Consider the following 56,993-nt stretch of genomic DNA (forward strand, 5'->3'; position numbering starts at 1 on the left):
GCGCTGCCGAACGCGCCGCTGGCCGGGCACTGGTTCTCCGCCGAGTTCCAGCAGCTGCTCCAGAACGCCTACCCGCCGCTGTCGTGAGCGTCGGCGCGTAGGTGATCCGCCGGAGCCGGCCCGGGGTCGGACCTGTTCCTCTCCTCCCCGGTCACCTCTCCCGGGTCAGGCCCCGGCGGATCGAGAACTCCACGGCCGAGTAGTTTCCGTCCGGCCGGTCCAGCTCGAACGGCACCGCCGGGTGCAGCGGCGGCTGTGCCATGAAGCGGGGCCGTGTGCCGTGATGCGGCTGGGCGGCGTGCACCAGGAAGGGGTGACACAGATAGACGTCACCGGGCCGGCCGGTGGCGAGGGCGAGCGGGCGGTGTGCCGAGGCCTCGACCAGCTTGGGGGCGATCCTGAGCCCGGACACGCCCGCTTCGCCGTACGGCTCGAGCAGCGGGGGCACGTCCAGATGCGAGCCGACCCGGATACGGGTCGGGGCGTCCTCCTCGGTCACCTCCGAGAACAGGAACAGCATCAGCAGGGCGCGGTCCCGGGAGCGCAGATTGGTGTAGTACCACTGGGCGCCCTCGGGGAGATAGCTGCCCTCGATGTGCCAGCCGGCGTCGTCCGGCTCCTCGCCGTGGGGGAAGCGCAGCGGGAAGGAGCCCAGTGAGTACCGCGGCTCCCAGCGGCCCTCGCCCACGAGCAGATCGAACGCCTCGTGCAGTGCCGGACTGTTGGCGGCGGCCGCGAACGGGCCCTGCGCCATGCCGCCCACCCAGACCACGGGATCCTTCCAGGTGGCGGGGTCCTCCGGGTCGTAGCCCGTCTCCTGCCACAGCAGTCGCGCGCAGTCCTCCGCGACACGCGGCGGGAAGGCGCCCTCGATCTTCACGAAGCCGTCCTCGAGAAAGCGTTCCACCATCGTGTCGTCCATGGGCCCATCGTGGAGCGGCCCGCGGGAGATCCGCACCTGGTTTTTGCCGTCCCGGCAACGGAACTGGCCCGGCCCCGGCACGTCGGCGCAGGCTGTCCGCACCGAGAGGAGAGGCTGACGACCATGGCGCACAACCACACGGGCCACGCCGGCACGCACGACCCGGGCACGCACGACGACGGCTCTCACGACCACGGCCACCGGCACGACGAGGGCCGTACGGGGCACCAAGGCCACGAGGGACACCAGGGACACCACCACGGTGACACCGACATCGACTGGGCCGTGATGGCGCCGCTGCTGGAGTCCCAGGCGGAGCTGTTCACGCCCCTGTACGAGCAGGTCATGGCCTGGCTGGGCGCTCAGGTGACCGGACCCGGCCTGATCGTCGACGCCGGCAGCGGGCCGGGGGTGGTGTCGTGCCTGTTCGCCGAGGCCTTCCCGGCCGCCCGGGTCGCCGCGGTGGACAGCTCCGGGCCGCTGCTCGAGCGCGCCCGCGTCCGCGCCGGCCGCCTCGGCTTCGCCGACCGCTTCACCACCGTCACCGGCGAACTCCCGGGGGCCCTGGCCGAACTCGCCTACTCGGCCGACCTGCTGTGGGCCAGCAACAGCCTGCACCACCTGGGCGACCAGCGTGCCGCCCTGGCCGCCTTCGCCGAGCACCTGGCCCCCGGCGGTACCCTCGCCCTGCTGGAGGGCGGCCTGCCCGGCCGCTTCCTGCCCCGGGACATCGGCATCGGCCGCCCCGGCCTCCAGGCCCGTCTGGACGCGGTCGAGGCCGACTGGTTCACCCGGATGCGCGAGGACCTTCCGGGCTCGGTCGCCGAGACCGAGGACTGGCCGGCGCTGCTGGCCGCCGCCGGCCTGAAGCCCGCCGGCACCCGCAGCTTCCTGCTGGACCTGCCCGCCCCGCTCTCCGAACCGGCCCGCGCCTACGTCGCAGGCTCCCTCACCCGGCTGCGCGAGGGACTGGCGGACGACCTGACCGCGGAGGACCGCGCCACCCTGGACCGGCTCCTGGACCCCGAGGACGAGGCGAGCGTGCACCGCAGGAAGGACGTCTTCGTCCTCAAGGCACACACCGTGCACACGGCGGTCCGCACCGACTGACCCGGACGCCCTGAGCAGGGCCGCCCGGGCGGCTCACAGCCGCCGCTTGACCTGGAGCGCACTTCAAGTGGTGAACTCCCGTTGTCTTCGACGTTTTTCCGACAACCAGGGGGACACACCATGACCGACTCTCCGGTCACGCTCATCACCGGCGGCGGCAGCGGCATCGGCGCGGCGACCGCCCGGCGGCTGCTGGACGCCGGGCACCGGGTGGCCGTCACCGGGCGGGGCGAGGAGCGGCTGCGCGGCTTCGCCCGTGAGCTCGGCGATCCGGACGGACTGCTGACGATCACCGGCAGCGCCGCCGAGTACGACGAGGTGCGCTCGGCGGTCGAGCGCACGCTCAAGGAGTTCGGACGGCTGGACACGGTCGTCGCCAACGCCGGGTTCGCCACGCATGACACGGTCGCCGAGGGCGACCCGGCCGGCTGGACGGAGATGGTGCTCACCAACGTCCTCGGGCCGGCCCTGCTCATCCGTGCCTCCATCGACGCCCTGAAGGAGAGCCGCGGGCGGATCGTGCTGGTGGGCAGCGTGGCCGGTTTCGTGAACACGCCCGGCAACATCTACGGGTCGACCAAGTGGGCGGTCACCGGGCTCGCCGAGAACACCCGGCGCCAGGTCACCCAGTGGGGCGTGGGCGTCACCCTGATCGCCCCCGGACGCGTGGAGACCCCGTTCTGGGACGGCCTGGGCGGCCTGCCGGCGGGCGACCTGCTGACCGCCGACCAGATCGCCGACTCCGTGGTGTGGGCGATCCGGCAGCCGGAGGGCGTGGACGTCAACACCCTCGTCGTACGGCCGATCGGGCAGCCCAACTGACGGCCGCACGACGGTGAAGGGCCCGGTGCCGCAAGCGTGGCGGCACCGGGCCCGCCGGCCCTTTCGGCTCAGTTGCTCTGGAGGAACTGCTTCGCCAGCTGCTCGCCCAGCGTGACCGCCGCGCTGTGGCTCTCGATGGGGGAGGCCTGGGAGTTCTTGAAGAGGATGTACGTCACGCCGGAGTCCGCGCCGCCCGTCGCCGGGTCGGGGTCGATGCCGAGGGCCTTGGCAGTGGCGTAGGAGGCCTCGCCGATGATCGTCGAGGGGCCGGTGTCGCCGACGACGGCGTACTCGACCCTGTTGTTGTAGACGACCGCGACCACGCCGCCGCCCTTGATGCCGGAGCTCGTGTAGTTCCAGATGGTGCTGGTGCCGGGGACCACGACGAACGGCAGTGACTCGGCCTTGAGGGGCCGGCCGTCGGACTGGTGGAAGGCCGTGTCGTTCTGGAACCAGGGGTCGCGGGTCTCGTTGCAGTTGGTGGTGCGCTGGCCGTCGCAGTCGATGTCCATGTCGGCCTTCCAGAACACCGCGCCGTTCTTGCCGCACACGGGCACGGTGGCCGACGTCCCGTCGTCGGTCTTGTACTTGCCGCCGGAGATCTGCTGACAGGACGTCACCTTGGCGAGCAGGTCGGCGGCGCCGACCGAGCCCTCCTGGGCGGACTTCGGTGTGGTGGGGCCGGGGGCGGCGTGCGCGGGGAGGACTCCTGCGGTGAGCAGGGCGGCGCCGCCGGCCGCGGCGAGGGTGAGTACGCGTATGCGTATGCGTATGTGCACGGTGGGGGGTTCCCTTCTGTTAGGAAAGTTTCCTTACTGGCTTCTCCAAAGTGGCTTCTAGGCATGCTCGCGTCAAGACTGTGGTTGTGGGGACTCACGGTGGAGGCGGCGCGTCCGCGGTCACCGTCGCGGTGAGCGGTCCGGGGCGCGCCGCCGTGCCGTCCGTCAGCCCATGTCGAACGTCGCCGGGTCCGGGCCCAGCCGGCGGTCCTCGTTCAGGGCGCTGATCGCCGCGAGGTCCTCCTCGTCCAGGCTGAAGTCGAAGACGTCGATGTTCTCCCGGATCCGGGCGGGCGTCACCGACTTCGGGATCGCGATGTTGCCGAGCTGGACGTGCCAGCGCAGCACGACCTGGGCCGGGGTGCGGTTGTGCTTCTGTGCGATCGCCACGATCGCCGGCACCTCCAGCAGGCCCTTGCCCTGGCCGAGCGGCGACCAGGCCTCGGTCGCGATGCCCTGCTCCCCGTGGAAGGCACGGGAGGCGTGCTGCTGCATGTGCGGGTGCAGCTCGATCTGGTTGACCGCCGGGATCACCGAGGTCTCGGCGATCAGGCGCTCCAGATGTTCCGGGAGGAAGTTCGAGACACCGATCGCCCGGACGCGGCCGTCGGCGAGCAGCTTCTCGAACGCCTTGTAGGAGTCGGCGTAGCGGCCCCTGGACGGCAGCGGCCAGTGGATCAGGTACAGGTCCAGGTACTCCAGGCCGAGCTTGGCCAGCGAGGCGTCGAAGGCGCGCAGCGTGGCGTCGTAGCCCTGGTCGCTGTTCCAGAGCTTGGTAGTGACGAAGAGCTCCTCACGGGGGATGCCGGAGGCGGCGATGCCCCTGCCGGTGCCCTCCTCGTTGCCGTAGATCGCCGCTGTGTCGATGCTGCGGTACCCGGCCTCCAGGGCGGCGGCGACCGCTCGCTCCGCCTCGTCGTCCGGCACCTGCCAGACGCCGAAGCCCAGCTGGGGCATCTCGACGCCGTTGTTGAGGATGATCGGGGGGACCTTGCTGCTCACGAGCTTGTGATCCTTCGGTTGTCGTCAGGTCTTGCCTCACATCGTCAACGATCACGAGCCATGACGCATTCCTGACCGGCCGATCGCCTCAACCGGCGCTCAACCCTGGTACAACGCCTCCACCTCGTTCGCGTACGCGTTCTCGATGGCCTTGCGCTTCAGCTTCAGCGACGGGGTCAGCAGCCCGTGCTCCTCGGTGAAGGGCTGGGCGAGGATGCGGAAGGTGCGGATGGACTCGGCCTGGGAGACCAGGGTGTTGGCGGCGACCACCGCGCGCCGCACCTCGGTCTCCAGGTCGTGGTCGTGCACCAGCTGGGCCGGGGACATCCGCGGTTTGCCGCGCATCTGGAGCCAGTGCTCGACCGCCTCGTGGTCCAGGGTGACCAGGGCGGCGACGTACGGGCGGTCGTTGCCGACGACGATGCACTGGGAGACCAGCGGATGGTCGCGCACCCGTTCCTCCAGTACGCCCGGTGCCACGCTCTTGCCGCCGGAGGTCACCAGGATCTCCTTCTTGCGGCCGGTGATGGTGAGGTAGCCGTCCTCGTCGAGGGAGCCGAGGTCGCCGGTGGCCAGCCAGCCGTCGTGCAGGGTCTCGTCGGTGGCCTTCTGGTTGTTGAGGTAGCCCTGGAAGACGTTGCCGCCGTGCAGCCACACCTCGCCGTCGTCGGCGATGTGCACGGTGACACCCGGGATGGGCTGTCCGACGGTGCCGTAGCGGGTGCGCTCGGGCGGGTTGGCGGTGGCCGCCGCGGTGGACTCGGTCAGGCCGTAGCCCTCGTAGATCTGCACGCCCGCGCCCGCGAAGAACAGGCCGAGGCGGCGGTCCATCCCCGAGCCGCCGGACATCGCGTTGCGGATCCTGCCGCCCATCGCCGCGCGCACCTTGGAGTACACGAGCTTGTCGAAGAGCTGGTGCTGCATGCGCAGCCCGGCCGACGGGCCGGGGCCGATGCCCCAGGCCTTCGCCTCGACCGCGTCGGCGTACTTCACGGCGATGTCGACGGCCTTCTCGAAGGGCCCGTCCCGGCCCTCCTTCTCGGCCTTGCGGCGGGCCGCGTTGAACACCTTCTCGAAGATGTACGGCACCGCCAGGATGAACGTCGGTCTGAACGCCTGAAGGTCGGGCAGCAGGGCCGCGGCGTTCATCTGCGGCTGGTGGCCCAGGCGGACCTTGCCGCGGATGGTGGCCACCTCCACCATCCGCCCGAAGACGTGCGCGAGCGGCAGGAACAGCAGCGTCGAGGCCTCGTCGCCCTTCTTGGAGTGGAAGACCGGCTCCCAGCGCCGTACGACCGTGTCCGCCTCGTACATGAAGTTGCCGTGGGTGAGGACACAGCCCTTGGGGCGGCCGGTGGTGCCGGAGGTGTAGATCACGGTGGCGATCGACTCCGGGGTGACCGCCTCCCGGTGCCGGTGCACCACCTCGTCGTCGACGGGCGTGCCCGCGTCGTACAGCTCCTGCACGGCGCCCGCGTCCAGCTGCCACAGCCGGCGCATCCGCGGGAGCCGGTCGATGACCGTGGCGATCGTCATCGCGTGGTCCTCGTGCTCCACGACCGCCGCCGACACCTCCGCGTCGTAGAGCATCCAGAAGCACTGCTCGGCCGAGGAGGTGGGGTAGATCGGCACCACCTGGGCGCCGATCGTCCACAGGGCGAAGTCGAACAGGGTCCATTCGTAGCGGGTGCGGGACATGATCGCGACCCGGTCGCCGAAGCGGACGCCCTGGGCGAGCAGGCCCTTGGCGAGGGCGAGGACCTCGTCGCGGAACTCCGCGGCGGTCACGTCGCGCCACGCCCCGCTCTCGTCCTTGCGGCCGAGTGCGACGTGCAGCGGGTCGTCCTGAGCATGCTGGAACACGACGTCGGCCAGGCCGCCCACCGGCGACGCCGACGTCGACGGAGGGCTGGTGAACTCGCGCAAACCCGCTCCCGCTCCTCAGTCTCCGGTGTGCCGGCGGGCTCCGGCCCTTCCGGCGCACCTGTGACGCTCCGCACAGCGCCGTGAAAGCTACCCCACGGGACGGCGGGGCGGGAGGGGGGCCAAAAGCGAGCAGTGCTCATAACCGCACAGGTCAGCGCCGGAAAATGCGCTCACAAGGGGAAGGGTCGGACAGAATCCTTACGGTTCAGTAAGTTTCGGTGGCGTAATCTCCACCGAATCTGTACGACCCTCTGACAGCCGCGACGCCCGGCCGACCGCGTCCGTCCAGCGCCCACGGACCGCTGCACAGCCTTCCCCTCGAACAGCGTGCGCACACCGGATTTCGTCACCGCATGTGCGTCGCCGTCGTATGCGGGCGGTCCCTACGATGGGCGCCGGTGCGGTGGATCGCGGCGGAAGACGGTCGTTGCTCGCCGCGATCCGACATGGGGGAGGCGTACGGTGACGGAATCCCACGTCCAGGTGCCGGTGATGGCGTCCGGCACCTTCGACACGCTGGATCTGCGGATCCTCTCCGCGCTGGAGGTCGACGGGCGGGCCTCCTTCAGCCGGATCGGCGCGGTGCTCGGTGTGTCCGACCAGACCGTCGCCCGCCGCTTCCGCAGGCTGTGCGCCGAGGGCGGGCTGCGGGTGGTCGCCGTCCGCGACCCGGAGCGGCTCGGCCAGGACCAGTGGATGCTGCGACTGCGCTGCGTCCCGGACACCGCCCTGACGATCGCCGAGGCGCTCGCCAAGCGTCCGGACACCAACTGGATCGCCCTTGCCTCCGGCGGCACCGAGGTCATCTGCGGCACCTGGCCGCGCAGCCCCGGCGACCGCGACGACCTGCTGCTCGGCAAGCTGCCGCGCACCCCCAGCGTGGTGGAGATCCGCGCCCACCAGCTGCTCCACCGCTTCTTCGGCGGCCCGGACGGCTGGGTGCGCAAGTTTCGGGCGCTCACCGACGCCGAGATCGACGCGCTGCGTCCCGAAGAACGGCCCGATTCCGCCCAGGCCCGCATCGACCCCGAGGACGAACCGCTGGTCGCCGCCCTCGAACGCGACGGCCGCGCGGGCCTGCACGAGCTCCAGCGGGCCACCGGCCGCTCCGAGTCCGCCGTCAAGCGCCGTCTGTCCGCGCTCCTGGCCTCGGGAGCGGTGTACCTCGACGTCGAGTACCAGCCCGAGGCCCTCGGCCACCGGGTCGGCGCGGCCCTGTGGATCACCACCGCCCCGTCCGCCCTGCACTCCGTCGGCCGGGCACTCGCCGGTCACGCCGAGATCGCCTACGTCGCGGCCACGGCCGGCCCGTCGAACATCATGGCGACCGCCGTCGCCCGGAACACCGCCGGTCTGTACGCCTACCTCAGCGGCCCCCTCGGCGCCCTGCCGGGCGTGCGGCACGTCGAGGCGACGCCGTACCTGCGCCGGGTCAAACAGCTCACCTACCAGCGGCAACCGCGGTGACCGGCCGGGCGGCGGCGGTCAGCGCCGGTGCAGGCGCTCGCCGCCCGACAGGATCGCCTTCGCCAGGGCGTCGGCCGCGTGCTGGGCGGAGGGCCGGTGGCGCCCGTGGACCAGGACGAAGTCGACCTTGCCGAGCTCCGGCAGCCCGGCCCGTTCCGGGACCCGCACCAGACCCGGCGGGATCAGCCCGCGCGAGTGGGCCATCACGCCCAGACCCGCGCGGGCGGCGGCGATCAGACCGTTCAGGCTGCCGCTGGTGCACGCGATGCGCCACGGCCGGCCCTGCCGCTGGAGGGCCTCGAACGCGAGCGCCCGCGTGATCCCCGGCGGCGGATAGACGATCAGCGGCACCGGGCGGTCCGGGTCCAGGCGGAGCCGCTCGGCGCCGATCCACACCAGCCGGTCGTGCCACACCGGCTCGCCGCGCGGGTCCTGCGGGCGCCGCTTGGCCAGCACCAGGTCGAGCTTCCCGGCGGCCAGCTGCTCGTGCAGGGTGCCCGACAGCTCCACGGTCAGCTCAAGATCGACCTCCGGATGCTGGTAGCGGAAGCCCTCCAGGATCTCCGGCAGCCGGGTCAGCACGAAGTCCTCGGACGCGCCGAACCTGAGCCGGCCGCGCACCCGGGTGCCGGAGAAGAACGCCGTCGCCTGCTCGTGCACCTCGAGGATCCGCCGCGCGAAGCCCAGCATGGCCTCGCCGTCCTCGGTCAGCTCCACCGAGTGCGTGTCCCGGGTGAACAGCAGCCGCCCGGTGGCGTCCTCGAGGCGGCGCACATGCTGGCTGACCGTCGACTGGCGCAGACCCAGCCGCCGCGCGGCGCCGGTGAAGCTCAGCGTCTGCGCCACCGCCAGGAACGTGCGCAACTGCGCGGGGTCGTACATACGCCCAGGCTAGCCGCTCATCACGGAACGCGATGACAGTCAGAGCGGTATGCCGGATTCCCGATCGCTGCCCGGAGGAGCACGATGGAGCGGGGACCCGTCGGTCCCGACGAGCGTGACGAGCACGACGAGCAAGTGGAGCACAGTGAAACGCCTGCGTTGGCCGAGCCGGCTGCCGATCGACCCCTACATCGTGCTGCTGGTCGGGACGGTGGGTCTCGCCGCGCTCCTCCCGGCCCGCGGGGGCGCCGCCCACGTGGTCTCGGGCGCCTCGACCGCCGCGATCGCCTTTCTGTTCTTCCTCTACGGCGCCCGTCTGTCCACCCGCGAGGCGCTGGACGGACTCAAGCACTGGCGGCTCCACGTCACGGTCCTGGCCTGCACCTTCGTGGTCTTCCCGCTGCTCGGCCTGGCCGCCCGCGGCCTGGTCCCGGTCCTGCTGACCCAGCCGCTCTACCAGGGCCTGCTGTTCCTGACGCTCGTCCCGTCGACCATCCAGTCGTCGATCGCCTTCACCTCCATCGCCCGCGGCAACGTGCCCGCCGCGATCTGCGCCGGCTCCTTCTCCTCCCTCGTCGGGATCGTCCTCACCCCGCTGCTCGCCGCCGCGTTCCTCGGCGGCGGTGCGGGCGGCTTCTCCGCGCACTCGCTGGTCACGATCGTGCTGCAACTGCTGGTGCCGTTCGTCGCCGGGCAGGTGCTGCGCCCCTGGATCGGCCCCTTCGTCGCCCGGCACAAGAAGGTCCTCGGGCTCGTCGACCGCGGCTCGATCCTCCTCGTCGTCTACACCGCGTTCAGCGAGGGCATGGTGCGGGGCATCTGGCACCAGGTCAGCCCCGCCCGGCTGGGCGGGCTGCTCGCCGTGGAGGCCGTGCTGCTCGCCGTGATGCTGGCCCTGACCTGGTACGGCGCCAAGGCGCTGCGCTTCGGCCGGGAGGACCGCATCGCCATCCAGTTCGCCGGGTCGAAGAAGTCCCTGGCCTCCGGGCTGCCCATGGCGAGCGTCCTGTTCGGCGCCCACGCCTCGCTGGCGGTGCTGCCGCTCATGCTCTTCCACCAGATGCAGCTCATGGTCTGCGCGGTGATCGCCAAGCGCCGGGCGCACGACCCGGAGGCGCGGCAGGAGCCGACGACGGCGGCACGGCCCGCGGCCGCGCGTACCGCGGTCGGCACGGCGACCCGCTCCCGCTGACCCGGATCGGCTCGCGCCGACGCCCGGCCGGATCAGGGCCGCAGCACCACCTTGCCCAGGTTGCCGCGCGACTCGATCGCCTCGTGCGCCTTCGCCGCCTCCTCCAGTGCGAACTCGGCGTGCACGCGGGGCCGCAGCAGCCCCTGCCCGAACAGCCGCCACAGCTCCTGCCGCCACCGCTCGTACAGCTCCGGCTTCTCCCGGGCGATCCGGGCCATCTGGAAGCCGATCACCGACCTGGCGCCCACGAGCAGGTCGTACGCCTGGATCGTCCCGCCGCCCGAGCTGTAGGCCACCAGCCGTCCGCCCGGGGCGAGCGCGGCGATCGCCGGCGTGAGGAGCTCGCCCCCCACCGCGTCCAGGACGCAGTCGACCGGCTCCCCCCAGCCGTCGTCGCCGTAGACGATCACCTCGTCGGCGCCCAGGGAGCGCACGAAGTCCGCCTTGCCAGGATCGGATACGGCGCCCACCACCCGTGCCGCCCCCCGGACCCTCGCCAGTTGCACCGCCAGATGCCCCACGCCGCTCGCCGCCGCCGTCACCAGCACCGCCTCGCCCCGCTCGGGCCGTGCCGCCTCCAGTGCGCCCAGGGCGACGAGACCGCTGCGGACCAGGGCGACCGCCTCGGCGGCCGAGGCCTCGTCGGGCACCGGCGAGGCCATGGCCTCGTGCAGCAGCGCGAAGTCGGCGTAGCCGTGCCCGAAGCAGAGCCCGGTCACCCGGTCGCCGGACCGGAAGCGGGTGACACCGTCACCGACGGCGACCACCTCGCCCGCGAGCTCACCGCCGAGCGGGATCGGCTCGGCGGCCTCGGTGACCTTGCGGACGACGGGGAGGGTGACACCGACGGCCTCGCAGCGCACCAGAAGCTCACCGGGACCCGGCTCGGGAACGGGAGCCTCCTCCAGGAACAGCGGGCCACCGGCGGACTCGTATCGAACGCGTCGCATCGCACCTCCAGGGTCGGGTCCAGAGCATCAGGTCATTGGGATTCCCAACGACTTCGACGACCCGAACCGTAGCGCTGGTTCATTGGGAAGTCCAACGACTTGTGGCTAGGCTGGCCCCATGGCCGACGCCGAAGCCCCCCTCGCCGCGATCCGCTCCCTGCCCAGCTGGCTCCTGGGCCGTGCCGCCGCCCGGGGCCGGGCCCTGGTCGCCGACGCGCTGGCCGCCGAGGGCATGAAGATGTGGCACCACGTGGTGCTCTCCGCCGTCCGCGATCTCGCCCCCGTCGCCCAGGCCGACCTCGGCCGCAGCGTCGGTCTCGACCCCAAGGACCTGGTCGGCGTCCTCAACGACCTCCAGTCCGCGGGCCTCGTCCTGCGCGAGCCCGACCCGAGGGACCGGCGCAAGAACGCGGTCTCCCTCACCGACGAGGGCGCCCGGCTGCTGACCCGCTGCGAGAAGGCGGCACGCGAGGCCAACGACGAACTCCTCGCCCCGCTGTCACCGCCCGAACGGGACCGGTTCATGGCCCTGCTGATCCGCGTCTCCGGCACGGAGGCCTGACGGCACCGGCCGCGCGGAGTTCAGAGAACCCGCTGCTCGCCCGCGTACACGTTCATCGAGCTGCCCCGCAGGAATCCCACCAGCGTCAGTCCCGTCTCCGTGGCCAGGTCCACCGCCAGCGACGAAGGTGCCGAGACCGCCGCCAGCACCGGAATGCCCGCCATCACCGCCTTCTGCGCCAGCTCGAAGGAGGCCCGGCCGGACACCATCAGGATCGTCCGGGACAGGGGCAGGTCGCCCTTCTGCAGGGCGCGGCCGACCAGCTTGTCGACCGCGTTGTGCCGGCCCACGTCCTCCCTCGTGTCCAGCAGTTCGCCGTCCTCCGAGAACAGCGCCGCCGCGTGCAGACCGCCGGTGCGGTCGAAGACCCGCTGGGCCGCGCGCAGCCGCTCGGGGAGCATCGCCAGCAGCTCCGGCGCGACCCGGACCGGGGGAGTGTCGGCGATCGGCCAGCGGGCCGTCGTACGCACGGCGTCCAGGCTGGCCTTGCCGCACAGGCCGCAGGAGGAGGTGGTGTAGACGTTGCGTTCGAGGGTGATGTCCGGCAGGGCGACGTCCGGGGCGGTCTTGACGTCCACCACGTTGTACGTGTTGGAGCCGTCGGCCGTCGCGCCCGCGCAGTACACGATGTTCAGCAGGTCCGAGGCCGCGCCCAGCACGCCCTCGCTGACCAGGAAGCCGGCGGCCAGCGCGAAGTCGTCGCCCGGTGTGCGCATGGTGATGGCGAGCGGCTTGCCGTTCAGCCGGATCTCCAGGGGTTCCTCGGCGACGAGTGTGTCCGGGCGGGTGGACACCGCACCGTCCCGGATGCGGATGACCTTGCGTCGTTCCGTCACTCGTCCCATGTCCTGATCAGCCCCGGTTCTGTACGTGCTGGTAGCCGAAACGGCCCTTGATGCAGAGGTTGCCATGGGTCACCGGGTTGTCGTGCGGTGAGGTGACCTCGACGATCTCGTTGTCCTGGATGTGCAGGGTGAGGTTGCAGCCCACTCCGCAGTAGGCGCACACCGTCGTCGTCCCGGTCTGCGCCGACTCGTCCCACGTACCCGCCCGGCGCAACTCGAACTCCGACCGGAAGGACAGCGCCCCGGTGGGGCACTCCTCGACGCAGTTGCCGCAGTACACGCACGCCGAGTCGGTCAGCGGGGGGAGGGTGGGGGACGGCTGCGAGAGAGTGACCGCATGGTGTCGACGAAATATTGTCTACAGTATGGATACAGCAGGAAAGGCAGGGGCGGCAAGGGTTCGGCAGCGGCCGATGCGCCTGCATGTGGATGCCCGGGCGCCGGATGCCCGCGCGGCCGGACGCCCGGATGCCTCCCGCCGATGCCCGGTCGTCCGAGCATATGACCGAAGCCGACAAGTCGGGCGCTCGTTTCCTGTGGCCTCGCCTGCCGCCCTACCCGCGGGTCACTGATCAGACTGGGAGATCCGCGACCCACGGCAACGAGGGGGGACACCCGATGAACGGCTCGCGCATCCGCGCCGTCGGCCACTACCAGCCCGCCAAGGTGCTCACCAACGAGGACCTGGCGGCCCTGGTGGACACCAGCGACGAGTGGATCAGGAGCCGGGTGGGCATCCGGACCCGGCACATCGCCGCCCCCGACGAGCCGGTCGACGAACTCGCCGCGCACGCCGCCGCCAAGGCGCTCGCGGCGGCGGGCCTCGCGCCCGACGACATCGACCTGGTCCTGGTCGCCACCTCCACGGCCGTGGACCGCTCCCCGAACACCGCCGCGCGCGTCGCGGCCCGCCTCGGCATCCCGCGGCCTGCCGCCATGGACGTCAACGTCGTGTGCGCCGGCTTCACCCACGCCCTGGCCACCGCCGACCACACCGTGCGGGCGGGGGCCGCGACGCGCGCCCTGGTCATCGGCGCCGACAAGATGTCCGACGTGACCGACTGGAGCGACCGGACGACCTGTGTGCTCGTCGGTGACGGTGCGGGCGCCGCCGTGGTCGAGGCCTGCGCGCCGGGGGAGGCCTCCGGGATCGGGCCGGTGCTGTGGGGTTCGGTGCCCGAGATGGGGCACGCGGTACGGATCGAGGGCACGCCCCCGCGGTTCGCGCAGGAGGGGCAGAGCGTCTACCGGTGGGCCACTCGGCAACTGCCGCCGCTGGCCCGGCAGACCTGTGAGCGGGCGGGGGTGGCGCCCGAGGACCTCGCCGGGGTCGTCCTGCACCAGGCCAACCTGCGCATCATCGAGCCGCTGGCGGAGAAGCTCGGTGCCGTGGGCGCGGTGGTCGCCCGCGATGTCTCCGAGTCGGGCAACACCTCGGCGGCGAGCATCCCGATGGCCCTGTCCAAGCTGCTGGAACAGGGCGCGGTCGGCGCAGGCGACCCGGTGCTGCTGTTCGGCTTCGGCGGCAACCTCTCCTACGCGGGACAGGTCGTGCGCTGTCCGTGAGCGGCGCGCACGACCCTCGCGCCCGGGCGTGAGTGACCGATTCCGGCTCTCCATGACCATTGTGCGCCGTAGACTGTAGACGAAAGCCAACTCGATACTGGCTGCCGGTGATCCGCTCGTTGCCGTGGAGGGACCGCGATGTTGTCGACAGGACTGCCGCAGGGGGCGGTGCCCAGGCTCGAGAGGCCCGGGCCGCTGCGGGACCGCGTCTACGAGGCGCTGCTCGAACTCATCACCACCCGCGCCCTCCAGCCCGGCCAGCATCTGGTCGAGAGCGAACTCGCCGGGCATCTCGGCGTCTCCCGGCAGCCGGTGCGGGAGGCGCTCCAGCGGCTGAACACCGAGGGGTGGGTCGATCTGCGGCCCGCACAGGGCGCGTTCGTGCACGAGCCCACCGAGGAGGAGGCCGACCAGCTCCTGACGGTCCGTACGCTGCTGGAGGCCGAGGCCGCCCGGCTGGCCGCCGTCAACGCGGACGAGGCCGGCGTCGCGGCGCTGGAGGAGCTGTGCGCTCAGGGTGAGCGGGCCGTCGCCGACGACGACGTGGACGCCGCCGTCGCCCTCAACGCCCGCTTCCACGCCACGATCATGGACCTGGCCGGCAACGCGGTCCTGGCCGAACTCGCGGCGCAGGTCGACCGCCGGGTGCGCTGGTACTACACGCCGGTGGCCCGGCAGCGCGGCGGCCAGTCCTGGGTCGAGCACCGCGACCTCATCGCGGCCGTCGCCGGCCACGACGAGCAGCGCGCCACCCGGCTGATGCGCGAACACACCGAGCACACCCGCAGGTCGTACCACGAGCGCGCGCAGTCCTGACCTCGCGCGCCCCGCGGCGGCGGGGAGCCGTGGAGGACGGCCGAGGACCGCCTCGTGCCGCTTTGTCCTTCCGATGGCAAAAGGTGCGGTGATTAGTGCCACGACCGGTTCTCAGGCCCGCCGGTCACTGCTACGTTCGCCTCAAAACCCGGTGGATGGGCTGAATTGAGACAGGGAGGGGGGCACGTGAGACGCATGACGGCACGACCCGCCAACGCACACCAGGCGCGGCTGCTGAAGCTGTTGCGCGACTCGGGTCCGAACTCCCGTGCACAGCTCGGCGACCTGGTCGACCTGTCCCGGTCGAAACTGGCCGTGGAGGTCGACCGCCTCCTGGAGACCGGACTGGTCGTCGCCGACGGGCTCGCCGCCTCGCGCGGCGGCCGACGCTCCCACAACGTCCGGCTCGCGCCCACCCTGCGCTTCCTGGGCGTCGACATCGGCGCCACCTCCGTCGACGTCGCGGTCACCAACGCCGAACTGGAGGTGCTCGGACACCTCAACCAGCCGATGGACGTGCGCGAGGGCCCCGTCGCGGTCTTCGAGCAGGTCCTCGCCATGGCCGCCAAACTGAAGGCGACCGGAGTCGCGGACGGCTTCGACGGCGCCGGCATCGGCGTCCCCGGGCCCGTCCGCTTCCCCGAGGGCGTCCCGGTGGCGCCCCCGATCATGCCGGGCTGGGACGGCTTCCCGGTGCGGGAGGCGCTGAGCCAGGACCTCGGTTGCCCGGTCATGGTCGACAACGACGTGAACCTCATGGCGTTGGGCGAGCAGCAGGCGGGCGTCGCCCGGTCCGTGGACGACTTCCTCTGCGTCAAGATCGGCACCGGCATCGGCTGCGGCATCGTCGTCGGCGGTGAGGTCCATCGCGGCGCGACGGGCAGCGCCGGCGACATCGGGCACATCCAGGCCGTGCCCGACGGCCGCCCCTGCGCCTGCGGCAACCGGGGCTGTCTGGAGGCCCACTTCAGCGGCGCGGCCCTCGCCCGCGACGCACAGGAAGCGGCCGCCCAAGGACTGTCGGCGGAACTCGCCTCCCGGCTGGAGGCGAACGGCGCCCTCAGCGCCGTGGACGTCGCCGCCGCTGCCGCCGCGGGCGACGCCACCTCGCTCGACCTCATCAGGGAGGGCGGCACCCGCACGGGTCAGGTCATCGCCGGACTCGTCTCCTTCTTCAACCCCGGCCTGGTGGTGATCGGCGGCGGCGTCACCGGCCTCGGACACACCCTGCTCGCCGCGATCCGCACTCAGGTCTACCGCCAGTCGCTGCCGCTGGCGACCGGCAACCTCCCCATCGTCCTCGGCGAACTGGGACCGAGGGCCGGTGTGATCGGCGCGGCCCGGCTCATCAGCGACCACCTGTTCTCACCGGCGTGAGGCTGCCCCGGCCGTGACGGCGGGTGCCCTCCCGCAGCGGCGGGAAGGGCACCCTGGCGCCGTACCGGGCGTGCTCAGCCCGCCGAGGTCCGCGGCCCGGCAGCCGCGGGGACCGGCGCGCCGTCCCGCCCGCCGCGACCCGTCCGCCGCAGCAGCAGCGCGATCGCCGCCGCCCCCATCGACACCCCGCCGGTCGGCGCGCATAGGGCGCCGTTGTAGCCCCGGGCGCCCACCCCCATGGACCCCAGGCCGCCGCCGAACAGGCCGCTGACCGGCTTGCCGCTGTACACCAGCCCGTAGTCGGTGGCGTCGTAGTCCTCGCCGAAGTGGTCCGGGGCCGGCGCGGCAAACATCGGGCGTCGAGGAGGAGGTCTACTCGGGCGGGCGGTGACACAGGGGCCGGCGGGGAGCGGCTGCCTGGGGAACTTCCCGGAGTGCCGGCTGATGCCGTGACACCGTCCATGTGGCGATCGCGTCACGCGTCGTAGCGGCGATGTCGCACGCCACATCCCGGCGTACCGGACGGATACGCAGGTGAAAGCCACTCCGAAACCTTGGTATTGTTGTCCGTGTCGCCGCGGGGATCACCCCGCCGAGCGACAGACACCTGGTCCGGGTGGCGGAATGGCAGACGCGCTAGCTTGAGGTGCTAGTGCCCTTTATCGGGCGTGGGGGTTCAAGTCCCCCCTCGGACACTCCTTATAGCGATACGGAATCGAGGGCCTCGACCTGACGGTCGCGGTCCTCGTTGCGTTGTCGTAGCTGATAGTGATCCCCAGGGCCTCGTAGAGGGGCCTTTTCTTGTCGGCGTCGGCCGCTTGGATGCGCTGTGCGATGTTGCCGAGTCTCTCAGTGATCGCTCGGACCTGGTCGGCGGTGAGGGGCGCTTCCTTCTTTCGGGTGGTGGAGCGCAGAGCGTCGAGCTTCTTCTCTGGGCCGCGTCCTTGTCGCGTTGTGCGTCGTTGATCCACTGGGTGACGACGGCGGGGTCGGCTCCGGCGTCGAGGGCGGCTTGGTAGCGGGCGAGCTTTCGTTCGCTTTCCTTGATCGCCTGGCGGGCCTGGGCCTGTTCGGGTGTGTGGATGGATGCGGTGCTGGCTGCGATGCTCGCGGCGCTGAGTGCGGTGATGGTGGCGGTGAGCCGGTCCGGTTCGAAGGCCCGGGCGATCCATGTATCCAGTTCCCGGCACACGATGTCTTCGCGCAGGTTGACGGTCCGCGGGTGGTCGAGACCGGGGTAGAGGGCGGCTTCCCGTTCCTTGAATTCGCACCGGTAGTAGACGCGGTCGCGGATCGCGGAGGGCTGCATCTTCCCTCCGCACAGACTGCACCGCACTCGCCCCCCGCAGGTAGGCCCGCCGGCTGCTCTGCCGGCCGGGGCGTTCCTGCCGCTGCTGCGCGCGGGCGCGCTGTTTGCGGGTTGCTTGTACGGCTTCGAAGAGTTCCTTGGTGACGAGTGCGTCGTGTGCAGGTTCGAGGGAGTGGATCCATTCCTCGGTGGGGTTGTGCGTCATGTGGGTGCGGTGGCCGAGGGTGACGTCATCGATGTCGATGAGGCGTTCTTCTTTGCGTTGCTTATTCCAGACCTCGTGGCCGGTGTAGCGGGGGTTGAGGAGGATCGCTCTGACGGCGTCGGGTTGCCCTGCCCTCTTGGTGCGCTGTGGGCTACGGGCGGTGTCGTGGGCGGAGGGGCAGGGGATGCACTCGTGGTTGAGCTGGGCGGCGATGGCCCTGTCGCTCATGCCCTCCACATACAGGCGGAAGATCCGCCGCACGATGGGTGCGGTGGCGGGGTCGGGTTGGAGTTGCGTGGAGCGCGTTGCGGGTGTTGGTGCGCCGTTGGGTGCTGGGCGACGCCTCAGGAGCCCCCGGATCGGGGGTGCTTTGCGGTGGTGTGCTTGTGGCCTTGGGGGCCGGTGCACCCGCAAATGCGCTACGTGCAGCGCGCCCTGCGGCTCGGTGTCACTCGCCGACCGGTGAGTTGTCTGGGGCCCGCAGCGCGGGCGACCGAGCTGAGCATCGAGTTCGACGGTGCCTCCGCGGAGCTCCTGCCCAACGACGTCTTCGAAGACGCACTGCACCGCCATGTCCAGCACCTCGGCGGGGTGCCGTTCGACGCGACGGACCAGGAGAGGGCACGGAAGTTCCTGGCCACGTGCACGCCGTCGGAGATCGATCGGACCGGGTGCGCTCCGGTCTTGCCGCCGACGATCCGCGGGTGCTCCACGACAGCGTCAAGCCGCTGGACCGCGCGCTGCCACGGCACCAGGTGACCGGCTCCACCGATGTCGGCGACGTCAGTTGGGTCACCCCCACCGTGCAGTTGATGAGCGCCTGCTTGCCATTCGGAACGCCCGGCCACTCGTGGCAGTTCGTGGCGCAGGGCAAGCTGCCCGCATCTCACAAGGGGATGGTCGACGCTGCGAAGGCGACCGGCGCCGTCGCTGCCGAACTGCTCACCGACGCCGCAGTGTTGGAGCGGGCGCAGGACGAGTTCCGGCGCGTCACCGCGCGGACTCGCTGCCCGATCCCGGACGGCGTGCTGGCCCCACCGCTGCGTGCCGCACAGAGCTGACCGACCAGGAGGACCCGCCTGCAGGAGTGCCCGTGGGAGATCGACCCTCGGGACAGATCGCCCCTGGTCACCGGTGACTCCGGTGGCCATGGGCGGCAGCCGTGCGCAGTTGTGCGTTGACTGGCCGCCGAGGTGGCCGTTACTGATGCGGACGCCTGCCTATGAGAGGCGCTCGCACAGGAGTGGACGGACGGACGGGGCGCGGATGATCGGCCTGGCGCTGGACGTCACCGCCGAGGAGGTGTGGCGCGCCGCGGCCTGCGGTCCGTTGCCGGGATCAGTCCGGAACGAGCACGGCCCGGGCCCGCACTTTGCCGTTCCGTAGGCGACCGAATGCCTCCGGTGCTGCGGAGAGCGGAAAGTGTTCGGTCTCGACCCTGAGAGCCCCTGAGTGTGCCAGCGTGAGGACCTCGGCGAGCTCGGGGCGGGGGCCCCAGAAGGGCAGCGAGAGCCGAAAGCCCGGAGGTAGGAATCCTGGCTTGCGTACGGTGAGCTGGCCGCCGCCGCTACCGACGAGCGCGAGCTCGCCGCCCGGGCGCAGCGTCGAGGTGGCGAGCTCCAGGGTCGCCGTGGTGCCGGCGAAGTCGAGTACTGCGTCCACGCCCACGCCGTCGGCCTGAGCGCGCAGTACCTGTGCCGTGTCCGCGCGCAGCAGGGTGGCGAAGTGCGCGCCGGAGCGGCCCGCGAGGGCCAGGGCCTCCTCGCGGACGTCCACCGCGAGCACGCGGCTCGGGGTCGTCGCGCGCAGGATCTGGACAGCCACATGGCCGAGTCCGCCGACGCCGATGACCGCGACCGTGGTGCCCTGGCCGAGCAGGTGTCGCAGTCCCGCGATGGCGTGGTAGGAGGTCAGGCCGGCATCGGAGAGCGGTGCCGCCTGGTCGGCCGGCAGGTCGCCGATGGGCACCAGGTGCCGGGCCGATGACACCAGCATGTACTCGGCCATTCCGCCGTCCCGGCCGAGGCCGGCTCCGTGCCAGGACAGGGTGCCCCGTCGATCGCAGTAGTTGTCCCGGCCGATGGCGCAGTGTGCGCACGATCCGCAACCCCACGGGCCGTATACCGCGAAGCGATCGCCGATCCGCGGGCTTTCGGGATCGGTGTCCGCATCGGGGCCCAGTGCCGCAACGTGCCCGGCGACCTCGTGTCCGAGGGTGAACGGCGGCTGGTAGGGGAGTGCGCCTGGGGGAGCGTCCACGACGTGCACGTCCGAGTGGCACAGGCCGGCGGCCTCCACTCGAAGCAGCACCTCGCCTGCCCGGGGCATCGGTTGCTCGATCTCGGCCAGCTGGGGATCGCGTTGCCAGGCTGTCAGTCGCACCGCTCTCATGGTCACCGTCCAGGCTCTTGTCAATCCGCTGCCGGTCACGGTAACAGAGACGAAGTCAGTTCAATATCAGGCTGCGTGGAGGGAGATCGGGATGAGTGGCGATGCAGGGCGGCAGGGCCGGTTCGTGGGCAAGGTTGCGATGGTGATCGGGGCCGGCTCGGGCATGGGTGCGGCGGTGGCGCGGCAGTTGGCCGCCGAAGGGGCGAGGGCCGTGGTCCTGGCCGACGTCGAACCCGAGGGTGCCGAAGCCGTCGCCCGGGGGATCGGCGGCGCACGTGCGGTCGCGCTCGACGTGGTGGACGCGGCCGCGGTCGAGGAGGCTGTCGAGGACGTGGTGCGGCGGTACGGGCGGCTCGACGTCCTGGTGCACGCCGCCGGTGTCGACGACCCCAAGGCCAAGCAGCTGATTGCGGATGCGCTGGTGGAGGGTCGTCCGCCCGAGGTCACCGACCGGCTCGAGGACGCGGACTGGCAGCGCGTCATGCGGATCAACCTGGACGGTACGTTCCACGTACTGCGCGCCGCGGTACGGGCGATGCGCCCGGTGGGATCCGGTGCCATCGTGGTCATCGGCTCCTCGTCCGTCTTCGACACCCCCGTCGGCTATCCGCACTATGCCGCGTCCAAGGCGGGGGTGCATGCGCTGAGTCAGGCTGTCGCCAAGGAGGTCATCGCTTCGGGGATCCGGGTGAATGTCGTGGCGCCCGGCCCGACCGACACCGGCATGGCGGCGCGTACTCCTGCGGTGCTGCGCAGCGGATTCGCCGATCCACGGGTGCGTCCGTATGCCACGGCCGAGGAGATCGCGGACATCGTGCTGTTCCTGGCGAGTGACGCCGCGGTGAACCTGGTCGGCGCGGTGCTGCTGGCCAACGGAGGCAGGTTCACCGCCTGACCGAAGGACGGGTGCGGGGCGCGCCCTGCGCGGCCCTCGGGGCTTCGACGAACTCGTGCACGGGTCTTGCTCGCCCGGCCCGCCGATGTCTACCGTGCATGAATTGAGTTCAGTTTGCAGGGTGCTCGGGCGCCCGGTGCGAGGAGACGGTCGACGTGGATCAGTTGCTGCTCGTCCTGGTGAGTGGTCTCGCCAGCGGCGCGGTGTACGGCCTGATGGGGTTGGGGCTCGTGATCATTTATCGGGCGACGGATGTGGTCAACTTCGCCCTCGCAAGCCTGGCCACCATCGGCCTCTACGCCGCCTTGGCCCTGTACGACAGCGGCCTGCCGCTGCTGCTCGCCGCAGTGGCCGCGATCGTGGTGACCACGGCGGTCGGCCTGGCCGCCCGGGAAACGGTGATCAGGCCCCTGGCCCAGGGGGAGTTGCTCTCGGCGCTCGTCATGACGATGGGCCTCTCGCTCATCGCGGAGAGCGTCATCAGCACCATCTGGGACGACCGGCCGCGGCTCTTCCCGAGCCTGGTGGAAGGCTCCGTCGCCATCGGCAGCTCGGCGATCCCCGCCCAGAGCCTGCTCACCCTCGCCGTGGCCGCGGTCGCGATGGCGCTGGTGGCGTACCTCTTCGGACGTACCACGATCGGTTCCGCGATGCGCGCCGTCGCCGAGTCCGCCGAGACCGCGCGGATCCTCGGCCTCGGCTCGCAGCGCATCGCGCGCATCGCCTGGGCACTCGGACTCGGACTGGCCGTCCTCGCCGCCGTCCTGTACGCGCCCCGGGCCGGACTGGTCCCCACCGTGCTCAGCGCACCGCTGTTCCGGGCCTTCGCAGGCATCTTCCTGGGCGGCCTGACCAGCATGTACGGAGCCGTCATCGGCGGCCTCACGGTGGGCGTCCTGGACAACCTGGCCGCGAGTTACGTCTCAGCCGGCTACCGGGACACCTTCGTGTTCTCGTTCACCATCCTCGTGCTGCTGATCCGCCCCCAGGGGTTGTTCGGTGTGCGCACGTTCCAGCGGGTCTGAGGGAGCGCTCCATGTCCGTCATCAGTCGTTCCACCCTCGCCAGAGCGGCGCTCGGCCCGCTTGCCGCGGCCGCGCTCATCGCCGTACTGAACTCCGGGGCCATCCCGCCCTACCAGGCCTACTCCGTGGGGCTCGCCGCCGTCTACACCGTCCTCGTCCTCTCGGTCGGGCTGCTCGCGGGATGGGCCGGCATCTGGTCGATCGCCCATCCCGCGTTCTTCGCCCTGGGCGCCTACTTCGCCGCCTACGGCAGTGGACACGGCTGGTCGGTGGAGGCCGTGGTGCTCGGTGCGGTCGGGTGCAGCGCCGCCCTCGGGGCGTTCCTCGGGAGCGCCGGCGCCCGGTTCTCCATGCTGTACGTGGCCCTGCTCACCCTCGCGTTCACCATGGTGTCGCTGGAGGTGATGGGTCAGTGGACCAGCGTGACCGGCGGCGACCAGGGCATCCCGCTGACGAAGCTGCACAGCGCCCTCGGCCTTGGCACGCTGGCCAGCGCGGGCACTGAGGCGCAGTACATCGCCGTGGGCGTGGCGGGGATCGCGCTCGCGGTGGCCGCGCTGGCCCGGCCCGGCGCCCTGCGGATGCGACTCGTCGCCGCCAAGTCCCACCCGATGGCGGCGCGTTCGATCGGCATCGCGCCGGAGGCCCAGTCCGCTCTGGCCTTCGCGGTCAGCGCCGTGTTCGCCGCCCTGGCGGGCGTCCTGCTGGCCCTGGTCGTCGGGTTCGTCAGCCCCGAGCCGTTCTCTCTGACGCTGGCGATCTCGCTGATCGCCGCGTGCGTTCTCGGCGGCGCCGGCACGCTGCTGGGCGCGGTCGTCGGTGGCGCGTATCTGACCTGGGTGCCCACGGCCGCCGAGAGCGCTGGTCTACCGCAGCCGATCCTGCAGGGCGTCGTGCTCATCGCGGCGCTGCTGTTCCTGCCGGGCGGCGTGGTGCCCACCGCGGGACGCCTTGCACGCCGACTGCGACGTCGGCCCACCCGGCCGACACCGACCGCGGTGGAGCTGACCGCAGATGCTGTCGAGCCCGTACCCGCACCCGCGGCAACCGCCCCCGAACTCCTGCGTCTCGACGACGTGGCCGTCACCTTCGGTGGGCTCAAGGCGCTCGAAGGCGCGTCCATGTCCGTACGGACCGGCGAGACCGTCGCGATCATCGGCCCCAACGGGGCAGGCAAGACGACGCTGTTGAACGCCCTGTCGGGGCTCGTCGCTGAAGGGCGGGTGGCCGGCGGCGCCGACTATCACGGCAAGCCCCTGCTGAAGACACGCGCCACCGCCCGACGGCGGCTCGGCATCGGCCGCACCTTCCAGCACGCCGAGACCTTCCCCGAACTGACGGTCCTGGAGAACGTACTCTGTACCCGGCGACGTATCACCGCCGAGCACCGGGCGGCGGCCACCGAACTCCTCGAGGGCGTCGGCCTCGCGCACGTCGCCGACCGCTATCCGGCCGAGCTGCCGTTCGGCCTTCACAAACGCCTCGACCTGGCCCGGGCACTTGCCGAGGAGCCCGAACTGCTCATCCTGGACGAGCCGTTCGGCGGCCTCGATGCCACCGAACGCACCCTGCTCGCACGGCAGATCGTGCGCCAGCAGGAACGCGGCACCGCAGTCGTGATCATCGACCATGTCCTCGACGACCTGTTCGCCGTCGCCCACCGGGTGGTCGCTTTCGACTTCGGGCGGCCGATCGGCGAGGGCGAGCCCGGCAAGATCCTGGACGATCCCAGGGTGCGCTCCTCGTACCTGGGCGAGGGCAGCACCCGAGACGACCTCCCGCCCCGCGACGGCACCGAACGCGCCACGGTACGACTCGACGGCGTGGGCCACAGCTACAGCGGGGTCACCGCGCTGCACGACGTCGACCTCACCGTCCCCCAGGGCAGCGTGATCGGCGTCGTCGGCGCCAACGGCGCAGGCAAGAGCACCCTGGGCCGGATCCTGCACGGCACGCTCCCACCCACGCTCGGCCGGCGCACGGCCGCCGACGGTCTGCGATCCGCGCTGGTGCCCGAGGGCCGCGCCCTGTTCAAGACGCTCTCGCTGCGGGAGAACCTGGAGGTCGCCGCGTACGCCGCCGACATCAAGGGAGCGGAACTGCGGGCGCGGCTCGCCCAGACCGTCGAGTGGCTGCCGCCGCGGCTGCGCGAGCGGATGGGCGTACCTGCCGCCGGGCTCTCCGGTGGTGAGCAGCAGATCCTGGCGATCGCCCGCGCCCTGATGGCCCGTCCTGACCTGATCATCGTCGACGAACCGGCGCTCGGCCTGTCCCCGGCGATGGTCGACGAGGTGTACGCGCGCCTGGGCCGGCTCGCCCACGAGGGCCTCACCGTCGTCCTTCTCGAACAGTCGCTGGGCCGCGCCGCGGCTGCCTGCCACGAGGTGGTCGTCCTGCACGAGGGCGGCATCGCCGTCCGGGGCGAGCCCGCCGACCCGGTGTTCCTCGACCGCGCCGAACAGGCCTACTTCGACGGGCAGGACGATGCCTCCGCCCCCGTCGCGCAGGCCTGATACACCCTGCCGGACGTACACCCCCTTTCATTTCAGGAGAGCCGTATGACCACCGAAGCCGTCGACCTGCTGATCATCGGCGCGGGCATGGCGGGACTGACCGCAGGCGCCCGCGCCGTCCGCCACGGTCTGTCCGTCACGATCACCGAGACGGGCACCGACGTCGGCGGCTCGGCACGCTTCGCCGGCTACGCGTGGACGGCCCCGGACCACGACGTCATGGACGAGCACAACCCACGCGGAGACATCGCACTCAAGCGCGCGCTGGTGGACCGGTTCGCCGACGGCATCTCCTGGATCCGCTCCATCGGCGTGGAGACCAAGGACGCCCAACGCATCCTCAGCTTCGGCCGTGGCCACCAGTTCGACACCAACCACTACATCGACACCTGCCGACGTCTCGTCCTCGACGCCGGGGGCGAGGTGCTGCTGGAGACCGACACCGAACGCCTCGTGATCGAGCACGGCGTCGTGGTCGGAGCGGACGTGCGGGCGGCCGACGGCACACACAGGCGGATACGGGCCCGCAGCACGCTCGTCGCGACCGGCGGATTCCAGGGCGATCTCGCCCTGCGCACCGCGCACGTGCACCCCCGGGCCGACCGTATGCAACTGCGTTCCAACCCCCACAGCACTGGCGGCGGTTACCGGCTGGCCACCCGGGCGGGCGCGGCCACCGGCGCCGACGACGCCGGTTTCTACGGACACCTCATCCCCAGCGGCATCCCGTTCGCCGACGGGGCGGACTTCGTCGACATGTCGCTGTACTACAGCGAGCACGCCCTGCTGATGAACCTGCGCGGCGAGCGGTTCGTCGACGAGACGCAGGGCGACCATCTCACCGCCATGGCACTGCTTGAACAGCCGGAGGGCCGTGGGCTCCTGATCGCCGACGCCCGGGTGTTCCGCGACTGGATCGTCGGCTCCTACGTCGAAGGAGCCGTCGCCGTCGACAAGTTCGCCCTGGCGAGCAAGCGGGGCGGCCGCGTCGGACTCGCCGAGGACCTCGACGAACTGGCCTGCCTGCCCGAGGAGTGGGGCTACGACGCCGCAGCCGTCCGCGACGCCGTCGCCCACTTCAACGAACAGACCGGGCACGGGCGGGAACCGGTGCCCGGCCGGGAGCTGGACCGCCTGCCGCTCGACGAACCGCCGTACTACGTCATCGAGACGGTCCCGGCCATCACCTTCCCCTTCCACGGCGTACGCATAGACGACCGGGCCCGTGTCCTGGGCGAGGACGGCCGGCCTCTTCCAGGACTCCTCGCCGCCGGGTCGGACACCGGCGGCCTGTGGCACCGCGCCTACGCGGGCGGCATCGCCTCGGCCCTCGTCTTCGGACTGACCGCGGCCCAGACCGCGGCCGAGAGGGCACACCGCTCGTGACACCAATCTCGGCCACGCGCACACCCGAGCACGTTGGAGACCTCATGCACCGCCCTCACCCCGAGATCGACCCCCAGCTGCTGTCCGAGACCGAGGAACAGCGAGAACTCCGCACCGTCCTCAGGGACTTCTTCGCCGAAGTGAGCGGCCCGGAAGACGTCCGCAAGCAAGCGGCCACCCCGCGTGGTTACGACGAGACCGTCTGGGCGCGGCTTGCGGGCGAGATCGGTGTGCACGCTCTCGCCGTTCCCGAGGAGTACGGCGGATCGGGCTTCACCTTCGCGGAACTCGCCGTGGCCCTGGAGGAGGCAGGGCGCGCTCTCTACTGCGGGCCGCTGCTGCCGACGGTGGTCCTCACCCCGCACGCCCTGCTCACCTCCGGGGACCGGCAGGCATGCGAGCGCTATCTGCCGCGGATCGCGGACGGCACGCTCACCGCAACCGTCGCCGGCTTCCTCGACGACGTGCTCGGTATCGGCGCCGAGCCCACCGGCGCGGGCCCGGTGCTGCGCGGCGCGGCGGACTTCGTGCTCGACGGCGCCGGCGCGGACCTGATCCTCGTACGGGCCCAAACTCCTGACGGGCCCCGACTGTTCACCTGTGAACCGGCGCCGGACACCTGCGTGCGCACCCCGCACCGCGTCCTGGACGAGACGCGCCGGCAGGCACGGGTGGAGTTCCACGGCGCACCCGCCACGCCCGTGGGCGAGTCCGGCGAAGTGGCGGCGGCGCTCGACGCGGGACTGGCCGCGCTCGCCGCCGAGCAGGTCGGCGGCAGCGGCCACGCACTGGACGCGACGGTCGGATTCGCCGCGCAGCGGCACCAGTTCGGGCGCCCCATCGGCTCGTTCCAGGCGGTCAAGCACCGGCTGGCCGATGTGCTGGTCGCGCTGGAGGCAGCCCGCTCGGCAGCCACGTACGCGACCGCCTGCGTGGCCCTCGGCTCGCCCCAGCTGCCCGTCGCCGCGAGTGCCGCCGCCGCGGTCTGCTCCGAGACCTTCCGCCTGGCCACGGCCGAGTACGTCCAGCTGCACGGCGGAATCGGCTTCACCTGGGAACACCCCGCGCATTTGTACGTACGCCGCGCGCGCAGCAGCGAGGTGCTGTTCGGCACGGCACAGCAGCACCGTGTCCGGCTCGCCGAACTCGTCGGTCTCGCCACGCGATCCGCCGCCTGAGCCGACAGGGAGAGTCAGATGACCGGACACGACGCACGCGCCCTCGCCACCCCGTTCACGCTCGGCGGGCACACCCTGCGTAACCGCCTCGTCGCCACCGCGCACGCCACCGCAGCCGTCGCCGAAGGCGCCCCCACCCACGCCGACACGGCCTACTGGCGGCGCCTCGCGCAGGGCGGCGCAGGAATGGTGATCACCGGCGGAACTGCCGTGGCCGCGGAATCGACGCTGCCACAGCGGTACTTGACCGAAGCATGGCGCCCCGAGATCAAGGACGCGGTGCGCCGCCGGGCCGAGGCCATCACCGACGGCGGAGCCGTGGCCATCGCCCAGCTCGTCCACCTCGGCCGCGAGACCCTGGGCGCGGGCACGTACTACGCGCCGGTCTCCGCGGCCGCCGTCCGCTCGCCCCGCGAGGCGAGCGCACCACACCCGCTGAGCACCGAAGAAGTACGCCATGTGGTTGACGCGTTCCGCATCTCGGCGGCCAACAGCGTGCAGGCCGGCTTCCACGGCGTCGAACTGCACGCAGGTCACGGCTATCTGCTCGCCCAGTTCCTCTCCCGCATCAACAACACCCGCACCGACGAGTACGGCGACCGGATCGCCCTGCTCGCCCAGGTGATCACTGCGATCCGCAGCGAGATCGGCGAACTCCCCATCGGCGTAAGGGTATCGGTGGAGCCGGGCGAGGACTCCGGGCTCGGCCTGGACGACCTGACCGAACTGCTGCCGCGCCTGGCCGCCGCCTCGCCCTTCACCTACGCCAACGTCACCACCGGCGTCCGCAACACCTACGTCCCCGGCATGGCCACCACCGGCCCGCCGCTCCTCGAATCCGTGGCCCGGCTGCGCGCCGCCCTCGCACTGCCGCTCCTCGTCAGCCAGGGCTTCCGGTCGGTGACCGACATCGAAGGGGCGCTGAGCTCGGGAGCCGACCTGGTCGGTATGGCGCGGCCGTTCATCGCCGACCCCGACTTCGCCCGCAAAGTGGTCGCGGGCGACGAGCGTTCCGTACGCCCCTGCACGGGCTGCAACGAGGGCTGCCGGACCTTCGAGCCCACCGGATCCTGCTCGGTGAACCCTGAACTCGGGCCGCCGGGCGCTGAGTTCCGGCCGGCCGTGCCCCTGCGACTCACCCCCGTGCGGCTCGACCGGCCCGGCTCCGTAGCCGTCCTCGGTGCCGGCCCCGCGGGCATGGAGTGCGCGCTGACGCTCGCCCGCACCGGCGCCGAGGTCGTCGTCTTCGACACCGCCCGGGACGTCGGCGGGCAGGCACGCCTCGCCGCCCGCGCCGCACACCGCTCCGGCTGGCAGAAGATTGTCGACCATCAACGCGACCAGCTCGCCGACCTCGGCGTCCGCGTCCTGCTGGGGACGGCTCCGACCCCCGCCGAACTGGCGAGGTTCTCCCGGATCGTGCTCGCCACCGGCGCCAGGGAGGTAGCCGTACCCGTGCCCGGGGACCTACGGACCCTCACCAGCACGGACTTCCTCCACCAGTACGCCGACGTAGTACCGGACGCCCCGAGGATCGCTGTCCTGGACGACGGCTTCGGCTGGTGGCAGGGCGTCAGCGCCGTGGAGAGCGCGCTGGCGGCCGGGGCCCGCGAGGTCACCGTCATCACGCCCGGCCACGGCTTCGCGACCGGCCTGTCCCCGGAGAACCGCACCCAGTTGATGAACCGGCTCGCCGGAGCGCCGCTGCGTGTTGTCGTGATGAACACCGTCACGGCCACGACCGCCGATGGTCTGCGGCTGCGCCACGTGCTGGACGGCCATGAGTCGACCGTGGCCGCGGACCTCTTGGTGACCGTCGGTGAACGGCTCCCGTACCGCCCTGACATCATGCCGGCCGACGGCCAGAGTGTCCTCGCTGTCGGCGACTGCGTCGTTCCGCGTCGCATCGCCCACGCCATCGCGGAGGGTCGGGCGGGAGCGGAGGCGGTGGGCGCCGAACCTCTGTAGAACAATGGCAGCAGCGGCACGTCGCACAGTGGTGTGGTGGCACGGGCACCTCCGCCGTGGTCGTCGACCAGATGGGCGAAGTGGCGTGGCGTCGACGGGCTGTACGTCGTCGTCGCCACGCCACGCCATGCGATGCCATGCCCGTCACAGCCGGCCGCCGGACCTCGCGGCTGGCTGTGGCGTACATGATCAGCTGTCGTACGGGTAGAACCCGCGCCCGCTCTTACGCCCCAGATGCCCGGCCGCCACCATGCGCTGGAGCAGCGGGGGAGCGGCGTAGAGGGGCTCCTTGAACTCCTCGTACATCGACTCGGCCACCGCCTGCGCCGTGTCCAGGCCGATCAGGTCGAGCAGCCGCAGCGGGCCCATCGGGTGCGCGCAGCCCAGTTCCATGCCGCGGTCGATGTCCTCGGGGCGGGCCGCGCCGGATTCCACCATGCGGATCGCGGCGAGCAGATACGGCACCAGCAGCGCGTTGACCACGAACCCCGAACGGTCGGGCGCCTGGACGACCTCCTTGCCGAGCAGCTCGGTGGCGACGGCGCGGGCGCGGGTCACCGTGTCCGCGCTGGTGGTCAGAGCGGGGATCACCTCGACGAGCTTCTGGACCGGTACGGGGTTGAAGAAGTGCAGGCCGACGACGTGGGAGGAGCGGCCGGTGGCGACGGCGAGGTCGACGACGGGGATCGAGGAGGTGTTGGTGGCGAGGACGGCCTCGGGGTCGACGATCACCTTGTCCAGTTGCCGGAAGAGGTCGAGCTTGACATCCCGGTTCTCGGCAACGGCCTCGATGACGAACTGCCGGTCGGCGAGCTCGCCGAGATCATGGGTGAAGGTCAGCCGGGCCAGGGCCTGGTCGCGCTCGGTCTCGGTGAGCTTGCCGCGTCGCACCCCGCGCTCCAGGGACGCGATGACGCGGTCGCGGCCCGCGGCGGCGAGCTCGGCGCTCGATTCGGTGACGGTGACGTCGAGGCCGCGCAGTGCTGCGACTTCGGCTATGCCGGAGCCCATGAGGCCGCAGCCGACGACGCCCAGGCGGGAGATGTCAGACATGGAGTTCCTTTCCAAAGGTGTGAAATGCCTGTCTGAGGAGGTGGGTTCAGCGTTCATGGACGGCGAGGACGGTCATGCCCGCAGCGGTCTGCGCGTTCCCCTCGCGGTCCCGCAGCCACTCCCGCAGCGCAAACTTCTTGATCTTGCCGCTGACCGTGTACGGCAGGGTGTCGACGACGAAGAGGCTCTCCGGGATCTTCTGCGTGGCCACTTCACGGGCGGTCAGGTGGGCGCCGATGTCCTCAAGGGTGAGTTCTTCCGTCCCGCTGGTCACGACGAACGCGCAGGCCCGCTCGCCCGTACGGTCGTCGGGTCCGGCGACGACGGCGACCTCGGCGACAGCGGGATGCTCGCCGAGGAGGTTCTCCACGTCGTGGACACTGATCTTCTCGCCCGAACGGTTGACGATGTCCTTGATGCGGCCCTCGATGTGGAGGGCGCCGTGCTCGTCGAACCGGGCCAGGTCGCCGCTGCGGAACCAGCCGTCCGGGGTGAACGCGGCGTCGTTCAGCCGTTCGTCGAGATAGCCGAGGCAGGTGTCGGGGCCGCGCCAGAGCACCTCGCCGAGGACGCCCGGAGGGGCCGCCCCGCCCGAGCCGTCCGAGACCACGACCTCGGTCGGGGCGAGCGGGGTGCCGTCGCTGCGGGTGCGGATCCCGGCCGGGGCCCACCGGTCGGCCGCGGTCACCGAGGGGCCCTCGGTCGCCCCGTACATACGGGTCACCACACCGAGGCGGCCGGCGGCCCGGCGCGTGAGGTCGTCCGGGATCTCCGCGCCGCCGCAGACGAGGTACCGCAGTGACGGCGCCGTCGCGTCCGCGGCCTCGACAGCGGCGAGCAGGCCCGTCAGGAAGGGTGTCGAGAAGATCGCGAAACTCGCCCCGTTCCCGTTGATCCGGCGCAGCGCGAGCGCCGGATCCCACAGGTCCTGCAGGACCACGGGGGCACCGAGCAGGAAGGGCAGTACGAGGGCGCAGTTCACCCCGGTGATGTGCGTGACCGGGGAGGGGTTGAAGATCACGTCCCGCTCGTTGAGAGCGAACCGGTCGATCATCGAGAAGTTCTCGAAGACCAGGGTGTTGTGGCTGTGCAGCACACCTTTGGGGTCCGCGGTCGTGCCGGAGGTGTAGAGCAGCAGGCAGACCTGGTCGGGATCAGGGTCGGGCAGCGCGCGCACCGTCGTCTCGGGATCGGGCCCCGCCGTGCTGAGGAACGTCTCCCAGGCAATGGTGAGGGCCGGCGGCGCACTCTCGTCCGCACCGTCGCCGACGATCACCACCTCCCGCAGCTCGGGGAGGTCGTCGCGCAGGTGCCGGTAGAGGTCCGGGTAGTCGAAGCCCCGGTAACGGCCCGGCACGAACACGATCTTCGTCCGTGCCTGGCGCAGGATGAATCGGAGTTCGTGCCCTCGGTAGATCGGCACAATCGGATGAGCGACGGCACCCACCTTCATGATCGCCTGGAAGAGCACCACGGCCTCGGCCCGGTTGGGCAGTTGGAACGACACGACGTCGTCCTGGCCGATCCCGTGGGTGTGCAGGGCAGCGGCCAGCGCCGTCGCCTGCCGGTCGACTTCGGCGAAGGTCATGCGACGCTCACCGTCGACTACGGCGAGCGCGTCCGGCCACGTCGCGGCCGCTCGGCGCAGATACCCGGCGACCGGGCGGTCCCGCCAGGCTCCACGGGTGCGGTATCGGTCGGCGAGTTCGGCCGTGGGCGGACGTGTCGGCCGCATCGGTGCCTCCTGGGTCGGTTGTCTCGGGTCGGTCGGCCGCGGACGATCCGCCGGCCGGCTTGCGCACGGGGGTGTCAGACGTTGCGCCGGTAGGCGCCGCCCACCTCGAAGAACGCCTCGGTGATCTGCTGCAGCGAGCAGACGCGTGCGGCCTCCATCAGCACGGCGAACACGTTCTTGCCGCTGGTTGCGGCGCGCCGGAGATCGGCCAAGGCGGCGTGGGCGGCGTCCTTGTGGCGCGCCTGGAAGTCCTGGACGCGGGCGAGCTGGGACTCCTTCTCCCGCTCGGTGGCGCGGGCCAGTTCTAGGGCGGCCGGGGCCGTGTCCTCGGCGTGCGGCGTGCGGAAGGTGTTGACGCCGATGATCGGCAGCGTTCCGTCGTGCTTGCGCTCCTCGTAGAGCATCGATTCGTCCTGGATACGGCCCCGTTGGTAGCCGGTCTCCATGGCGCCGAGCACGCCGCCGCGCTCGCTGATCCGCTCGAATTCGGTGAGGACCGCCTCCTCCAGAAGGTCGGTGAGCTCGTCGATGACGTACGCGCCCTGCAGCGGGTTCTCGTTCATCGCGAGGCCCCACTCGCGGTTGATGATCAGCTGGATGGCGAGCGCCCGGCGCACGGAGTCCTCGGTGGGGGTGGTCACCGCCTCGTCGTAGGCGTTGGTGTGCAGGCTGTTGCAGTTGTCGTAGAGCGCGATCAGCGCCTGCAGGGTGGTGCGGATGTCGTTGAAGTCCATCTCCTGGGCGTGCAGGGAGCGGCCCGATGTCTGCACGTGGTACTTGAGCTTCTGGCTGCGCTCGTTCGCCCCGTAGCGGTCGCGCATCGCGACCGCCCAGATGCGGCGGGCCACCCGGCCGAGCACCGAGTACTCCGGGTCCATGCCGTTGGAGAAGAAGAACGACAGGTTCGGCGCGAAGTCGTCGATGTGCATGCCGCGCGCCAGATACGACTCGACGTAGGTGAATCCGTTGGCGAGGGTGAACGCGAGCTGGCTGATGGGATTCGCCCCGGCCTCGGCGATGTGGTAGCCGGAGATGGAGACCGAGTAGAAGTTGCGTACGTCCTGCTCGATGAACCACTCCTGGATGTCGCCCATCATGCGCAGGCTGAACTCCGTGGAGAACAGGCACGTGTTCTGCCCCTGGTCCTCCTTGAGGATGTCGGCCTGCACGGTGCCGCGCACGCGCTTGAGCACCTGGGCCCGGATCTCCCGCGCCTGTTCGGCGTCGGGTGCGTGGCCGTGCTCGGCAGCGTACGCGTCGAGCCGCTGGTCGATGGCCGTGTTGAGGAAGAAGGCGAGGATCGTCGGTGCGGGGCCGTTGATCGTCATGGAGACGGAAGTGGTCGGCGCGACCAGGTCGAACCCGTCGTACAGCGCCTTCATGTCCTCCAGCGTCGCCACCGAGACACCGGAGGTGCCGACCTTGCCGTAGATGTCGGGGCGCCGGTCGGGATCGCGTCCGTAGAGGGTGACGGAGTCGAAGGCGGTGGACAGGCGGGTCGCCTCGGAGCCCTGGGACAGCAGCTTGAACCGGCGGTTGGTCCGGAAGGGATCGCCTTCCCCGGCGAACATCCGCGCCGGATCCTCGCCCTCGCGCTTGAAGGGGAACACCCCGGCCGTGAACGGGAACGCACCCGGCAGGTTCTCCGCCCGCAGAAAGCGCAGCAGCTCCCCGTGATCGGTGAATCGCGGCAGCGCGACGCGAGGGATCCGGCTGCCCGACAGCGACTCGCGTACCAGAGCGGTACGCAGCTCTCGCCCGCCCACGGTGACCACCAACTCATCGCCCGCGTAGGCCTGTACGGTGTCGGGCCACTGCTCCAACGCGCGGCGGGCGTCCTCGTCGAGCTGCTCCCGCGCCTCGGTGAGCAGCCGGTCGACATCACCCGTCGGCGCCTGCCGTGCCGCCAACTCCCCACGGACCGCCGTCAGTTGTTGCACTCGGCGGGCCGCGGCAGCCTGGTCGCGGGTGAGCGCATGATACGTCCGCACCGTCTCGGCAATGTCGGCCAGATAGCGCGCCCGCTGCGTCGGTACGATCTGCGCCGCGCCGCTGGAGTGGCGTACGGACACCGCGGGCAGGGCTCCGGCGGCGACCGGCAGGCCGCGCTCTGCGAGCAGCGTGCGCAGATGCTGGTAGAGCGCGGTCACCCCGTCGTCGTTGAAGGTGGCGGCGCTGGTGCCGAACACCGGCATGTCGTCCGCACGGGAGCCGAACGCCTCACGGTTGCGTACGAGTTGGCGCCCGACGTCGCGCAGGGCGTCCGCCGCACCGCGCCGTTCGAACTTGTTGATGGCGACGACGTCCGCGAAGTCCAGCATGTCGATCTTCTCGAGCTGAGAGGCGGCACCGAACTCGGGCGTCATCACGTACAGCGACACATCCGCGTACGGCACGATCGCCGCGTCGCCCTGGCCGATGCCGGGTGTCTCGACGACGACCAGGTCGTAGCCGGCCGCCTTGCATGCGACGATCGAATCGGCGAGTCCGTCGGGGAGTTCACCCCTGCCGCGGGTCGCAAGGGAGCGGAAGAAGACGCGGTCGCCGTCGAGGGAGTTCATCCGGATGCGGTCGCCGAGCAGCGCGCCTCCGCCGCGACGCCGCGTCGGATCCACCGCGAGCACGGCCACTCGCAGCGCGTCGCCCTGGTCGGTGCGGAGCCTGCGCACGAGCTCGTCGGTGAGTGAGGACTTGCCCGATCCGCCCGTGCCCGTGATGCCCAGCACCGGTACCTGGCGTGCCGCGGCCGCCTTCTCCAGCGCCCGTAGGTCCGCGGCCGGCACGGTCTGGGCGGCGGCCCCGGACAACAGCCGGGCCAGGGCCGGGCGTTCACCGGCGAGCACCCGGCCGACCTCGGCCGGCGAGTCCTGCCAGGGTGCGGTGTCGCACGCCTCGATCATCGACCGGATCATCCCCACCAGGCCGAGCCGCTGTCCGTCCTCCGGCGAGAAGATGCGCACCCCGGCGCGCGCGAGCCGCTCGACCTCCTGCGGCACGATGACGCCCCCGCCGCCGCCGAACACCTTCACATGCCCGGCGCCGCGCTCCTTCTGCAGCTCCATCAGGTACTCGAAGTACTCGATGTGGCCGCCCTGGTAGGAGCTGACGGCGACGCCCTGGACGTCCTCCTCCAAGGCGGCGTCCACCACCTCGCCGACGGAGCGGTTGTGTCCGAGGTGGATCACTTCCGCGCCCTGGGCCTGCAGGATGCGCCGCATGATGTTGATCGACGCGTCATGGCCGTCGAAGAGGCTCGAAGCGGTCACGAAGCGGACGGGATGCTGGGCGCGGTACGGCCGCGCTGCCGCGTCGCCTGCGGACATGGGCACTCCAGACTGCCCCTCCCGCGTCGGCAGGGGCGGATACGGGTGGGCGGACGCCCTCCATATTGAACCGAAGTAGGTGCAAGTCTCAAGGAAAAGATTGAAGTCAGTTCAGTTCGGTGTCAGTCTCGGGGTGTCATGAGGGAGCGATTCCTAGGAGGAGCGATGCTCGCCGCCAGGCTGTACGGAACGAAGGATCTACGGATCGAGGAGATGCCCGAACCCGAGCCGGGCCCCGGCGAGGTGAAGATCCGCGTGGCGTACGCGGGGATCTGCGGGACCGATGTGCACGAGTACTTCGAGACGCCTCGTGCCACGCACGAGCCCAACCCGCTGACCGGAGCCACCCTGCCGCAGACCCTGGGGCACGAGTTCGCCGGGACCGTGGTCGCCTGCGGGGAAGGTGTCGAGCGGGCCGCGCCCGGCGACCGGGTCTGCGTCCGGCCGATCCGCAGTTGTGGGAAGTGCCCGCGCTGTACGGCCAGCCTTGATCACCTGTGCGCGTACCTCGCCGCGATCGGCGTGACCTCGCCCGGCGGTGGGCTTGCCGAGTACGTGGTCGTGCCGGCGGGGTCCGTGCACCGGTTGCCCGACGGGCTGCCGTTGGAGCAGGGGGCGTTGGTCGAGCCCATGGCGACGGCCCTCAACGCCGTGGAGCGCGCCGGTGTGCACGGCGGCAGCGCGCTGGTGACGGGCGCGGGTGCGGTCGGCATGGGGGCCCTGTTCGCGCTGAAGGCGAACGGGGTCGACGACGTGTTCGTGGTGGAACCCTCGCCGTCCCGCCGGGCCGCGGCCGAGCGGCACGGCGCCCGCGTGCTCGACCCGGGCGAGGTCGACGTGGTCGAGGTGGTCATGCGGCACACCCGCGGGCGCGGTGTTGACGCCGCCATCGAGTGCGCGGGCCGGGTGGACGCGCTGAACGCCGCCATCCGCTCGCTCGCCGCCAGGGCGCCGGTCGTGATGGTCGCCCTGTACTCGGAGCCGGTCGCGATCGACGCCTCCGTCCTGCGCCTGGCCGAACTCGCGCTGCTCGGCTCCGAGGCGTACCCCGACGGCGTCTTCGAGCGCGTCCTCGCGCACATGGCCGCCGGCCGCTTCCCGACGGAAGGCTGGATCGAGCACATTCCGCTCGCGGACGCCGTGGCGGGACTGCATGACGTGCGCGACGCGCGGCGGGTCAAGGTGCTTGTCGACATCCCCGGCTGCCCGACGTAGCTCGTGCCTCCGGCATCCCCCATGTGCCCGGCATCTCCAGCATGCCCACGGGTGGTGGGGGTTGACTCCGCGCGTACCCTGCGTGATTCCACTGAACCGATTTCGAATCTGGCCTTGACAGTGGATCACCAGCTCCGCAGACTCGTAATGAATTCAGTTCAGTTTGAACCGGAGGGATCAGAGATGGCAGTGGAAGACGAGATCCAGTTCGAGCGTGACGGCCATGTCGCCCGCGTCTGGCTCAACCGCCCCTGGAAGAAGAACTGCGTCACGGTGCCGATCCTGGACCGCCTCGACGAGATCATCACCGAGGTCGACGCAGACCCTGAGCTGCGCGTCCTGGTGTTCCGCGGCCGCGGCAACACCTTCTGCTCGGGCTTCGACCTCGACAGCCTCAAGGCGGACTTCGTCGGCAAGTCGAACGCCATCGACGTCGCGGTCAAGTCCGCCAAGGTGTGCGACCGCCTGTACTCGATGAAGACCCCCTCGGTCGCGGTCCTGGAGGGCCATGTCACCGCCGGCGGCTTCGAGATCATGATCTCCTGCGACTTCGCGATCGCCGCGGACGACGCCCAGATCGGCGACTTCCACATCCGCCGTGCGCTGTTCGGCGGAGCCGGGCCGATCTACCGGGTGCCGCGCATGATCGGCATCCGCAAGACCAAGGAGCTCATGCTCACCGGCAAGCTGCTGTCCGGTATCGAGGCCACCGAGTTCGGCCTGATCAACGACCACGCCCCGGCCGAGAAGCTGGACGAGAAGGTCGAGGAGTTCATCTCCCACCTCACCGACAAGAGCCCGTTCACGATGTGGCTCACCAAGATGACGATCGACCGCAGCCTCGACGCCGACACCCAGTCTCTGATGGTGATGGAGCACCTGGCGGTGGGCGTGGCGCTCAACTCCGAGGACGCCAACGAAGGAGTCTCGGCGTTCCTGGAGAAGCGCGAACCCAAGTGGGCGGGGCGCTGATCCGGATGACCACGCTTCCGCGCAGGCCGGCCGCCGGACTCCAGGGCTCGCACTGCTCCGGCTGCTCGGTGACCGTGTACCCCGCGGACGAGTCGTGCCCGCGCTGCGGAGGGCCGGCCACCCCGGCGGCCCTGTCCGGGGCGGGCACGCTGTGGACCTGGACGGTGCAGCGGTACGCGCCCAAGTCACCGCCGTACAAGGAACCGCCCGGCGGCTTCACACCGTTCGCCCTCGGCTACGTAGAGCTGAAGGAGGGCGTGCGGGTGGCCGCGGTGCTCGACGTCGACGGCCTCGACGAGATCCGGATCGGTATGCCCCTCACCGTGACCGCCGGCGACGGCGTGCCACGGGCCCGGCCCACGCACACCCGCGAGGAGGACTCATGAGCGGCGACGTCCTGATCTGCGGCGCCGGACGCACCCCGTTCGGCCGGTCGGAGGCAAGCGGCCGACAGTTGGCCGTCAGCGCGGTGGGCGCCGCGCTCGCGGACGCCGGAATCGAGTGGTCCCGGGTCGGGGCCGCGTTCGGAGGCAGCGACAGCGCCGGGCTCGCCGACACACTGGTGACCCAACTCGGCCTGACCGGACTGCCGTTCGTGAACGTCAAGAACGGCTGCGCGACCGGAGGCAGCGCGCTGATCTCCGCCGTGAACGCCATCCGCTCCGGCATGGCCGACGTCGTCCTCGCCGTCGGCTTCGACAAGCACCCGCGCGGCGCCTTCGACCCCAGGCCCGAGGACTGGGGCCTGGGCAAGGAGTACGGCAGCGACGGGCTGATGGTGACCACGCAGTTCTTCGGCATGAAGATCCAGCGCTATATGTACGACCACGGGATCACGCCACACACCCTCGCACTGATCGCCGAGAAGGCCTATCGCAACGGCGCCCGCACCCCCGAGGCCTGGCGCCGCAAGCCGGTCTCCGCCGCGGAGATCCTCGACTCCGGCATGGTCAGCGACCCGCTGACGCGTTACATGTTCTGCTCCCCGGGCGCCGGCGCCGCGGCCCTCGTGCTCTGTTCCCCCGAGGTCGCCCGGACCCTGGACACCCCCGCGGTGACGCTGCGCTCCGCGGCCGTACGCACCCGACGGTTCGGCTCATTCGAGGTGTTCAGCCCCTGGATCCCCGGGGGCGAGCTGACCAGCGTCAGCCGAGACGCCTCCGCCGCCGCCTTCGAGGAGGCGGGGATCGGCCCCGGCGACGTCGACGTCTGCCAGCTCCAGGACACCGAGAGCGGCGCCGAGGTCATGCATCTGGCCGAGTGCGGCTTCTGCGAGGACGGCGAACAGGAGCGGCTCATCGCCGCCGGCGCCACGGAGATCGGCGGACAGCTGCCGGTCAACACCGACGGCGGCTGCATCGCCAACGGCGAACCCATCGGCGCCTCCGGCCTGCGCCAGGTCTACGAAATCGTCCAGCAGTTGCGAGGAGCCGCCGGCGAACGCCAGGTGCCCGGTGCGCCCAGGGTCGGCTTCACCCACGTGTACGGCGCCCCGGGCGTGAGCGCCTGCACCGTGCTGTCCCGCTGAACGGAGGTGTGCAAGACATGAGGGGAATCCCCGAACCCGAGGAGTTCCGCGCCCAGGCCCGGCAGTGGCTCGCCACGGTCGCCCGGCCGCGTGCCGCCGACGGCGCCTGGGGCAGCGGCTCCGACTCGGTCGCCGTGTTCGAGAACTGGACCGATGAGCAGGAGCGCGAGCACACCGCCCGCACCCAGGAATGGGAACGCACCCGCTACGACCAGGGATGGGGGGCGCTCAACTGGCAGGCCGCCTACGGGGGACGCGACCTGCCCGCCTACTACGAGCAGCTCTACCGCTCCGAGGAAGCAGCCTTCGACGTCCCGCACCGCACCGAGATCTTCCCCGTGACCCAGCAACTCGTCGCCCCCGCGATCGGCATCTGGGGAACCGACGAACAGAAACAACGCTGGCTGCGCCCGATGCTGCGCACCGACGAACTGGCCTGCCAGCTCTTTTCGGAGACCGAGGCGGGCTCCGACCTCGCCGCGGTACGCACCAAGGCGGTGCGCGACGGCGACACCTGGGTCCTCGACGGACACAAGGTATGGACCTCCGGAGCGACCGTCGCGACTTGGGGCGTGGCGGTGTGCCGCACCGACCCCGACGTACGCAAGCACGCGGGCATCACCGTCTTCCTCGTCCGCATGGACGCGCCGGGCGTGACCGTGCGCCCCATCCGGCAGATGACCGGCGGCGCCAGCTTCAACGAGGTCTACCTCGACGGTGTCGTCGTCCCCGACACCGACCGGCTCGGCCCGGTGGGCGAGGGCTGGCGAGTCACGCTCAGCGTCCTCGCCGCCGAACGCCTGGACTCCGGCAACCTCGGCCTGGACAACGCGGACCGGGCTCTGGACCTGGCGCGGAACCTGCCCCGCCCCCTCACCGGCGGCGAACAGCAGCAAGCAGCCGACCTCTACGTACGCGCCCTCGTGCAGAGGTTGATCGGGCTTCGGGTGACCGGCGCGCTCGTCGCCGGACGGGAACCCGGCGCGGAGGCCTCGGTCGGCAAGCTGTACGCCACCGAGACGATGCGGCGCACCAGTGACCTGGTGTCCGACCTGCTCGGCCCGTCCCTCGTCGCCGACACGGGGGAGTGGGGGACGTACGCCTGGACGGAGCACCTGCTCGGCGCGCCCGGCTACAGCATCGCGGGCGGCACCGATGAGATCCAGCACAACATCCTCGCCGAGCGCGTGCTCGGCCTGCCCAAGGAGCCTGTCCGATGAGCACGGCCACCCCCGTTGCCGCACTCGCCCAGCGCGTACGAGACCGGCTCGCAGCGCTCCACCCGGGCGTGTCCATGGAGGAGTTGGAGACGCTGCCGGGCGGACACTCCGGACTGACGTACTCGGTCACGGCAGGGGAAGCGAAGTACGTCGTCAAGGCGGTGCCCCCGGGGCAGCGGCCTGTCGGGCGCAACGACGTGCTGCGCCAGGCGCGGGTCCTGCGCGCGCTTGCCGGCTCGGCGGTGCCCGTGCCGGGGGTCGCCGCCGTCGACGATAGCCAACCCGCCTGGTTCGCCATGGAGTTCGCCGTCGGGCAGGCCGTCGAGCCCGTCCTCGACGAGCCCGAGGTGCCCGCCGCGACGGCGCGGGCGCGGATGCTGGACAGCGCCCGCGTCCTGCGCAGCCTGCACGTCGCCGACGTAAGGGGAGCCGCTCTCAATTCACCCGAACCCTCGGATCCGACATGTGAGTTGGAGCGGTGGAGCCGCACCATGCACGCCGTTCCCGTCGAACTGCGGCCAGGTGGCGAGGAGTTGCTCGCTCGTCTCGCCGAGGACGTGCCCGACGGACTCCCGCCCGTGTTGCTGCACGGCGACTTCCGGCTGGGCAACGTGCTGTACGTCGGCGAGCGTGCCACCGCCGTCGTCGACTGGGAGATCTGGAGCGTCGGCGACCCGCGGATCGACCTCGGCTGGTTCCTGCTCTTCGCCGACCACCACAACTTCCCGCAGCTGGGACGGGCGGTGCCCGGCCTGCCCACTGAGGCCGAACTCCTCGACGCCTACCGGGACGGCGGGCCCGAGCTGCCCGCGATGGACTGGTTCCGGGCGCTCGGCCGCATGAAGATGGCCGCGATCATGGGCCACAACCTGCGCCGGCACCGCGAGGGCAAGCACCACGACCCGGACCAGGAGCGACTGCCGCCGACCATCGCCGCGATGATCCGTACGGCGCGCGACATCCTCGGCTGACCCAGACCCATAACAGGAGCCATCGTGGACTTCGGATTCTCGCCGCGCGCGAGTGAACTCCAGTGCCGTATACGGTCGTTCATGGAGGAGCACGTCTTTCCCGCGGAAGCGGTGTACGACCGGCAGCTCGCGGAGGCGGACGACCCGCACGCACTGCCGCCGGTGATGACCGAGCTGAAGGAGAAGGCCCGTGCCGAGGGCCTGTGGAACCTCTTCATGGCGCACGGCGACTGGGGTGCGGGACTCACCAACCTGGAATACGCGCCGCTCATGGAGCTGGCCGGGCGTTCCATCATCGGCCCCGAGGTTTTCAACTGCTCGGCGCCCGATACCGGCAACATGGAACTGCTCGCCCTGTACGGCACTCCAGAGCAGCAACAGCAGTGGTTGCGACCCTTGTTGGCCGCGGAGATCCGTTCCTGCTTCGCGATGACCGAACCCGAGGTCGCCAGCTCCGACGCCCGCAACATCCGTACCCGCATCACCCGCGACGGCGACCAGTACGTCGTCAACGGCCGCAAGTGGTACACCTCCGGGATCCTCGACCCCGACTGCCGGCTGATCATCCTGATGGGCAAGACCGACCCGGACGCGCCCACCTACCGGCAGCAGAGCATGCTGCTCATCCCCCGTGACACCCCGGGCGTCACCGTCCTGCGCGACCTGCCGATGTTCGGCTACACCGACCGGCTCGGCCACGGCGACGTGCTCTTCGAGGACGTCCGCGTACCCATGCAGAACATCCTCGGAGGAGAGGGCGAGGGGTTCGCGCTCGCGCAGGGGCGGCTCGGTCCGGGACGCATGCACTACGCGATGCGCGCCGTCGGATTCGCCGAGCGTGCCCTGCAGTTGATGTGTGAGCGCGTCACCGAGCGCGAGGCCTTCGGCGGGCCCCTCGCGGACCAGGGCGTGGTGCGCGAGTGGGTCGCCCGCAGCCGCATCGAGATCGAGCAACTGCGGCTCCTGGTCCTCAAGTCGGCCTGGCTGATGGACACCGTCGGCAATGCCGCCGCACGCATGGAGGTCGCCGCGATCAAGGTGGCGGCCCTGGAGGTCGCCCACAAGGTCGTCGACCGCGCGGTGCAGGCCCACGGCGCGGCCGGCGTGAGCGACGACACCGTACTGGCCCGGCTGTACGCCATCACACGGGCCCTGAAGATCGCCGACGGTCCCGACGAGGTGCATCTGCGCACCGTGGCCCGCCAGGAACTCGCCCCCTACAAGAAGAAGTCCGAGACACAGGCTCTGACGCAGACCCAGACGCGTTCCCAGACGAAGGCAGGTGCGGCGTGAGCGCCCCCACCCTCGACGGCAAGGTGGCCGTCATCACCGGCGGATCCCGCGGCATCGGCCTCGGCATTGCCACCGCCTACCGCGCGGTCGGCGCCCACGTGGTGATCTCGGCACGCAAGGAGTCCGGACTCGCCGCGGCACGCGAGGAGTTGCTGCGCGTCAAGGGCGACGGCGACATCCACACGGTGGTCGCCAACGCCGGCGAACCCGACCAGGCCGAGGCCTGCATCGAGGGGACCATGACCCGCTTCGGCCGGGTCGACATCCTCGTCAACAACGCCGCGACCAACCCCTACAACGGCGACCTCATCGATCTGGACCTGCCACGCGCGGAGAAGACCGTCCGCGTCAACCAGTACGGCATGCTGGCCTGGACCCGCTACGTCTGGCGGGCCTGGATGGCCGAGCACGGGGGAGCGGTCGTCAACATCGCCTCCGTCGGCGGACTGATCGTCGACCCGCACATCGGCTACTACAACGCCACCAAGGCCGCCATGCTGCACATGACCCGGCAGCTCGCCTACGAACTCGGTCCGCGCGCACGAGTGAACGCCATCGCTCCCGGACTCATCAAGACAGAGCTGGCACGCGCCGTGTGGGAGGTCCGCGAGCCGCTCCTCACCGCCAAGCTGCCGATGCGGCGCCTCGGCACGGTCGAGGACGTGGCGAACGCCGCCCTGTTCCTCGCCTCCGACGCCTCGTCCTGGATGACCGGCCAGACCCTGGTGCTCGACGGCGGTGCGACCGCCCTGCCGATCGGGGTGGACGAGTGAGCGCCCCGCGCCCCGCCGCCGAACTGTTCTCCCTGGCGGGCAGGACCGCCCTCGTCACCGGCGCCTCCTCCGGGCTCGGCGCCCGGTTCGCAGGCGTCCTCGCCCAGGCGGGCGCCACCGTGTTCGCCGCCGCCCGCCGCATCGACCGGCTGAAGGAACTCGCCGACTCCGACGCCCGCCTCCACCCCGTGGCCTGCGACGTCTCCCACGAAGCCGACCGTACGAGGCTGGTGGACACCGCGCTGGCCGCCACCGGCCGCGTCGACATCCTGGTCAACAATGCGGCCACATCCGGCGAGACGCGCGCCGAGGACGAACCCCCGAGCGCCTTCGCCGAGGTCCTCGACGTGAACCTCACTGCGCCGTTCCACCTGGCCCGACTGGTCGCCGAGGCGCCCACACCCGAGATGGGATCGACGGGCGGCAAGAGCATCATCAACGTCTCCTCCATCCTCGGCCTGGTCTCGGCCGCGCCCCTCGGCGGTGCGAGCTACGCGGCGTCCAAGGCCGGACTCATCGGCCTGACACGGGAGTTGGCCGGGCAGTGGGGTCGCGACGGGATGCGCGTCAACGCACTCGCCCCGGGCTGGTTCCGCACCGAGATGACCGCGGACCTCTTCGCCGACGAGCGCTCCAGCCGCTGGGTCGACCGCAACACCCTGCTGGGACGTGGCGGCGAGGCCCAGGAACTCGACGGAGCGCTGCTGTTCCTCGCCTCGGACGCCTCCACGTACTGCACCGGACAGGTCCTGACCGTCGACGGCGGATGGACCGCGCGATGACGGTCACCACGGAGATCGACGAAGGCGGCCTGGCCCACGTCACGCTGCGCCGGGGCGAGGCAGGCAACGCCATCGGCCTGGAGACCGCGCGCGGACTCCTCGATGCGGCACGCGCCTGCGAGCGCGGGTCCGTTCGGGCCGTGCTGCTCACCGCCGAAGGGAAGTCCTTCTGCGTCGGCGGCGACCTCAGAGAGTTCTCCAAGTTGTCCGGCGAGGCGCTGGGGAAGCACCTCATCGCGGTCACGGATGCCCTGCACGAGGCACTGCGCACGTTCGCCGCGCTCGACGCGCCCATGGTCGCCGCCGTGCAGGGCGCGGTCGCCGGCGCGGGCATCGGACTGGCCGCGGCGGCCGATGTGACCCTGGCCGCCGACAACGCTTCGTTCACCGCGGCGTACACCGCGATCGGGTACTCGCCGGACGCCGGAGTGAGCTGGTTCCTGCCGCGTCTGATCGGCCCCAAGCGGGCCCTGGAGCTGCTGCTGACCAACCGTCGGGCCTCGGCCTCGGAAGCTGCCGAGCTTGGTTTGGTGAGCCGTGTCGTCCCCGCCGGTCAACTGCTCGCGGAAACCGCGCGGACGGCCGCGGACCTGCTGCGCGGCCCCACCGCCGCCTTCGGCGCCACGCGTCGGCTCGTCGCGGACGGGCTGACGTCGCCACTCGGCCCGCACCTGGACCGTGAGGCCCGCGCACTCGCCGCCGCGGCCGCCTGTGCCGAGGGTCGCGAGGGCGTCGCCGCGTTCCTCGGCAAGCGGGCGCCCGACTTCACGCGGGCCGCGTCCGGCACTCCCGGAACCTGACCTTGTTCGCCGTTCCTCGTCCCACGCCCCGCCCCCGAACCCCACCCCCGAACACCGTGGAGCCCACCTTGTCGCAAGCATTCATCGTCGGCGCCGTCCGTACCCCGGTCGGCCGCCGCAAGGGCACGCTCAGCGGCGTCCACCCCGCCGACCTCGGCGCACACGTGCTGCGCGCCCTGCTGGAGCGCACCGGCGTCGACCCGGCAGCCGTCGACGACGTCTACTTCGGGTGCGTCAGCCAGATCGGCGCCCAGAGCGGGAACATCGCCCGCACCGCCTGGCTGTCGGCGGGACTGCCGCAACACGTCCCCGGCACCACCATCGACCGGCAATGCGGATCCTCCCAGCAGGCTGTCCATTTCGCCGCCCAGGCGGTCGGCTCCGGCGCCGCCGACCTGGTGGTGGCCGGCGGAGTGGAGGTGATGAGTCTGGTGCCCATCGCCAGCCCCATGTTCGTCGGTGAGCAGGCGGGCCTCGGCAGCCCGTTCGCGGGCGACGGCTGGCGCGAACACTTCGGGGACCAGGAGGTGTCGCAGTTCCGGGGCGCCGAGCTGATCGCCGAGAAGTGGGGGATCACCCGCGAGGACATGGAGCGGTTCGCGCTCGCCAGCCACCAGAGGGCGCTCGCCTCCCAGGCGGCCGGCGACTTCGACGACGAGATCGTCCCCGCCTTCGGTCTCACCGTCGACGAGGGCCCGCGCGTCGACACCACCCTGGAGAAGATGGCGGGCCTGAAGCCCCTCACCGAGGACGGCCGGCTGACCGCCGCCGTGTCGAGCCAGATCTCCGACGGTGCCGCCGCCCTCCTGATCGCCTCCGAGGAAGCCGTGCGCCTCCACGGTCTGACCCCGCTCGCGCGGGTGCACACCATGGCCGTGGTCGGCTCCGACCCGATCCACATGCTGACCGGTCCGATCCCCGCCACCGAGAAGGTCCTGGACCGGGCCGGTCTGACGATCGACCGGATCGACCTGGTGGAGATCAACGAGGCCTTCGCCTCCGTCGTCCTCGCCTGGCAGAAGGAGATCGGTGCTCCCCGCGAGCTGGTCAACGCCTTCGGCGGGGCGATCGCGCTCGGACATCCGCTCGGCGCCACGGGCGCCCGGCTCATGACCACGCTGGTTCACCAGCTGCGCAGGACCGGCGGTCGCTATGGTCTGCAGACGATGTGCGAGGGCGGCGGCATGGCGAACGCGCTTGTGCTCGAACGGGAGTGAGTCATCCAGCTGGCAACTGAGTTCAACTTGGGTCTACTCTCGGCTACGACCACGGTGAGTGACGGCCAGGAGAGTAACCATGACAAGGATTGTTGAACCGGAGGCGGGGCCCCGGTCCAAGCGGGCCGCCATCCTGTCGGCCGCTGTGGACTGCTTCGGGGAGGCCGGCTTCGAGGCCACCAAGTGGTCGACCGTGGCGGAGCGTGTCGGTATCGGCCAGACCGCCCTTTATCACTACTTCGAGTCCAAGACCCACTGTCTGCTCACGATCATGCGGCTTGAGCTGGAGCGCTCGCACGACCGGTTCGTCGAGGCGACCAAGGACGTGGAGGACCCCGTCGAGGCGCTGCGGGCCGCGGTCCGTGCCGCGTACGACGTATCCCCGCACGAGGTTCTGCAGATGCGCATCCTGCAGAACCACATGGATCTGCTTTCAGGTACCCGCAGGTCCAAGCGTGAGGAGGCCGAGCGGGTGGCGGCCCGGCAGCTGGTCCAGGTCGTCGAGAGGGACTGGACGAACCTGTTGGTGAAGGGCATGTCCCAGGGCGCCTTTCCGCTGCGGGACGCGCAGCTTCTCGGCGGAAGCGTGCTCGGCTTGATCGTCAGCGTGTGGCGGTGGTACCGGCCCTCGGGCCCCACACCCCTGTCGGAGATCAGCGAGCTGATCGAGGGCGCCTGCGTACGCATGGTCGCCTCCTGACAGCGATATCGATGCGGAACCACTGACTGGTCCCGCCCTTCGCGGCCCCCTGGCGGATATCCGCCAGGGGGCCGCGCCGTTGTCCGAGGCCATCTCGCCTGGGGCGCGGTGATCGATGCGTGACCGACCATTGCCAGCCGCGTTTCCGCGGGATTAACATCCGAACTGAATTGAACTTAACTCAGGTTGATCTGGGAGGGGTCATGCGACGACGCACGACGCGCGCGCTCATCGCCGCGTTCGCCGCGACGTTCGCCCTGATGGCGAACGCCTGTGGCACGGGAAGCCCCTCGGCGGGGGACGACAAGGTCATCAAGATCGGCGCGTGGTTCCCGCTCACCGGCCCGCTGGCCTCCTTCGGCATCCCTGAAAGGGCGGGAGCCGACGCGTACTTCAAGTCGGTCAACGCGCGGGGTGGGATCAACGGCCGCACGATCGACTGGATCGTCAAGGACAACGCCAACGATCCGCAGCAGACCGTCCAGATCGCCCGTCGGCTCGTCGACCAGGACGGGGTCGTGGCGATCGTTGCGACCAACGGCACCTCCCAGACCCAGGCCACGTTCCCCTTCGTGCTCGAGCAGTCGAAGGTGCCAGTGCTCAACACGCTGGGCGGCGACGCGTCCTGGTACGAGCCGGCTCGCGACGGGCTGTTCGGTCTGCAGACGCTGTACGAGGACCAGGCGGCCGCACTCGGGCAGTGGGTGGTGCAGGACGGAGCCAAGAAGGTGGTCGTCGTGCACAGCGATCCGGCGGCGTTCGTGAACGTCGGCAAGGAGATCGAGCCGGCTGCCCACAAGACCGATCCGTCGGTCCAGGTGAAACGGCTGACGGTGAAGTACCAGACGACCGACTACAGCCCGGTGATCAGCAAGGTCAGGGCCGAGAAGCCTGACGCCGTCGTGCTGATCCTCACGGCGGCCGAGACCGCTTCCTACCTGAAGGAAGCGCGGCTGCAGAGGCTCACCGCCCCGGTGTACGGCTATGCACCCGTGGCGGCACAGGCCACGCTGACCCTGGCCGGCAAGGCGGCCGAAGGGGTCAAGGCGCTGCAACTCGTCAAGTCGCCGCACGACGACGACCCGGCCATCAAGGAGTTCCGCGCGGCGATGGCGAAGTACGAGCCGGGGCAGCCGGCCGACTTCATCACCCTGTGGGGATGGGAAGCGGCCAAGGCCTTCGTCGAGATCGCCAAGACCATCGACGGGCCGGTCACCAGCGAATCGCTGACCCGGGCCTACGAGAACGCGCGCGGCGTCGACACAGGCGTCGGGCCGGTTCTCGACTTCGGCCCCGGCCGGCACCTCGGCACCCGTGACCTACAGAAGGTCGTCGTCAGAAACGGCCGCTGGGAGTCGCAGGGCGACTTCTTCACCCCGCCGACCCGCGACTGACATCCCCTCCTGTCGCGCGCGGCGCCTCCACCCGACGAAAGGACCGACCATGGCCGACGTACTGCTCGCATACATGGCACGCATGGACAGTGACGACCCCGAGCAGACGCTCGACCTCCTCGAACCGGACTTCCGCTTCCTCATCACCCTGCCGGGTCGCGAGGCGACAGGACGGTCCAAAGCGGACTTCGCTGCCTACATAGCGGGCCGCAATGCCGTGGAGCGGGAGCACAAGATCCTCCGGCACAGCTGCGACGGTGATCTGGAGACCGTGTACGGAGTGGTGACCGAGTCCGGGAAGGCCGTCGGATCCTTCCTGTCGGCGGCCGTGGTCACGCCCGAGGGGCGGATGGCCCGCTACCAGTCGTACTTCACCACGACGTACGACCTCATCGATCTGCCGGAGTAGTCACGTGCGCGGCCACCGACCGCGCCGAAAGGAAGCCGACATGACTGAGACCACGGCCGCCGCGGCCCCTTTTCTCACCGCCTGGTTCGAGATCCTCGACAGTGACACGCCAGACCGGATCCTCGACCTGATCAGCGACGACTTCTCGCTCTCCATCCTGTTCTCCACCGGCGACGGCAAGGCGACCGACTTCGCCGGTGACCGGGCCGCACTGGTCGGCTATCTGGAACAGCGCGAGCGGGGAACGCGCACCCACCATCTCCTGTCCGCGACCACGCTCGGCCAGGACGAGCTCTTCCTCGGCGAGGTGCGGCGCGAGGGTGTCCCCGAGGCGAGCTTCGTCGCCGCCGGACGCGTGGACGACCAGAACCGCCTGCAGCGGTTGCTGATCGGCCGGTCGTCCGAGATCCGCTTCGACTGACCCCGACGTCCTTTTCCACCGTCAACTGACCGTACGTGGAGGCATGTTATGTACAACCTCGTCCTGCTGGCAGCCCGCCCCCCGGAATGGACGCACGAGCAGTTCATCGACTGGTGGCGCGGCGACCACGCCGAACTCACCTACCGCCTGCCCGGGTTGCGCGCCTGGCGGCACACCGAGATCGACCAGGCCCTGGAGCGGCGCTCCGAGGGCTGGGACGGAATCTCCGTGCTCGGCTTCGACTCCCCCGAGGACCTGAAGAAGGCTCTCGAGAGTAAGGAGTGGGCCGACGCGGTCGCGCAGGTGGGGGACATGAAGGGCCGCCGTGTCGCGGTGATGGGCCACGAAGCGGAGATGTTCACCGGCTGAGGCCCCGCCTCATGTCATCGGCACAGCACCAGGCACCACGGCACGCGCCACACGGCTATCACGGAGTTCGGTACAGCGTAGCGAGGAAGTGGGATGCAACAGGTAGTGCGGGAGTTCCAACTCAGGGCTGAGCAGGAGGACTTCGTCGCCGTCATCGACGACTCGGGCGCCCACACGGCGCGCGAACTGCTCGCCGAGGCGGCCAGGCTCGCCGAGGTGATGTTCCCCGGTGGGGCCGACGGAGCAGGCGGCACCGTCGCGCTCCAGGCCGACAACTCATGGCGCACCGTCGCCGGCACCCTCGCCGTGGGCCTGACGGGAGGCGTCCTCGCGGTGGTCAACCGGCACACCACGCGCGCGGAGTTCGCCGCCGCCTACGAGGACATCCGCCCGGACGCCGTGGTCGCCGAGCCCTCGGCGATGGACGAATGGGGCGTGTCCGACCTGGTGCCGCCGGGCCGGTCGGGCACGGTGCTCGACGGCTGGGTCTGCCGGTCCGCACCCGGGGCGTATGACGTGTCGCGCTGGTCGGGCGGCGCGCTCATAGGGCTGACGTCCGGCTCGACCGGGCGACCCAAGGGAGTCGTGCAGTCAGAGGCGGCCCTGCGCTACGCCGCTTCGAGCACCATCGAGATCAACGGCCTCACGCGCGGCGACGCGGTGGCCGCGATCGTGCCGCTGTCGTCGACGGCCGCGTACTGCTTCGGCGTCTACCTCTCCCTTCTGCTGGGTGGCCCGCTCGTGCTGACGGCGAAGTGGGACCGGGCCGTGGCGCTGCGGCGGATGGCCGAGACCGACGTCCGCTGGACCATGTGTGTTCCGACGATGGCACTCCAGATGGGTGCCGAAGCGGACGGCTCCGGTGTCCTCGGGGGAGTGCGAGCGATCACGGTGGGCGGTGGGCCGATGGACCGCGGCGCTCTCGCCCGCGCGGAACAGTCCTTGGGGACGAAGATCCTGCGTGTCTTCGGCATGTCCGAGTGCCTCGGCCACACCTCGCCGGACCCCCACGACCCCGAGGAGATCCGGCTCGGCAGGGACGGCCGCCCCTTTCCCGGCACGGACCTGCGCGCGCTCACCCCCGATGGCACCCGAGCGGCACCGGGTGTGTCCGGTCGGGCGCACGTGCGCGGTCCGTCCCTCTTCCTCGGCTACGCGCGCGACGGCCGGGTGGAGCCGCCTGCGCTGACGAAGGACGGTTACTTCCCCACCGGCGACCTGCTGATGACCCACGAGGACGGCACCGTCACCATCATGGGCCGCGAGAAGGACATCATCATCCGTGGCGGCCGCAACATCGACATCACCGAGATCGAGCGGGCGGTGGCCGCCTTTCCGCGCGTGGCCAGGGCCTGCGTCACTGCCGTCCCCGACGAGGTGCTCGGCGAACGCATCGCCCTGCTCGTCGTCACCGAGGACGGCGGCGCCATCGATCTGGCGGAGATCACCGCTCACCTGGAACACGTAGGCCTGTCCAAGAGCAAGTGGCCCGAATTCGCGTACAGCATAGAGGAGTTGCCCCAGACCAAGGTCGGCAAGCTCGACCGGTCCGGGGCCGGTGAACTGGCGCGTCGACTGCGTGCACGCACCCCCGACCCGGCCTGAGGGGACGGGGCCGCCGAAGGCCGCGCGCTCACGCGAGGGGCACGGTCCACACCACGAAGGAAACCGACCACGGCGCACCAGCCGGCAAGGGAGAGTCATGACAATGCGGTTCGACCAGGGCCCTTGGGCCGCGGCCGGAGTCCAGACCGTGCAGCCCGGGGTGCACCGCGTGCCGCTGCCACTGCCCAACGATGGCTTGCACGCCGTCAACGTCTATCTGCTGGAGAACATGGCGGACGACGACAGCATCGTCATGATCGACGGCGGCTGGGCTATCCCCGAGGCGCGCAAGGCGCTTGAGGAGGCCATGGCCGCCATCGGCCGCGACCTCGACGACATCAGCCACATCCTGGTCACCCACATCCACCGTGACCACTACACGAATGCCGTAGAACTCCGGCGGCTGCTGGGCTCCCGCGTCTACCTGGGCGCGGGCGAACGGCCAGGCCTGGAGATGCTCGGCCGGCTGCGCAGCGACGAACCCGCGGGTTCCCTTCAGACGCTGCGCCGGGCAGGCGCCGGCGAACTGGCCGACCACATCCAGGCGATGGACCACGGTGGCTACGACCCGAGCGTGTGGGAGGCCCCGGACCGCTGGCTCGGCGCGGAGACCCTGTGCTTCGGCGACCGCGAGCTGCGCGTCGTGCCGACTCCCGGACACACCAAGGGACATGTGGTCTACCTCGATGAACAACGCGGGCTGCTGTTCTCCGGGGACCATGTGCTGCCGCACATCACCCCGTCCATCGGCTTCGAACTGGCCGAACCCGGGGGCCGTCCCCTGGCCGACTACCTGGACTCGCTTCGGCTCATGACCCGGTACGCGGACACGCGCCTGTTGCCCGCTCATGGACCGGTCGCCGACAGCTCCCACACTCGCGTCGCCGAGCTGCTCACGCACCACGACGACCGGCTGGCCAAGAGCCTGGCGGCGCTGGGAGACGCCACACTCGACGCCCACGCGGTGGCGCGCGCCCTGGGCTGGACGCGCCGGGACGTGCCCTTCGGCGAGCTCAGTGCCTTCAACCAGATGCTCGCGGTCAACGAGACGGCGGCCCACCTGGACGTCCTGGTGCTGCGGGGGTGGGCCACGGTCGCGCTCGTGGGCGGGGTGAACCAGTACACGCGGGTGCGCTGACCGACCCGGGTGACAGCTTCGAGGGGCGCGGCAACTGCCGCGCCCCTCACACGTGTCACCGGGCGGTCCAGCCGCCGTCCACGTACAGCTCCGAACCGGTCACGAAACTGGAGTCCGCCGAGGCGAGGAACGCGACCGCCCCCGCGACCTCGTCTGGCCGGCCGAGCCGCGCCATGGGGGTGCCCTCGACCATCGCGGTGTGCCGGGGCGTGCCGCGCCACAGTTCGCGCGAGAGCGGCGTCTCGATGAAGCCGGGGTGGACGGAGTTGACGCGGACACCGCGCTCGGCCCAGTGCAGCGCGGCGTTCTTCGTCATCAGCCGCACCGCGCCCTTCGCCGCGTGGTACGAGAACTGGCTGCCGAAACCGCCGACCGTACCGAAGATCGACGCGATGTTGACGATCGAACCGCCACCGAAGCGCTCGATCGCGGGCCCGCCATACTTCATGCCGAGCCAGACACCGGTCTGGGTGACCGCGATGACCTTGTCCCAGGACTCCTGGGTCTCCGTTTCCACGGTCCGCATCTCCGCGATCCCCGCGTTGTTGACGAGCACGGACAGGCCGCCCAGCTCGGCCACCACGCGCTGGATCGCGGCGCGCCACGCGTCCTCGTCGCTCACGTCGAGGGCGAGGCCCAGAGTCCGCGTGCCGTCGGCGGAGAGCTCCTTCGCGAGGTGCGCACAGCGGTCGGCGTCCACATCGGTCACCACCACGGCGGCGCCCTCGGCGGCGAGCCGCCGTGAGACGGCATCGCCGATGCCCCCGGTCGCGCCGGTCACCAGGGCGATCATTCCGGACAGTCGGTCTCGCACGGTATCTCCTCCGGTCGGTGGGGCGGTGGTCACGGCAGCAGTTCCAGCCCCGAGCGCAGCAGCGCGGGGACCGCGGAGCCGACCTGCCCGAACCCGGCGCCGACGGTGCGGCCCGCGAGATAGCGGGCGTGGATGCCTTCCGCGATCACGGCGAGCTTGAAACAGGCCAGAGCCTGGTAGAAGGGCAGCGCAGAGATGTCCCGGCCCGAGCGCGCGGCGTATCGCTCGGCCAGCTCGTGGCCGACAGGGAACGCGGGATGGGCCGTCGGTACGTGGCGCGCCCCGAGTACCGGTTCGCAGGTCGGGTCCCAGTACATGAGGAGCATGCCGAGGTCGGCGAGTGGATCGCCGAGCGTGGCCATCTCCCAGTCGACAATTGCGGCGATCCGCCCGAAGTCGCCGGGCGCCAGGATGGTGTTGTCGAGGCGGTAGTCGCCGTGCACGATCGTCGGTGCGCCGCTCGCGGGCACGGCGCGGGCGAGCCGGTCGTGCAGGGCGTCGAGGTCGGGCAGCGCCCGCGTGGCGACCTTGTCCCACTGCCCGCGCCAGCGTCGCACCTGCCGGTGCAGGTAGCCGTCGGGGCGGCCGAAGTCGCCGAGTCCGACGGCCACGGGGTCGACCGCGTGCAGGGCAACGAGGGCGTCGACGAGTGCGTCGGCGGCGCCCCGCACGTCCGCGGGCTCCAGCGCCGCGGCCTCGTCGCCGTCGCGCAGCACGACTCCCTCCACGAAGTCCACGATGCAGAACGGCGCTCCGATGACGTCCGGGTCCGTGCACGACAGAACCGCCCCGGCGACCGGCACCCCGGTGCCGCCGAGCGCGGCGACCACGCGGTACTCGCGGTCCATGTCGTGCGCGGTCGGCGTCAGCACACCCAGCGGTGGCCGGCGCAGCACCCACGTGTGCGTTCCGTCGCTCACGCGATACGTCAGATTGGAGCGCCCGCCGTGCATCAGCCGGATCCCGAGCGGGCCCGTGCACTGGGGGACATGGCGCTCGAAGTAGTGCTGCAGTGCGGGCACGTCGATGCCGACGACGGTCGCTTCGGACGCCGTCACAGCGAGGCCCGCCGGTCCCGCGCCGCCCGCACCGCGCGCTTGGCGATGGCCCAGCGGTGCGTCTCGGACGGCCCGTCGTAGATACGGAACGGCCGCACCTCCCGGTACAGCCGCGACAGCGGGGCGTCCTTCGAGATGCCGAGCGCGCCGCACACCTGCACGGCCCGGTCGACCACCCGGTTCACGGCCTCGGAGACGTAGGTCTTGGCGATCGAGGTGTGCTGGGCGGCCGAGCGGCCCTGGTCCAGTTCCCAGCAGGCCCGCCACAGCACCGCCCGGCTGGTCTCGATGTCGATCTCGGAGTCGGCCAACAGCTGCTGCACCATGCCCAGTTCAGCCAGCGGCTTGCCGAACGCCGAGCGATCCGCGGCCCGCTCCAGGGCGATGTCCTGTGCCCGGCGCGCGACCCCGAGCCAGCGCATGCAGTGGGTCATCCGTGCGGGCCCTAGGCGCACCTGCGCATACGTGAAACCCTCGTCGACCGCGCCGAGCACGGCGTCGTCACCGACCACGCAGCCCTCGAAGGCGACCTCGCTGTGCCCGCCGAACAGCCCTTGATCCAACGTGTCGATGTTCCGGACGATCTTCATGCCCGGGTTGTCGGCGTCGACGAGGAACATCGTCGCGCCCCCCGCGTCACCGGGGCCGCCGCTGGTGCGGGCCATGCAGATGGCGAAGGCCGCTCCGTCAGCGCCGCTGATGAACCACTTGCGGCCGTCGATCCGCCAGCCGCCCTCGACCCTCGTCGCGGTCGTGGTGAGCGCCCGTGGATCGGATCCAGCGCCCGGTGCGGGCTCGGTCATCGCGAAGCAGGAGCGCACCTCACCGGCTGCCAGTGGGCGCAGATACCGCTCCTTCTGCTCCTCGGTGGCCACCACCTCCAGCAGGTGCATGTTGCCCTCGTCGGGCGCCGCGCAGTTCAGCGCGAGCGGCCCCAGCAGCGAGTATCCCGCTGCCTCGAACACCACTGCCTGGCCACGCAGATCCAGCCCGAGCCCACCCCACTCGGCGCTGACATGCGGCGCGAACACCCCCGCCGACCGCGCCGCTTCCTGCAGCCGGCGCCGCAGCGGCTCCGGCCCGTCGTGGACGTTCCCCCCGCACGACTCCTCCGCGGGCAGCACCACATCCCGTACGAACTCGGTGGTACGCCGTGCGATGCCGGTGACCTTCTCATCGATCTCGAAGCTGATGGACACGTTCACTCCCGAGTTGGCTAATGACCATTAGCCATCACAGGCAACGGAGGGGCGCCGTGTCAAGGGTTCGCGCTATAGTGATCAGTTGAGGCGAGGTGGAAGAAGCTAATCGGTGATAGCTCTTGGAAAGCTTGGAGTTCGCGTGACCTCATCCCGGAGTGGGTCGTACGAACGACCGCACCGGCCCGCGCAACCGGAGGACACCCGGGCGGCCGATCGCCGGTCGGCGATCCGGCAGGCCGCGCTGCGGCTCTTCGCCGAGCAGGGATACCGGGCGACCACCATGACCGACATCGGAGCCGCCGTCGGCATCCGCGGCCCGAGCCTCTACAAACACGTGGCTTCCAAGCACGAGCTGCTCGCCGAAATCATGATCGGGACGATGGAGCAGCTCATCGCGGACAACACGGCAGCCGTCATAGGCACCGACGACGTGCGGGAGCAGCTGCGCCGCTCCGTGGAGGCGCACATCCGCTACCACGCACGCCATCGCCTGGAGGCCTTCGTCGGCAACCGCGAGATAGGCAGCCTGGAACAGCCCGACCAGGACCGGGTCCTCCGCGGTCGCAGCGACTACGAGCGCCGCTTCCGCGAACTCATCGAGCGGGGCGTGGCCGAGGGCACCTTCCACCTGCAGTCGGCCAGGATCGCCTCGTACTCGATCCTCGACATGGGCATCGGCGTGGCCAGTTGGTTCCACGAGGGCGGCGAGTTCTCCGTCGATCAACTCGCCTACCAGTACGGCGACATCGCGCTGCGGATCGTGGGTGTCAGGGCCTGAAGGGGCGCCTGCGGGAAGGGCGACCCGGCGATTGACGCCCTGAGTGCGCGTGGAGAACGGCGACGCCGTGGAGCCTCATCAACCCAGGATCGAGGGATGAGTTCGAGGGCATCGCGTCCACGAAGCGATGCTCCGGACCTCAACCCGCAGGAGGGCGTCTGGTCGCTGGTCAAGCGAGACATCGGCAATCTTGCCGCGGCCGACCTCGGCCTCGAGACGGCACGAGCAGCGTTCGACGACGGCGACGGCCAGTGGTGCGCAGAGCCGGCCGGCCTGTGCGTCAGCGTCGACACCGAGGACCGCGAGGCCCGCCTGCTCAAGGCCGCGGGCCTGCGCCTCCTCGGCTACGCCGAGCAGAACGCACTGCGCCGCAACTTCTACCTCACCGGCGCGCTGGAGCTCGAAGGCGCCTTCGATCCCGCGGCCGTCAGCGGTCTCGTCCGCAAGACGTTCACGTCGTCCTCGACACCGCTTGTCGGGCTTCTCGATTCCTTCCGCTACAACCTCGTACCGAGCCGCGCCGGAGCGCAGCGACTCGTCGTCGACATGGTGCTCAGCGACAGTGGTGAACGCGCCCGGCTGGAGCTCCGCCACAGCGTGCTCCGGGTCGACAAGACCGCGGATGCCCCCGACGCGACCCTGAGTCTCCCGAAGGACCGGTTCCTTGCGCTGGCCTCGGGGACCACGCCCTCCCAGGTTCGAATTTTGGCGCCGCCTCACTGGGGAGTACCGGTCCCTGACCAGCAAGTTTGGTCAGGGCCCGGATGTGTGCTGTCGGACCGTGGCCCGCACTCAGGTCTGAGGGTGGGTTTCGTACATGCGCACCGCCACGATCAGGCCGGAGGCGGCGGTGAGGGCGGCGACCGTCCAGATGGCGGTGGTCAGGCCGTAGGCGTCGGCGATGGCTCCGGCCAGCAGGGCGCCGACGGCGAAGCCGCCGTCGCGCCAGAGGCGGTAGACGCCGACGGAGCGGGCGCGCCAGGCGGGGTGGGCGACGTCACCGATGGCGGCCAGCAGGGTCGGATAGACCAGGGCGGTGCCGACGCCGAGGAGGACCAGGGCGGTGGCCCAGACGGGGAAGCTGCTGCCGATCGCCACCAGGGCGATGGCCGCGGCCTGGATCAGCATGCCGGCG

The 56,993-nt window shown here is 70.9% G+C and carries 50 protein-coding genes, 1 tRNA gene and 3 pseudogenes (1 of these 54 running past the window's edge); 36 read left to right on the forward strand and 18 right to left on the reverse strand.

The annotated features are described in order from the left end of the window. Nucleotides 1–151: 151 nt before the first annotated feature. Entirely contained in the window at nt 152–922 is a 771-nt protein-coding gene (locus IE318_RS28330; RefSeq protein WP_189904864.1) for a phytanoyl-CoA dioxygenase family protein, read from the reverse strand. A 123-nt stretch (nt 923–1,045) separates the two neighbouring features. Between IE318_RS28330 and IE318_RS28335 the strand changes: the two genes are divergently transcribed. Next, nucleotides 1,046–2,032, forward strand: coding sequence for a class I SAM-dependent methyltransferase (locus IE318_RS28335; protein ID WP_189904866.1), 987 nt, complete (start codon nt 1,046–1,048; stop codon nt 2,030–2,032). Nucleotides 2,033–2,152: 120 nt separating this feature from the next. Further along, nucleotides 2,153–2,854: an SDR family oxidoreductase gene (locus IE318_RS28340; RefSeq protein ID WP_030175271.1), complete on the forward strand. Its 702-nt coding sequence runs from the start codon at nt 2,153–2,155 to the stop codon at nt 2,852–2,854. Nucleotides 2,855–2,922: 68 nt separating this feature from the next. On the opposite strand, the gene IE318_RS28345 is transcribed toward IE318_RS28340, so the two are convergent. The 3 genes from IE318_RS28345 to IE318_RS28355 all read right to left on the reverse strand — a co-directional run bounded on the left by IE318_RS28345 (nt 2,923) and on the right by IE318_RS28355 (nt 6,561). Continuing rightward, the gene (locus tag IE318_RS28345) at nt 2,923–3,621 is read right to left on the reverse strand and encodes a glycoside hydrolase family 75 protein (protein WP_189905018.1); all 699 of its coding nucleotides are present in this window, start codon (nt 3,619–3,621) and stop codon (nt 2,923–2,925) included. 177 nt (nt 3,622–3,798) lie between these two features. Continuing rightward, nucleotides 3,799–4,635: an aldo/keto reductase gene (locus tag IE318_RS28350; RefSeq protein ID WP_030175269.1), complete on the reverse strand. Its 837-nt coding sequence runs from the start codon at nt 4,633–4,635 to the stop codon at nt 3,799–3,801. Between the two features lie 99 nt (nt 4,636–4,734). Next, nucleotides 4,735–6,561 carry an AMP-dependent synthetase/ligase gene (locus IE318_RS28355; protein WP_189904868.1) on the reverse strand — a complete coding sequence of 609 codons (1,827 nt, stop codon included), beginning with the start codon at nt 6,559–6,561 and terminating at the stop codon, nt 4,735–4,737. A 492-nt stretch (nt 6,562–7,053) separates the two neighbouring features. Between IE318_RS28355 and IE318_RS28360 the strand changes: the two genes are divergently transcribed. Next, complete coding sequence (locus IE318_RS28360) at nt 7,054–8,028, forward strand: Lrp/AsnC family transcriptional regulator (protein ID WP_189905022.1); 975 nt, start codon at nt 7,054–7,056, stop codon at nt 8,026–8,028. Nucleotides 8,029–8,046: 18 nt separating this feature from the next. On the opposite strand, the gene IE318_RS28365 is transcribed toward IE318_RS28360, so the two are convergent. Next, on the reverse strand, nt 8,047–8,910 hold the full coding sequence (locus IE318_RS28365; RefSeq protein ID WP_189904870.1) for a LysR substrate-binding domain-containing protein: 864 nt from the start codon (nt 8,908–8,910) through the stop codon (nt 8,047–8,049). Nucleotides 8,911–9,055: 145 nt separating this feature from the next. Between IE318_RS28365 and IE318_RS28370 the strand changes: the two genes are divergently transcribed. Then, nucleotides 9,056–10,102, forward strand: coding sequence for a bile acid:sodium symporter family protein (locus tag IE318_RS28370; protein WP_189904872.1), 1,047 nt, complete (start codon nt 9,056–9,058; stop codon nt 10,100–10,102). Between the two features lie 32 nt (nt 10,103–10,134). Here the strand turns inward: IE318_RS28370 and IE318_RS28375 are convergent, their stop codons facing one another. Next, entirely contained in the window at nt 10,135–11,052 is a 918-nt protein-coding gene (locus tag IE318_RS28375) for a quinone oxidoreductase family protein (protein WP_189904874.1), read from the reverse strand. Nucleotides 11,053–11,170: 118 nt separating this feature from the next. Here IE318_RS28375 and IE318_RS28380 point away from each other — a divergent pair, with 118 nt between their 5' ends. Next, on the forward strand, nt 11,171–11,614 hold the full coding sequence (locus tag IE318_RS28380) for a MarR family winged helix-turn-helix transcriptional regulator (RefSeq protein ID WP_189904876.1): 444 nt from the start codon (nt 11,171–11,173) through the stop codon (nt 11,612–11,614). 20 nt (nt 11,615–11,634) lie between these two features. On the opposite strand, the gene fdhD is transcribed toward IE318_RS28380, so the two are convergent. Together fdhD and IE318_RS28390 are read right to left on the reverse strand one after the other, a co-directional pair. Further along, on the reverse strand, nt 11,635–12,459 hold the full coding sequence (gene fdhD, locus IE318_RS28385; RefSeq protein WP_030175254.1) for a formate dehydrogenase accessory sulfurtransferase FdhD: 825 nt from the start codon (nt 12,457–12,459) through the stop codon (nt 11,635–11,637). Nucleotides 12,460–12,466: 7 nt separating this feature from the next. Next, a pseudogene (locus IE318_RS28390) lies at nt 12,467–12,760 on the reverse strand (4Fe-4S binding protein); the annotation flags it as partial. Between the two features lie 317 nt (nt 12,761–13,077). Here IE318_RS28390 and IE318_RS28395 point away from each other — a divergent pair. From IE318_RS28395 to IE318_RS28405, 3 genes are all read left to right on the forward strand, one after another. Next, nucleotides 13,078–14,025, forward strand: a complete 948-nt coding sequence (locus IE318_RS28395) for a beta-ketoacyl-ACP synthase III (RefSeq protein WP_030175248.1) — start codon at nt 13,078–13,080, stop codon at nt 14,023–14,025. A 138-nt stretch (nt 14,026–14,163) separates the two neighbouring features. After that, on the forward strand, nt 14,164–14,841 hold the full coding sequence (locus IE318_RS28400) for a GntR family transcriptional regulator (protein ID WP_189904878.1): 678 nt from the start codon (nt 14,164–14,166) through the stop codon (nt 14,839–14,841). A 195-nt stretch (nt 14,842–15,036) separates the two neighbouring features. Further along, nucleotides 15,037–16,218, forward strand: a complete 1,182-nt coding sequence (locus IE318_RS28405) for an ROK family transcriptional regulator (protein ID WP_189904880.1) — start codon at nt 15,037–15,039, stop codon at nt 16,216–16,218. A 74-nt stretch (nt 16,219–16,292) separates the two neighbouring features. On the opposite strand, the pseudogene IE318_RS28410 reads toward IE318_RS28405, so the two are convergent. Next, nucleotides 16,293–16,574 (reverse strand): annotated as a pseudogene (locus IE318_RS28410) (MFS transporter); the annotation flags it as partial. A gap of 254 nt (nt 16,575–16,828) precedes the next feature. On the opposite strand from IE318_RS28410, the gene IE318_RS28415 reads away from it, so the two are divergent. Further along, nucleotides 16,829–16,913 (forward strand) — tRNA-Leu (locus IE318_RS28415). Here the strand turns inward: IE318_RS28415 and IE318_RS46590 are convergent. Beyond that, nucleotides 16,878–18,305, reverse strand: a complete 1,428-nt coding sequence (locus IE318_RS46590) for a recombinase family protein (RefSeq protein ID WP_373311297.1) — start codon at nt 18,303–18,305, stop codon at nt 16,878–16,880. The two genes, IE318_RS28415 and IE318_RS46590, sit on opposite strands and share 36 nt — an antisense overlap. Before the next feature lie 131 nt (nt 18,306–18,436). Between IE318_RS46590 and IE318_RS28425 the strand changes: the two genes are divergently transcribed. After that, the gene (locus tag IE318_RS28425) at nt 18,437–18,793 is read left to right on the forward strand and encodes a zinc-binding metallopeptidase family protein (protein WP_189904883.1); all 357 of its coding nucleotides are present in this window, start codon (nt 18,437–18,439) and stop codon (nt 18,791–18,793) included. Between the two features lie 277 nt (nt 18,794–19,070). On the opposite strand, the gene IE318_RS28430 is transcribed toward IE318_RS28425, so the two are convergent. Next, entirely contained in the window at nt 19,071–20,123 is a 1,053-nt protein-coding gene (locus IE318_RS28430; protein ID WP_030175239.1) for an NAD(P)-dependent alcohol dehydrogenase, read from the reverse strand. Between IE318_RS28430 and IE318_RS28435 the strand changes: the two genes are divergently transcribed. From IE318_RS28435 to IE318_RS28460, 6 genes are all read left to right on the forward strand, one after another. Beyond that, a complete protein-coding gene (locus IE318_RS28435) occupies nt 20,122–21,018 on the forward strand; it encodes an SDR family NAD(P)-dependent oxidoreductase (RefSeq protein ID WP_229903794.1) in 897 nt (298 codons plus the stop codon). The two genes, IE318_RS28430 and IE318_RS28435, sit on opposite strands and share 2 nt — an antisense overlap. Nucleotides 21,019–21,173: 155 nt before the next feature. Further along, nucleotides 21,174–22,043 carry a branched-chain amino acid ABC transporter permease gene (locus IE318_RS28440; protein WP_030175234.1) on the forward strand — a complete coding sequence of 290 codons (870 nt, stop codon included), beginning with the start codon at nt 21,174–21,176 and terminating at the stop codon, nt 22,041–22,043. Nucleotides 22,044–22,054: 11 nt separating this feature from the next. Beyond that, nucleotides 22,055–24,556: an ATP-binding cassette domain-containing protein gene (locus tag IE318_RS28445; protein ID WP_189904885.1), complete on the forward strand. Its 2,502-nt coding sequence runs from the start codon at nt 22,055–22,057 to the stop codon at nt 24,554–24,556. A gap of 45 nt (nt 24,557–24,601) precedes the next feature. Continuing rightward, nucleotides 24,602–25,942 (forward strand): FAD-dependent oxidoreductase, encoded by a 1,341-nt coding sequence (locus IE318_RS28450; protein WP_189904887.1) that lies wholly within the window; start codon nt 24,602–24,604, stop codon nt 25,940–25,942. 44 nt (nt 25,943–25,986) lie between these two features. Continuing rightward, nucleotides 25,987–27,120 (forward strand): acyl-CoA dehydrogenase family protein, encoded by a 1,134-nt coding sequence (locus tag IE318_RS28455; RefSeq protein WP_189904889.1) that lies wholly within the window; start codon nt 25,987–25,989, stop codon nt 27,118–27,120. Nucleotides 27,121–27,138: 18 nt separating this feature from the next. Beyond that, complete coding sequence (locus IE318_RS28460; RefSeq protein WP_189904891.1) at nt 27,139–29,088, forward strand: oxidoreductase; 1,950 nt, start codon at nt 27,139–27,141, stop codon at nt 29,086–29,088. Nucleotides 29,089–29,277: 189 nt separating this feature from the next. Here the strand turns inward: IE318_RS28460 and IE318_RS28465 are convergent, their stop codons facing one another. The 3 genes from IE318_RS28465 to icmF form a co-directional block, all read right to left on the reverse strand. Then, nucleotides 29,278–30,141 (reverse strand): 3-hydroxybutyryl-CoA dehydrogenase, encoded by an 864-nt coding sequence (locus IE318_RS28465; RefSeq protein WP_189904893.1) that lies wholly within the window; start codon nt 30,139–30,141, stop codon nt 29,278–29,280. A gap of 46 nt (nt 30,142–30,187) precedes the next feature. Next, complete coding sequence (locus IE318_RS28470; protein ID WP_189904894.1) at nt 30,188–31,876, reverse strand: AMP-binding protein; 1,689 nt, start codon at nt 31,874–31,876, stop codon at nt 30,188–30,190. 74 nt (nt 31,877–31,950) lie between these two features. Beyond that, a complete protein-coding gene (gene icmF, locus IE318_RS28475; protein ID WP_189904897.1) occupies nt 31,951–35,199 on the reverse strand; it encodes a fused isobutyryl-CoA mutase/GTPase IcmF in 3,249 nt (1,082 codons plus the stop codon). Nucleotides 35,200–35,364: 165 nt separating this feature from the next. On the opposite strand from icmF, the gene IE318_RS28480 reads away from it, so the two are divergent. The 18 genes from IE318_RS28480 (at nt 35,365) to IE318_RS28565 (ending at nt 52,006) form a co-directional block, all read left to right on the forward strand. Further along, complete coding sequence (locus tag IE318_RS28480) at nt 35,365–36,414, forward strand: alcohol dehydrogenase catalytic domain-containing protein (RefSeq protein WP_189904899.1); 1,050 nt, start codon at nt 35,365–35,367, stop codon at nt 36,412–36,414. Between the two features lie 183 nt (nt 36,415–36,597). Continuing rightward, on the forward strand, nt 36,598–37,386 hold the full coding sequence (locus tag IE318_RS28485) for an enoyl-CoA hydratase/isomerase family protein (RefSeq protein WP_189904901.1): 789 nt from the start codon (nt 36,598–36,600) through the stop codon (nt 37,384–37,386). Nucleotides 37,387–37,391: 5 nt separating this feature from the next. After that, nucleotides 37,392–37,772: a Zn-ribbon domain-containing OB-fold protein gene (locus tag IE318_RS28490; RefSeq protein WP_189904903.1), complete on the forward strand. Its 381-nt coding sequence runs from the start codon at nt 37,392–37,394 to the stop codon at nt 37,770–37,772. Then, nucleotides 37,769–38,914 (forward strand): thiolase family protein, encoded by a 1,146-nt coding sequence (locus IE318_RS28495; RefSeq protein ID WP_189904905.1) that lies wholly within the window; start codon nt 37,769–37,771, stop codon nt 38,912–38,914. The genes IE318_RS28490 and IE318_RS28495 overlap by 4 nt, the downstream gene beginning before the upstream one ends. Nucleotides 38,915–38,931: 17 nt before the next feature. After that, nucleotides 38,932–40,134 carry an acyl-CoA dehydrogenase family protein gene (locus IE318_RS28500; protein ID WP_189904907.1) on the forward strand — a complete coding sequence of 401 codons (1,203 nt, stop codon included), beginning with the start codon at nt 38,932–38,934 and terminating at the stop codon, nt 40,132–40,134. After that, the gene (locus IE318_RS28505) at nt 40,131–41,105 is read left to right on the forward strand and encodes a phosphotransferase family protein (RefSeq protein ID WP_189904909.1); all 975 of its coding nucleotides are present in this window, start codon (nt 40,131–40,133) and stop codon (nt 41,103–41,105) included. The genes IE318_RS28500 and IE318_RS28505 overlap by 4 nt, the downstream gene beginning before the upstream one ends. A 24-nt stretch (nt 41,106–41,129) precedes the next feature. After that, nucleotides 41,130–42,398 carry an acyl-CoA dehydrogenase family protein gene (locus IE318_RS28510; protein WP_189904910.1) on the forward strand — a complete coding sequence of 423 codons (1,269 nt, stop codon included), beginning with the start codon at nt 41,130–41,132 and terminating at the stop codon, nt 42,396–42,398. Further along, nucleotides 42,395–43,171, forward strand: coding sequence for an SDR family oxidoreductase (locus IE318_RS28515; RefSeq protein ID WP_189904912.1), 777 nt, complete (start codon nt 42,395–42,397; stop codon nt 43,169–43,171). Before IE318_RS28510 ends, IE318_RS28515 begins: the two co-directional genes overlap by 4 nt. Next, nucleotides 43,168–43,953, forward strand: a complete 786-nt coding sequence (locus IE318_RS28520) for an SDR family NAD(P)-dependent oxidoreductase (RefSeq protein ID WP_189904914.1) — start codon at nt 43,168–43,170, stop codon at nt 43,951–43,953. The genes IE318_RS28515 and IE318_RS28520 overlap by 4 nt, the downstream gene beginning before the upstream one ends. Continuing rightward, entirely contained in the window at nt 43,950–44,753 is an 804-nt protein-coding gene (locus tag IE318_RS28525) for an enoyl-CoA hydratase/isomerase family protein (RefSeq protein ID WP_229903795.1), read from the forward strand. Before IE318_RS28520 ends, IE318_RS28525 begins: the two co-directional genes overlap by 4 nt. Before the next feature lie 68 nt (nt 44,754–44,821). Next, nucleotides 44,822–45,970, forward strand: a complete 1,149-nt coding sequence (locus tag IE318_RS28530; RefSeq protein ID WP_189904917.1) for an acetyl-CoA C-acetyltransferase — start codon at nt 44,822–44,824, stop codon at nt 45,968–45,970. Nucleotides 45,971–46,049: 79 nt separating this feature from the next. Beyond that, nucleotides 46,050–46,670, forward strand: coding sequence for a TetR/AcrR family transcriptional regulator (locus IE318_RS28535; RefSeq protein WP_030175187.1), 621 nt, complete (start codon nt 46,050–46,052; stop codon nt 46,668–46,670). Nucleotides 46,671–46,789: 119 nt separating this feature from the next. Beyond that, complete coding sequence (locus IE318_RS28540) at nt 46,790–48,064, forward strand: ABC transporter substrate-binding protein (RefSeq protein ID WP_229903796.1); 1,275 nt, start codon at nt 46,790–46,792, stop codon at nt 48,062–48,064. A 49-nt stretch (nt 48,065–48,113) separates the two neighbouring features. Continuing rightward, entirely contained in the window at nt 48,114–48,473 is a 360-nt protein-coding gene (locus IE318_RS28545) for a nuclear transport factor 2-like protein (RefSeq protein WP_229903797.1), read from the forward strand. A 40-nt stretch (nt 48,474–48,513) separates the two neighbouring features. Then, nucleotides 48,514–48,894, forward strand: coding sequence for a nuclear transport factor 2 family protein (locus tag IE318_RS28550; protein ID WP_030175178.1), 381 nt, complete (start codon nt 48,514–48,516; stop codon nt 48,892–48,894). A 48-nt stretch (nt 48,895–48,942) separates the two neighbouring features. Continuing rightward, the gene (locus tag IE318_RS28555) at nt 48,943–49,263 is read left to right on the forward strand and encodes an EthD domain-containing protein (protein WP_189904919.1); all 321 of its coding nucleotides are present in this window, start codon (nt 48,943–48,945) and stop codon (nt 49,261–49,263) included. A 93-nt stretch (nt 49,264–49,356) separates the two neighbouring features. Next, on the forward strand, nt 49,357–50,868 hold the full coding sequence (locus tag IE318_RS28560; protein WP_189904921.1) for a class I adenylate-forming enzyme family protein: 1,512 nt from the start codon (nt 49,357–49,359) through the stop codon (nt 50,866–50,868). A gap of 97 nt (nt 50,869–50,965) precedes the next feature. Further along, a complete protein-coding gene (locus IE318_RS28565; RefSeq protein WP_189904923.1) occupies nt 50,966–52,006 on the forward strand; it encodes an MBL fold metallo-hydrolase in 1,041 nt (346 codons plus the stop codon). A gap of 55 nt (nt 52,007–52,061) precedes the next feature. Here IE318_RS28565 and IE318_RS28570 read toward each other — a convergent pair whose 3' ends face one another. From IE318_RS28570 to IE318_RS28580, 3 genes are read right to left on the reverse strand one after another with little or no spacing between them, the layout of a single operon-like run. Then, nucleotides 52,062–52,820 carry an SDR family NAD(P)-dependent oxidoreductase gene (locus IE318_RS28570; protein WP_189904926.1) on the reverse strand — a complete coding sequence of 253 codons (759 nt, stop codon included), beginning with the start codon at nt 52,818–52,820 and terminating at the stop codon, nt 52,062–52,064. A gap of 29 nt (nt 52,821–52,849) precedes the next feature. Beyond that, nucleotides 52,850–53,878, reverse strand: a complete 1,029-nt coding sequence (locus IE318_RS28575) for a phosphotransferase family protein (protein WP_189904928.1) — start codon at nt 53,876–53,878, stop codon at nt 52,850–52,852. Beyond that, complete coding sequence (locus IE318_RS28580) at nt 53,875–55,077, reverse strand: acyl-CoA dehydrogenase family protein (protein WP_189904929.1); 1,203 nt, start codon at nt 55,075–55,077, stop codon at nt 53,875–53,877. The genes IE318_RS28575 and IE318_RS28580 overlap by 4 nt, the downstream gene beginning before the upstream one ends. Before the next feature lie 142 nt (nt 55,078–55,219). Between IE318_RS28580 and IE318_RS28585 the strand changes: the two genes are divergently transcribed. After that, nucleotides 55,220–55,858 carry a TetR/AcrR family transcriptional regulator gene (locus IE318_RS28585; RefSeq protein WP_189904931.1) on the forward strand — a complete coding sequence of 213 codons (639 nt, stop codon included), beginning with the start codon at nt 55,220–55,222 and terminating at the stop codon, nt 55,856–55,858. Between the two features lie 96 nt (nt 55,859–55,954). Next, nucleotides 55,955–56,491 (forward strand): annotated as a pseudogene (locus IE318_RS46595) (alkyl sulfatase dimerization domain-containing protein); the annotation flags it as partial. A gap of 159 nt (nt 56,492–56,650) precedes the next feature. Here the strand turns inward: IE318_RS46595 and IE318_RS46160 are convergent. Next, on the reverse strand, nt 56,651–56,993 hold the end of the coding sequence (locus IE318_RS46160; protein ID WP_268256752.1) for an MFS transporter. Its footprint extends 917 nt past the window's final position; 343 of the gene's 1,260 nt are visible here — the last part of the coding sequence; its start codon lies beyond the right edge, outside the window — the gene reads right to left on this strand; it ends in the stop codon at nt 56,651–56,653.

The sequence above is a fragment of the Streptomyces spiralis genome (genome assembly GCF_014654675.1).
GTDB classification, from domain to species: Bacteria; Actinomycetota; Actinomycetes; order Streptomycetales; family Streptomycetaceae; genus Streptomyces; species Streptomyces spiralis.

Coding starts and splice junctions, on each gene's coding strand:
- IE318_RS28330 (WP_189904864.1), bottom strand. CDS start 922: ATGGACGACACGATGGTGGAACGCTTTCTCGAGGACGGCTTCGTGAAG.
- IE318_RS28335 (WP_189904866.1), top strand. CDS start 1,046: ATGGCGCACAACCACACGGGCCACGCCGGCACGCACGACCCGGGCACG.
- IE318_RS28340 (WP_030175271.1), top strand. CDS start 2,153: ATGACCGACTCTCCGGTCACGCTCATCACCGGCGGCGGCAGCGGCATC.
- IE318_RS28360 (WP_189905022.1), top strand. CDS start 7,054: ATGGCGTCCGGCACCTTCGACACGCTGGATCTGCGGATCCTCTCCGCG.
- IE318_RS28365 (WP_189904870.1), bottom strand. CDS start 8,910: ATGTACGACCCCGCGCAGTTGCGCACGTTCCTGGCGGTGGCGCAGACG.
- IE318_RS28375 (WP_189904874.1), bottom strand. CDS start 11,052: ATGCGACGCGTTCGATACGAGTCCGCCGGTGGCCCGCTGTTCCTGGAG.
- IE318_RS28380 (WP_189904876.1), top strand. CDS start 11,171: ATGGCCGACGCCGAAGCCCCCCTCGCCGCGATCCGCTCCCTGCCCAGC.
- fdhD (WP_030175254.1), bottom strand. CDS start 12,459: ATGGGACGAGTGACGGAACGACGCAAGGTCATCCGCATCCGGGACGGT.
- IE318_RS28395 (WP_030175248.1), top strand. CDS start 13,078: ATGAACGGCTCGCGCATCCGCGCCGTCGGCCACTACCAGCCCGCCAAG.
- IE318_RS28400 (WP_189904878.1), top strand. CDS start 14,164: ATGTTGTCGACAGGACTGCCGCAGGGGGCGGTGCCCAGGCTCGAGAGG.
- IE318_RS28405 (WP_189904880.1), top strand. CDS start 15,037: ATGACGGCACGACCCGCCAACGCACACCAGGCGCGGCTGCTGAAGCTG.
- IE318_RS46590 (WP_373311297.1), bottom strand. CDS start 18,305: ATGGCGGTGCAGTGCGTCTTCGAAGACGTCGTTGGGCAGGAGCTCCGC.
- IE318_RS28435 (WP_229903794.1), top strand. CDS start 20,122: ATGGTCACCGTCCAGGCTCTTGTCAATCCGCTGCCGGTCACGGTAACA.
- IE318_RS28430 (WP_030175239.1), bottom strand. CDS start 20,123: ATGAGAGCGGTGCGACTGACAGCCTGGCAACGCGATCCCCAGCTGGCC.
- IE318_RS28445 (WP_189904885.1), top strand. CDS start 22,055: ATGTCCGTCATCAGTCGTTCCACCCTCGCCAGAGCGGCGCTCGGCCCG.
- IE318_RS28450 (WP_189904887.1), top strand. CDS start 24,602: ATGACCACCGAAGCCGTCGACCTGCTGATCATCGGCGCGGGCATGGCG.
- IE318_RS28455 (WP_189904889.1), top strand. CDS start 25,987: ATGCACCGCCCTCACCCCGAGATCGACCCCCAGCTGCTGTCCGAGACC.
- IE318_RS28460 (WP_189904891.1), top strand. CDS start 27,139: ATGACCGGACACGACGCACGCGCCCTCGCCACCCCGTTCACGCTCGGC.
- IE318_RS28465 (WP_189904893.1), bottom strand. CDS start 30,141: ATGTCTGACATCTCCCGCCTGGGCGTCGTCGGCTGCGGCCTCATGGGC.
- IE318_RS28470 (WP_189904894.1), bottom strand. CDS start 31,876: ATGCGGCCGACACGTCCGCCCACGGCCGAACTCGCCGACCGATACCGC.
- icmF (WP_189904897.1), bottom strand. CDS start 35,199: ATGTCCGCAGGCGACGCGGCAGCGCGGCCGTACCGCGCCCAGCATCCC.
- IE318_RS28480 (WP_189904899.1), top strand. CDS start 35,365: ATGCTCGCCGCCAGGCTGTACGGAACGAAGGATCTACGGATCGAGGAG.
- IE318_RS28485 (WP_189904901.1), top strand. CDS start 36,598: ATGGCAGTGGAAGACGAGATCCAGTTCGAGCGTGACGGCCATGTCGCC.
- IE318_RS28490 (WP_189904903.1), top strand. CDS start 37,392: ATGACCACGCTTCCGCGCAGGCCGGCCGCCGGACTCCAGGGCTCGCAC.
- IE318_RS28495 (WP_189904905.1), top strand. CDS start 37,769: ATGAGCGGCGACGTCCTGATCTGCGGCGCCGGACGCACCCCGTTCGGC.
- IE318_RS28500 (WP_189904907.1), top strand. CDS start 38,932: ATGAGGGGAATCCCCGAACCCGAGGAGTTCCGCGCCCAGGCCCGGCAG.
- IE318_RS28505 (WP_189904909.1), top strand. CDS start 40,131: ATGAGCACGGCCACCCCCGTTGCCGCACTCGCCCAGCGCGTACGAGAC.
- IE318_RS28525 (WP_229903795.1), top strand. CDS start 43,950: ATGACGGTCACCACGGAGATCGACGAAGGCGGCCTGGCCCACGTCACG.
- IE318_RS28535 (WP_030175187.1), top strand. CDS start 46,050: ATGACAAGGATTGTTGAACCGGAGGCGGGGCCCCGGTCCAAGCGGGCC.
- IE318_RS28545 (WP_229903797.1), top strand. CDS start 48,114: ATGGCCGACGTACTGCTCGCATACATGGCACGCATGGACAGTGACGAC.
- IE318_RS28550 (WP_030175178.1), top strand. CDS start 48,514: ATGACTGAGACCACGGCCGCCGCGGCCCCTTTTCTCACCGCCTGGTTC.
- IE318_RS28555 (WP_189904919.1), top strand. CDS start 48,943: ATGTACAACCTCGTCCTGCTGGCAGCCCGCCCCCCGGAATGGACGCAC.
- IE318_RS28560 (WP_189904921.1), top strand. CDS start 49,357: ATGCAACAGGTAGTGCGGGAGTTCCAACTCAGGGCTGAGCAGGAGGAC.
- IE318_RS28565 (WP_189904923.1), top strand. CDS start 50,966: ATGACAATGCGGTTCGACCAGGGCCCTTGGGCCGCGGCCGGAGTCCAG.